This window comes from Pseudomonas sp. H1_F01 (assembly GCF_054681425.1).
This window is the reverse complement of record NZ_CP162823.1, coordinates 3,383,414-3,441,084: the sequence shown is the minus strand read 5'-3', so window position 1 is coordinate 3,441,084 and position 57,671 is coordinate 3,383,414. Positions and strand designations below refer to the sequence as shown.

Annotated in this window: 53 protein-coding genes (2 of these 53 running past the window's edge); 20 read left to right on the top strand and 33 right to left on the bottom strand. The window is 59.5% G+C overall.

Features of this window, described 5'->3' with window-relative positions; all coding sequences use genetic code 11:
* Positions 1-559: the 3' portion of a hypothetical protein gene (locus AB4O09_RS15735; protein WP_003201928.1), read on the top strand. 77 nt of this gene lie to the left of the window's left edge; the window shows 559 of its 636 coding nt (coding positions 78-636); the start codon falls outside the window, past its left edge; it ends in the stop codon at positions 557-559.
* A 43-nt stretch (positions 560-602) separates the two neighbouring features.
* Here the strand turns inward: AB4O09_RS15735 and AB4O09_RS15730 are convergent, their stop codons facing one another.
* From AB4O09_RS15730 to AB4O09_RS15715, 4 genes are all read right to left on the bottom strand, one after another.
* Entirely contained in the window at positions 603-1,148 is a 546-nt protein-coding gene (locus AB4O09_RS15730) for a hypothetical protein (RefSeq protein WP_003201930.1), read from the bottom strand.
* Positions 1,149-1,244: 96 nt separating this feature from the next.
* Entirely contained in the window at positions 1,245-2,660 is a 1,416-nt protein-coding gene (locus AB4O09_RS15725; RefSeq protein ID WP_003201933.1) for an amino acid permease, read from the bottom strand.
* Between the two features lie 180 nt (positions 2,661-2,840).
* Positions 2,841-3,896: an ornithine cyclodeaminase gene (locus AB4O09_RS15720; RefSeq protein WP_003201935.1), complete on the bottom strand. Its 1,056-nt coding sequence runs from the start codon at positions 3,894-3,896 to the stop codon at positions 2,841-2,843.
* Between the two features lie 50 nt (positions 3,897-3,946).
* On the bottom strand, positions 3,947-4,981 hold the full coding sequence (locus tag AB4O09_RS15715) for a histone deacetylase family protein (protein WP_003201938.1): 1,035 nt from the start codon (positions 4,979-4,981) through the stop codon (positions 3,947-3,949).
* 119 nt (positions 4,982-5,100) lie between these two features.
* Here AB4O09_RS15715 and AB4O09_RS15710 point away from each other — a divergent pair, with 119 nt between their 5' ends.
* Positions 5,101-5,601 carry an Lrp/AsnC family transcriptional regulator gene (locus tag AB4O09_RS15710; RefSeq protein ID WP_003201941.1) on the top strand — a complete coding sequence of 167 codons (501 nt, stop codon included), beginning with the start codon at positions 5,101-5,103 and terminating at the stop codon, positions 5,599-5,601.
* Between the two features lie 182 nt (positions 5,602-5,783).
* Here the strand turns inward: AB4O09_RS15710 and AB4O09_RS15705 are convergent, their stop codons facing one another.
* From AB4O09_RS15705 to AB4O09_RS15650, 12 genes are all read right to left on the bottom strand, one after another.
* Positions 5,784-6,191, bottom strand: coding sequence for an ACT domain-containing protein (locus tag AB4O09_RS15705; protein WP_003201943.1), 408 nt, complete (start codon positions 6,189-6,191; stop codon positions 5,784-5,786).
* Between the two features lie 720 nt (positions 6,192-6,911).
* The gene (locus AB4O09_RS15700; RefSeq protein WP_460107182.1) at positions 6,912-7,880 is read right to left on the bottom strand and encodes an ABC transporter ATP-binding protein; all 969 of its coding nucleotides are present in this window, start codon (positions 7,878-7,880) and stop codon (positions 6,912-6,914) included.
* Positions 7,880-8,869 carry an ABC transporter ATP-binding protein gene (locus tag AB4O09_RS15695; RefSeq protein ID WP_027913085.1) on the bottom strand — a complete coding sequence of 330 codons (990 nt, stop codon included), beginning with the start codon at positions 8,867-8,869 and terminating at the stop codon, positions 7,880-7,882. Before AB4O09_RS15695 ends, AB4O09_RS15700 begins: the two co-directional genes overlap by 1 nt.
* 2 nt (positions 8,870-8,871) lie before the next feature.
* On the bottom strand, positions 8,872-9,753 hold the full coding sequence (gene ddpC, locus AB4O09_RS15690; RefSeq protein ID WP_033028114.1) for a D,D-dipeptide ABC transporter permease: 882 nt from the start codon (positions 9,751-9,753) through the stop codon (positions 8,872-8,874).
* 1 nt (position 9,754) lies between these two features.
* Positions 9,755-10,771 (bottom strand): ABC transporter permease, encoded by a 1,017-nt coding sequence (locus AB4O09_RS15685; RefSeq protein ID WP_003201952.1) that lies wholly within the window; start codon positions 10,769-10,771, stop codon positions 9,755-9,757.
* A gap of 76 nt (positions 10,772-10,847) precedes the next feature.
* Positions 10,848-12,428, bottom strand: a complete 1,581-nt coding sequence (locus AB4O09_RS15680; RefSeq protein WP_027913087.1) for an ABC transporter substrate-binding protein — start codon at positions 12,426-12,428, stop codon at positions 10,848-10,850.
* A gap of 161 nt (positions 12,429-12,589) precedes the next feature.
* Positions 12,590-13,129: a D-alanyl-D-alanine dipeptidase gene (ddpX, locus tag AB4O09_RS15675; RefSeq protein WP_013693389.1), complete on the bottom strand. Its 540-nt coding sequence runs from the start codon at positions 13,127-13,129 to the stop codon at positions 12,590-12,592.
* A gap of 38 nt (positions 13,130-13,167) precedes the next feature.
* Complete coding sequence (locus AB4O09_RS15670; RefSeq protein WP_003201957.1) at positions 13,168-14,022, bottom strand: MurR/RpiR family transcriptional regulator; 855 nt, start codon at positions 14,020-14,022, stop codon at positions 13,168-13,170.
* A gap of 182 nt (positions 14,023-14,204) precedes the next feature.
* Positions 14,205-15,530: an MFS transporter gene (locus AB4O09_RS15665; protein WP_235038314.1), complete on the bottom strand. Its 1,326-nt coding sequence runs from the start codon at positions 15,528-15,530 to the stop codon at positions 14,205-14,207.
* A gap of 9 nt (positions 15,531-15,539) precedes the next feature.
* Positions 15,540-16,451 (bottom strand): helix-turn-helix domain-containing protein, encoded by a 912-nt coding sequence (locus tag AB4O09_RS15660; protein WP_003201963.1) that lies wholly within the window; start codon positions 16,449-16,451, stop codon positions 15,540-15,542.
* A 92-nt stretch (positions 16,452-16,543) separates the two neighbouring features.
* The gene (locus tag AB4O09_RS15655) at positions 16,544-17,335 is read right to left on the bottom strand and encodes an SDR family NAD(P)-dependent oxidoreductase (protein ID WP_013693392.1); all 792 of its coding nucleotides are present in this window, start codon (positions 17,333-17,335) and stop codon (positions 16,544-16,546) included.
* Entirely contained in the window at positions 17,328-18,851 is a 1,524-nt protein-coding gene (locus tag AB4O09_RS15650) for an amino acid permease (protein ID WP_003201968.1), read from the bottom strand. The genes AB4O09_RS15655 and AB4O09_RS15650 overlap by 8 nt, the downstream gene beginning before the upstream one ends.
* A gap of 333 nt (positions 18,852-19,184) precedes the next feature.
* Here AB4O09_RS15650 and AB4O09_RS15645 point away from each other — a divergent pair, with 333 nt between their 5' ends.
* Positions 19,185-20,732 carry a TerC family protein gene (locus AB4O09_RS15645; RefSeq protein WP_003201970.1) on the top strand — a complete coding sequence of 516 codons (1,548 nt, stop codon included), beginning with the start codon at positions 19,185-19,187 and terminating at the stop codon, positions 20,730-20,732.
* A 202-nt stretch (positions 20,733-20,934) separates the two neighbouring features.
* Positions 20,935-22,500: a M10 family metallopeptidase C-terminal domain-containing protein gene (locus AB4O09_RS15640; protein ID WP_003201972.1), complete on the top strand. Its 1,566-nt coding sequence runs from the start codon at positions 20,935-20,937 to the stop codon at positions 22,498-22,500.
* Between the two features lie 48 nt (positions 22,501-22,548).
* Here the strand turns inward: AB4O09_RS15640 and AB4O09_RS15635 are convergent, their stop codons facing one another.
* Positions 22,549-23,931, bottom strand: a complete 1,383-nt coding sequence (locus tag AB4O09_RS15635) for an XAC2610-related protein (RefSeq protein WP_003201974.1) — start codon at positions 23,929-23,931, stop codon at positions 22,549-22,551.
* 155 nt (positions 23,932-24,086) lie between these two features.
* On the opposite strand from AB4O09_RS15635, the gene AB4O09_RS15630 reads away from it, so the two are divergent.
* Both AB4O09_RS15630 and AB4O09_RS15625 read left to right on the top strand, forming a co-directional pair.
* Positions 24,087-24,716, top strand: coding sequence for a LysE family translocator (locus AB4O09_RS15630; protein WP_414880886.1), 630 nt, complete (start codon positions 24,087-24,089; stop codon positions 24,714-24,716).
* 63 nt (positions 24,717-24,779) lie between these two features.
* Complete coding sequence (locus AB4O09_RS15625) at positions 24,780-25,460, top strand: class I SAM-dependent methyltransferase (protein WP_460107178.1); 681 nt, start codon at positions 24,780-24,782, stop codon at positions 25,458-25,460.
* On the opposite strand, the gene AB4O09_RS15620 is transcribed toward AB4O09_RS15625, so the two are convergent.
* The 3 genes from AB4O09_RS15620 to AB4O09_RS15610 all read right to left on the bottom strand — a co-directional run bounded on the left by AB4O09_RS15620 (position 25,449) and on the right by AB4O09_RS15610 (position 28,829).
* Complete coding sequence (locus AB4O09_RS15620) at positions 25,449-26,120, bottom strand: histidine phosphatase family protein (RefSeq protein ID WP_177327720.1); 672 nt, start codon at positions 26,118-26,120, stop codon at positions 25,449-25,451. The genes AB4O09_RS15625 and AB4O09_RS15620 overlap by 12 nt on opposite strands.
* 67 nt (positions 26,121-26,187) lie before the next feature.
* Entirely contained in the window at positions 26,188-27,426 is a 1,239-nt protein-coding gene (locus AB4O09_RS15615; RefSeq protein ID WP_003201984.1) for an OprD family porin, read from the bottom strand.
* 119 nt (positions 27,427-27,545) lie between these two features.
* Positions 27,546-28,829 (bottom strand): MFS transporter, encoded by a 1,284-nt coding sequence (locus AB4O09_RS15610; protein WP_460107175.1) that lies wholly within the window; start codon positions 28,827-28,829, stop codon positions 27,546-27,548.
* Positions 28,830-29,091: 262 nt separating this feature from the next.
* Here AB4O09_RS15610 and AB4O09_RS15605 point away from each other — a divergent pair, with 262 nt between their 5' ends.
* From AB4O09_RS15605 to AB4O09_RS15555, 11 genes are all read left to right on the top strand, one after another.
* Complete coding sequence (locus AB4O09_RS15605; protein ID WP_003201988.1) at positions 29,092-30,039, top strand: LysR family transcriptional regulator; 948 nt, start codon at positions 29,092-29,094, stop codon at positions 30,037-30,039.
* A 92-nt stretch (positions 30,040-30,131) separates the two neighbouring features.
* Positions 30,132-30,923 carry a putative hydro-lyase gene (locus AB4O09_RS15600; RefSeq protein ID WP_013693398.1) on the top strand — a complete coding sequence of 264 codons (792 nt, stop codon included), beginning with the start codon at positions 30,132-30,134 and terminating at the stop codon, positions 30,921-30,923.
* Between the two features lie 40 nt (positions 30,924-30,963).
* Positions 30,964-31,503 carry a hypothetical protein gene (locus AB4O09_RS15595; RefSeq protein ID WP_013693399.1) on the top strand — a complete coding sequence of 180 codons (540 nt, stop codon included), beginning with the start codon at positions 30,964-30,966 and terminating at the stop codon, positions 31,501-31,503.
* A gap of 196 nt (positions 31,504-31,699) precedes the next feature.
* Entirely contained in the window at positions 31,700-32,620 is a 921-nt protein-coding gene (locus AB4O09_RS15590) for a LysR family transcriptional regulator (protein ID WP_003201993.1), read from the top strand.
* A 294-nt stretch (positions 32,621-32,914) separates the two neighbouring features.
* Positions 32,915-33,502, top strand: coding sequence for a hypothetical protein (locus AB4O09_RS15585; RefSeq protein WP_460107172.1), 588 nt, complete (start codon positions 32,915-32,917; stop codon positions 33,500-33,502).
* Positions 33,499-34,395: a fatty acid desaturase family protein gene (locus tag AB4O09_RS15580; RefSeq protein WP_223528770.1), complete on the top strand. Its 897-nt coding sequence runs from the start codon at positions 33,499-33,501 to the stop codon at positions 34,393-34,395. Before AB4O09_RS15585 ends, AB4O09_RS15580 begins: the two co-directional genes overlap by 4 nt.
* Positions 34,396-34,398: 3 nt before the next feature.
* On the top strand, positions 34,399-35,133 hold the full coding sequence (locus AB4O09_RS15575; protein WP_003201999.1) for a metal-dependent hydrolase: 735 nt from the start codon (positions 34,399-34,401) through the stop codon (positions 35,131-35,133).
* A gap of 94 nt (positions 35,134-35,227) precedes the next feature.
* A complete protein-coding gene (locus AB4O09_RS15570) occupies positions 35,228-36,607 on the top strand; it encodes a UDP-glucose dehydrogenase family protein (RefSeq protein WP_003202001.1) in 1,380 nt (459 codons plus the stop codon).
* Between the two features lie 176 nt (positions 36,608-36,783).
* On the top strand, positions 36,784-37,491 hold the full coding sequence (locus AB4O09_RS15565) for an HPP family protein (protein ID WP_003202003.1): 708 nt from the start codon (positions 36,784-36,786) through the stop codon (positions 37,489-37,491).
* A 134-nt stretch (positions 37,492-37,625) separates the two neighbouring features.
* A complete protein-coding gene (locus AB4O09_RS15560) occupies positions 37,626-38,732 on the top strand; it encodes an enoyl-CoA hydratase/isomerase family protein (protein WP_460107170.1) in 1,107 nt (368 codons plus the stop codon).
* Positions 38,733-38,735: 3 nt separating this feature from the next.
* Positions 38,736-39,887: an acyl-CoA dehydrogenase family protein gene (locus AB4O09_RS15555; RefSeq protein ID WP_003202007.1), complete on the top strand. Its 1,152-nt coding sequence runs from the start codon at positions 38,736-38,738 to the stop codon at positions 39,885-39,887.
* A 243-nt stretch (positions 39,888-40,130) separates the two neighbouring features.
* On the opposite strand, the gene AB4O09_RS15550 is transcribed toward AB4O09_RS15555, so the two are convergent.
* From AB4O09_RS15550 to pssA, 11 genes are all read right to left on the bottom strand, one after another.
* A complete protein-coding gene (locus tag AB4O09_RS15550; RefSeq protein ID WP_003202009.1) occupies positions 40,131-40,904 on the bottom strand; it encodes an enoyl-CoA hydratase in 774 nt (257 codons plus the stop codon).
* Positions 40,905-40,917: 13 nt separating this feature from the next.
* Positions 40,918-42,045, bottom strand: a complete 1,128-nt coding sequence (locus tag AB4O09_RS15545; RefSeq protein ID WP_003202012.1) for an acyl-CoA dehydrogenase — start codon at positions 42,043-42,045, stop codon at positions 40,918-40,920.
* A gap of 9 nt (positions 42,046-42,054) precedes the next feature.
* Positions 42,055-43,245, bottom strand: a complete 1,191-nt coding sequence (locus AB4O09_RS15540; RefSeq protein WP_161796641.1) for an acetyl-CoA C-acyltransferase — start codon at positions 43,243-43,245, stop codon at positions 42,055-42,057.
* A 12-nt stretch (positions 43,246-43,257) separates the two neighbouring features.
* Positions 43,258-44,019, bottom strand: coding sequence for an SDR family NAD(P)-dependent oxidoreductase (locus AB4O09_RS15535; protein WP_003202015.1), 762 nt, complete (start codon positions 44,017-44,019; stop codon positions 43,258-43,260).
* A 16-nt stretch (positions 44,020-44,035) separates the two neighbouring features.
* Positions 44,036-45,700 carry an AMP-binding protein gene (locus AB4O09_RS15530; protein ID WP_003202016.1) on the bottom strand — a complete coding sequence of 555 codons (1,665 nt, stop codon included), beginning with the start codon at positions 45,698-45,700 and terminating at the stop codon, positions 44,036-44,038.
* 262 nt (positions 45,701-45,962) lie between these two features.
* Positions 45,963-47,387, bottom strand: coding sequence for an ArnT family glycosyltransferase (locus tag AB4O09_RS15525; protein ID WP_223472317.1), 1,425 nt, complete (start codon positions 47,385-47,387; stop codon positions 45,963-45,965).
* Positions 47,388-47,487: 100 nt separating this feature from the next.
* Complete coding sequence (locus AB4O09_RS15520) at positions 47,488-47,781, bottom strand: lipid-A-disaccharide synthase N-terminal domain-containing protein (RefSeq protein ID WP_003202020.1); 294 nt, start codon at positions 47,779-47,781, stop codon at positions 47,488-47,490.
* Between the two features lies 1 nt (position 47,782).
* On the bottom strand, positions 47,783-48,526 hold the full coding sequence (locus AB4O09_RS15515) for a glycosyltransferase family 2 protein (protein ID WP_003202022.1): 744 nt from the start codon (positions 48,524-48,526) through the stop codon (positions 47,783-47,785).
* Between the two features lie 33 nt (positions 48,527-48,559).
* Positions 48,560-49,531, bottom strand: coding sequence for an NAD-dependent epimerase (locus AB4O09_RS15510; protein WP_038859627.1), 972 nt, complete (start codon positions 49,529-49,531; stop codon positions 48,560-48,562).
* 321 nt (positions 49,532-49,852) lie between these two features.
* Positions 49,853-50,869 (bottom strand): AraC family transcriptional regulator, encoded by a 1,017-nt coding sequence (locus AB4O09_RS15505; protein WP_003202027.1) that lies wholly within the window; start codon positions 50,867-50,869, stop codon positions 49,853-49,855.
* 11 nt (positions 50,870-50,880) lie between these two features.
* Positions 50,881-52,224, bottom strand: a complete 1,344-nt coding sequence (gene pssA / locus AB4O09_RS15500; RefSeq protein ID WP_003202029.1) for a CDP-diacylglycerol--serine O-phosphatidyltransferase — start codon at positions 52,222-52,224, stop codon at positions 50,881-50,883.
* 121 nt (positions 52,225-52,345) lie between these two features.
* Here pssA and AB4O09_RS15495 point away from each other — a divergent pair, with 121 nt between their 5' ends.
* From AB4O09_RS15495 to AB4O09_RS15485, 3 genes are all read left to right on the top strand, one after another.
* Positions 52,346-52,909, top strand: a complete 564-nt coding sequence (locus AB4O09_RS15495; RefSeq protein ID WP_003202031.1) for a TetR/AcrR family transcriptional regulator — start codon at positions 52,346-52,348, stop codon at positions 52,907-52,909.
* 36 nt (positions 52,910-52,945) lie between these two features.
* Positions 52,946-53,425: a nuclear transport factor 2 family protein gene (locus tag AB4O09_RS15490; protein WP_003202034.1), complete on the top strand. Its 480-nt coding sequence runs from the start codon at positions 52,946-52,948 to the stop codon at positions 53,423-53,425.
* A gap of 438 nt (positions 53,426-53,863) precedes the next feature.
* Positions 53,864-54,265, top strand: coding sequence for a hypothetical protein (locus tag AB4O09_RS15485; RefSeq protein ID WP_003202036.1), 402 nt, complete (start codon positions 53,864-53,866; stop codon positions 54,263-54,265).
* A gap of 36 nt (positions 54,266-54,301) precedes the next feature.
* Here AB4O09_RS15485 and AB4O09_RS15480 read toward each other — a convergent pair whose 3' ends face one another.
* The gene (locus AB4O09_RS15480; protein WP_038857531.1) at positions 54,302-56,725 is read right to left on the bottom strand and encodes a TonB-dependent receptor; all 2,424 of its coding nucleotides are present in this window, start codon (positions 56,723-56,725) and stop codon (positions 54,302-54,304) included.
* A 67-nt stretch (positions 56,726-56,792) separates the two neighbouring features.
* On the bottom strand, positions 56,793-57,671 hold the 3' portion of the coding sequence (locus AB4O09_RS15475; RefSeq protein ID WP_038857530.1) for a FecR domain-containing protein. The gene runs 66 nt beyond the window's last position; 879 of the gene's 945 nt are visible here — the last part of the coding sequence; its start codon lies beyond the right edge, outside the window; the stop codon is at positions 56,793-56,795.

Genomic DNA, 57,671 nt, shown 5'->3' with positions numbered 1-57,671 from the left:
AGCCCCCGTGAATCTGCCTTCAATGGCCGGCTACTCGAACAAGCCGAACGTCTATGTCGATTTCGATTTCTATCAGGGCGACCCCGACAATGCCAAGGCCACCGAGGTGCCGCAGGCTCGCGACATGCTCAAGCCCGATCTGAAGCGAACCTTCGATGAATCAGGGCTTTTTGGGCGCGTGGTCTTTGACGAATTCCAGAAGCAACCAGGCGATTACAGTCTTCGATTGAAGGTCTATAACCATGCGCCAGGCGGTGGGCAAATGGTCCTGGCGTTCATCAGCGGCTTCACCTTCACGATCATTCCTGCCTTGGCAACCGACCAGTACACCATGAGCCTGGAAACCCTGGACGAGCAGGGTCAGCCGTTGGGCAAGACCAGCAATCATGATGCGATCAACACCTGGATGGGCATCTGGTTCCTGCCCCTGGCAAGTAATACGCCCAAGGCCGCCATTACCAACACCTTCAACCGCCAGGTCAATGCGCTGTTGAAGAACTGGGTCGACAACAACCGCATAAAATACTCCGCTGTCGACACCCAAACTCCACGGGGCTGACACCGATAGAAAAAGAGCCGCAATCGCGGCTCTTTTTTTTGGGTCACTTCAGCGCTTGAGTGAACTGCGGGTCGCTGTACAAGCTCTTGAGCAAGTCTTGCAGCATAGGGTTGTAGTTGTTCGCGGCCGCCGGAATGGCGATCGGACCGAAGAAACTGCTGTCCCAATCACGCTGCACGTCTTTAGTGGTTTCGTATAGAACCTGATCGCCTTTACGCAGCGTGAAGCGCGCAGCCACCTCGCCATGGCCGCTGCCTACGCCTGCAGTGAGTTGGCTCTTGACCAACTGAACCTGCAACTGCCGGTCAGCACGAGGGTCCAACAGACCGGCCTGACGGAGCTCATCGTTGATCGCGGCCTGGATGTGCAGCGGAACGCTGCCCTCGGGCGACGAAATCGGGTTCAGGCGCACCATCAGCGACCCTTGACCTGAATCCGCATTCACCTGCGTCTCGCGCAGGGGCTGCATGGGTGCATTTTGCTTGAGCTGCTGAACGTTCTGAAAATTGGGTTCATAGCGAGCCATGGTCACACCACAGCCTTGTAACAGCATTGCGCAGAACGGTAGAGCCAAGTAGAGCTTCTTCACAGCAAATCCTTATGTGCTTTTTTTGAAGACGTGATTATCGACTGATAGCCTTAAGCTATCAAGAATGAGTTGCGGTTTACGCTGCACCCAAACATCTCAGCCGTATTGACTGGCAGCTTCGGCAGCGGTTTTAGGCTTCCTGGAACAGGTCAACTGGTAAGCAATTGCCAACCATATGAACCACCCCGGCATGACCATCAACGCAATACGGGTATCAGGTCTCAATGCCAGCAGACAAAGAACAAAGCCCAGGAACGCCAGGGAAAACCAGGCCATTGGTACGCCGCCAGGCATTTTGTAGGCCGATTTCGCGTGCAGCTCAGGTCGCTTTTGGCGGTAGGCAATATACGATGCAAGGATGGTCGACCAAGTAAAAATCACCAGGATTGCCGATACAGTGGAAACAATGGTGAATGCGGTCATCACTTCAGGAACGATGAAAAGCAACAGCACACCCACGAGCATCAACAGTGTGGTGAACGCCAGACTCAGCAGAGGCACGCTATTGCTCGACAGACTTCGGAAAATCCTCGGAGCGTTGTCCTGGTTGGCCAGTCCGAACAGCATGCGGCTAGACGAAAATACACCACTGTTGGCCGAGGAAGCGGCAGACGTCAGCACTACAAAGTTGACGATACCGGCTGCCGCGGGAAAACCTGCAACCAGGAACAGCTCGACGAAAGGGCTCTTGTTGGGCGAAACCTGTTGCCACGAAGTCACTGCAATAATGCAGGCCAGTGCCAGCACATAAAACAGGATGATTCGCAGCGGAATCGAGTTGATGGCTTTCGGCAGGGTCTTCTCGGGGTTACGGGTTTCGGCGGCGGCGGTACCGATCAGTTCGGTGCCGGCAAATGAGAAGATTGCCATCTGGAAACCGGCAAAGAAACCGAACAGGCCGTTGGGAAAGGCCGCTTGTTTATCCAGCAGGTGGTTCAGCGAAGCAGTAACACCGCTGGGTGAGACAAATGAGCTGGCAATCAGCACCATGCTGACGCCAATCAGGGTGACGACGGCAATGATCTTGATGATCGCGAACCAGAACTCCACTTCACCAAAAAGCCTGACCGTCAGTACATTCAAGGCGAACAGTGTCATCAGCATACCGATGGCGGGTATCCAGGCGGGCACATCGGGGAACCAATACTGAAAAAACCCGCCGACCACGACTGAATCACCTATCACCGCCACGCTCCAACTCAGCCAATACGACCAGCCAAGAAAGAATGCCGCGCGCGGGCCGAGGTAGGCACCGGCAAAATCCGCGAAGGTTTTGAAGTTCAAGTTCGAGAGCAGCATTTCGCCCATGGCACGCATGACGAAATAAACGAACAGGCCGATGATCATGTAGATGAGGATGATCGACGTGCCAGAGAGGGCGATGATCTTCCCGGAACCCATGAACAGGCCTGTACCGATGGCGCCTCCCATGGCCATTAACTGAATGTGACGATTGCTGAGGGTGCGTTGCAGCGCGGGCTGTTCAATCAGCCCTGAGGGAGTTGATTTCATTACAAAACCTCTTGATTTTATGTTTTTGAGTTTTGGCAGAAAAGTGGTGTCTTGCGTATTTGTTAGAGATGCAACGGCTACTGACGGTGGTTGTTTTTGCAGAGCGAGATTTGCCGCGTACACACACAGTGTCTGAGTAGCCCCTTGGCACTTTGCGCAGGGGCATCACCTATGGTTTTTTCAGCTCACTGTGCGCAGGCGTGAAGGGACGATTGCTGGCTGCTGATCCAGGATCTGGTAGAGGTCTTTTATGTTGGCAGGCCTCGGCACCAGGTGGATGTGTTCACCGATTGCATGCTCCTGGGCCAGGTCCAGTACGTAGCGCAGTGACGAAAAGTCTTCGAGGGCAAAACCCACCGAATCGAACACAGTGACCTGAGCGTCGTTCTCGCGGCCCTTGATTTCGCCCTGAACAATCCGGAAAAATTCGACGACGGGAAAGTCGGCTTCCAATTGCTGGATGTCACCTTCAATCCGGGTCTGAGGTTCAAATTCAACGATGACCCGGGCGTTACGCAAGATCTCGGCGTGCAGCTCGGTTTTCCCCGGACAGTCCCCCCCTACGGCATTGATATGCATGCCGGGCTCGATCATCTCGGGCGTCAGAATCGTTGCGTAGGCTTTATCTGCAGTGACTGTGGTGACGATGTCTGCGCCCTTGACCGCTTCTTGCGCCGAGCCGGCCAGGATCACTTCAAGATCCGGGAACGCGGCCAGGTTGCGCTTCAACTTAAGCGAGGCGTCGCGATCGATATCGAATATGCGCAGTTCCTTGATCGATAGCATTTCATGGAAGGCGAGGGCCTGAAATTCGCTCTGGGCGCCATTGCCGATGATGGCCATGATGCGTGCATCCGGACGCGCCAAGGACTTCGCCACCAAGGCGGAGGTCGCCGCCGTGCGCACAGCGGTGGTCAGCGTCAGTTCACTGAGCAGGGTTGGATAGCCACTGTGGACATCGGCCAGGACGCCGAAGGCCATGACCGTCAGCAAGTTGCTTTGACCGTTGTCCGGATGACCATTGACGTATTTGAACGAGTACCGCTGGCCATCGTCGGTCGGCATCAACTCGATCACACCCTTGGCCGAATGATTGGCGGTGCGCGGCGACTTATCAAACTGCGCCCAACGTGAATAATCAGCTTCGATGTAATCTGCCATTTCGCGGATTGCGCGACGGATGCCCACCGTGGCGAACAGGCGCGCGACATGATCGACGTCTATGAAAAGAGTCATGTTTTTATTCTCCGGTTCATTAGTAAAAACGTTGCGGGGCAGGGGACGGCTCAGCTGCGTTTGCTCTCGAAACCATGCAGCACATTGACCGCATTGATTCCGATTTCATCGACCATATAGCCGCCTTCCATCACGAACAGAGTGGGGCAGCCCACACCCGCTATCAGCTCGCCGATGCCGATGAAATCTTCGCTTTCCAGCAGGAAGTGGCTGATGGGGTCGTCCTTGAACGTGTCGACGCCGAGTGAAATAACCAGCACTTCAGGGGCGAATTGCTGGAGTTTCCTGCAGGCGTGGAGCAGGGCGCCGCGATAGCTTTCCCAAGTGGTGTTTTTCGGCAACGGGTAGTTGAGGTTGTAACCTTCGCCATGGCCGGCGCCGACTTCGTGACTGAAGCCTGAGTAGTACGGATAAGACACCGCAGGTTCGCCGTGCAGCGACACGAACATGACGTCACTGCGTTCGTAGAAGATGTTCTGGGTGCCGTTGCCATGATGGAAGTCGACGTCCAGTACCGCGACACGTTTCGCGCCTTGAGTGATGGCCTGTTGTGCGGCAATGGCAGCGTTATTGAGATAGCAATAGCCGCCCATGTACTCACGCGCTGCGTGATGGCCGGGCGGACGGCACAGGGCGAAGGCACTGTCGTGGCCTTCATCGATCAGCGCCAGGCCGGTGAGGGCGATGTCTGCGCTGGTCTTTACGGCTTGCCATGTGGTCGCGGTAATCGGAGAACCGGCATCCATGGCGAAGAAACCGAGCTTTCCGTCGATGAAGGTCGGGACTTGATCGTTGGACAAATCGCGCACTGGCCATACCAGCGGCAAGGCGTCGTGGGTACGCCCGGTCGCACACCATTCTGACCATGCGCTTTCAAGAAAGCTGACGTAACGCTCGCTGTGCGCATTGACGTAACACGACCGGTCAAATGCCCGTGGTTCGACGATCTGGCCAAGGCCTACCTGCTTGACTCGATCATGTACGGTATCGGCCCGGCTGGGCTGTTCGAACGACGGTTTGAGCACGCCGTCCTTCAATTCGGTGCCGTGGTGCAAGCGATGGGAATCACTGAAAACTGTAAACATTCTGCGCATCCGTTAATTTGAACCAGTGCAAATATTCTCTTCCGGTCTGGATGCGCTTTCTTTGCTTTATTTTCGTGGTCTGCTAGATTTTTCGGGCGTTTTTACTCAGGAATTGCGAAATGCAGAAAAAATCATCCAAACGCATCAACCTTGACGAGACTGACTTGGCGATACTCACATTGCTGCAAGAGGATGCGAGCATTTCCAACGCCGAGCTCAGTGAACGCCTGTCGTTAAGCCTCACGCCTTGCTGGCGTCGGCGTAAGAGAATGGAGGAAGCGGGCGTGATCAAGGGCTATCAGGCCAACCTTGATCGACGCATGCTGGGGTTGGATATCATGGCGTTCGTGCACATCCGTTTTTCCACTCACGCCGATCACGCTCCCGACGCCTTCGAGGCGGTGATTGCGCAATTGCCTGAAGTGTTGTCCTGTCACAAGATCACCGGGGATGCCGATTACGTGCTGCAAGTGCTGGCAGAAGATCTTGATAGCTACAGTGACTTTATCGAGCAGGTGCTCAGGCGCCAGGTGGGTATTGCATCCATTCAGTCGAGCCTGGCGTTGCGCGAGGTCAAGACCAGTAGCCGGATTGCGATACCCAAATCTTGCAAGGAGTGAATGGAGTTAACGATCTCGCTCTCTATTAAGCACGCGGCTTTAAGCCGTTTGCATCAAAGGATGCTCAGCATAGACGGGGAGGAGCGTAACTCCGACGAGGCACAACAATGGTCGTTGAGAGTGGCTTTTGCCTTTGCGCCAAGCATTTTCAATAGCGCTCCGCGAATGCTTCGAGGTGCTTCCTAGTCACCAGATCCAGATCGCGCGAGTTCCTGCAGAACATCCATTGCTTTCTGCGCATCATCTTTACCTACAAAAATGTGGTCGTGGTAGTAAGCCGCGATGACATTACAGCTGATGCCTGCATTGCCCAGAGCGGTTGCAAAGGCAGCCGTCAAGCCAACGGCATCCAGCGCCGAGTGGATGGTCAAGGTAATCCAGGCGGCGACATATTCGAATTCAAGACCAAGCTCCAGAGCTGCGGATTGCTCGAGGATTACCGTTAGGCCTTCCTTCTCCCGAAAGCTCCCCAGCACTTCCTGCCCCTCAAGGATGTTGTTGTTTTTGATAGTGCAGAAGACATAGTTACCCTCATTCAGCGAAGGGCTCATGCCATGGAGTAGCTTTGCTATTGATTTTTCACCCGACATTTCATAAATCTCTATTGATTGTTGACGTCCCCAGTCTCCGCGATTTTACCGATAAGCAAAGTTAATTTTTATGATGCAGGATTAGCAGATCTAATGTTGCAGGTATTGAGCACATGGCAAACGAATGGGGGCTAGCGATCTGCTAACTTCGCAATGATCAGGCGAAATTTTCGAAGCTTGTGCCGATTCGGGCAACCAAGTTGTCGGCTTAACGGCCGCTTGGAGCCATATGGCGTAACCGTCCAGTAAAGCCAGGATCGATTCGAGGTGGCAGGCCATATTGAGGTCACGGCTTTTGGCGTAGCTATAGAAAGCCTGGATCGCTCCGCGCGGAACCTTAGCTTGAGTTGAACGTAGATGAAAGGGACAAGCATGGGCAACGGCACCGCATCTCCGGTCTGCACGAGCATGACAAGATGAGTAACGGCACTGAATCAGCTTCATCGACAGCCGCCTCATTCAATGTCTCACCATAAACATGACCCGTTGAAAGAGAAGGCTTCAGAAGCAGGTATGTCGAATCAGGGACTTAGGCGCCTCATGAACATATCTCACATAACACATCATTTAACATAATATACATTACACGTAACAACATATTTCAGATTCTGCCTGGTTACCCTGTGCAGCCATTCTCAAACGACTGCCACGATGCCTAGCTTCTTCAGGCGCGACGCCAGCGTTGTGGGCTTGGTTGTGAGGATTGGCGAAGTCAGTGACTCAATCCTGTAAATGACATCGCACACACTGCTGCTCATCCCCCAGCAATACCTGAGGCTTCTCGCAGCCAACGGTGCATAGATTGCACCGTTCGCGGAAGAAGCAGCCGCTCGGTAGTCGGCGGTTCCCTGGTAATTCGGTAGGCGCCGCGACTTGCTCGTCGTGCAGTGGCACGCCCAGTCGTGGTACCGCCTCGAGCAACAAACGGGTATAGGGGTGACGTGGCTGATCGAGTACTTGAGCCGCGCTGCCCAGTTCAACGATTTGCCCCAAGTACATCACCGCTACCCGGTTAGCCATATGACGCACCACTGATACGTTGTGGGAAATCAGGATGTAAGTCAGATTGCGGGCACTTTGCAGCTCGGCCAGCAGGTTGAGAATCTGCGCCTGAACCGAGATGTCCAGTGCCGACGTGGGCTCGTCTAGGACAATGATATCCGGGTCTGACGAAAGGGCTCGGGCGATGGCAATGCGCTGACGCTGCCCCCCGGAAAACTGGTGCGCGAAGCGGTCCAGGTACTCCGGACGGATGCCGATTTGGGCCGCGACCCTGGCGGCCACATCGCGCATCTGCGCGTGGCTGACATGGCCTCGGGCGTATAACGGCTCGGTGATGATTTTCCAGATAGGCAGGCGCGGATCAAGGGACGACTGTGGATCCTGGAAAACAATCTGAACGTTGCTGCGGCCTTCACCGCTGCGATTGGCCCAGTTCATCTCCCCGCTGCTGGGCGGCACCAGGCCCATCAACAGTTGGGCCAAGGTGCTCTTGCCGCAACCTGACTCGCCGACAATACCCAGGGTCTCGCCTGCCCGCACCTGAAGATCAATACCGTTCAAGGCGTGGGCATATCCGCGCGGTCGCCCCAACCAGTCATTGCTCACAGGGAAACGAACGTGAACATCGTCAAGTTGAAGAATCGTGGGAGCCATTTGGGTGATGGGTTGAAGGACGGCACTGTTCATCACGAAAGCTCCTTGACCGGTAACCAGCACGCGCTTTTACGTTGGTCATTACCGTTGATGGTGTTGAGATTCGGGCGCTTGCTACACACCGGCATGGCGTACGTACACCGCTCCTGAAAAGTACAGCCCACGGGCAAAGAGGCCAGGTTCGGCACTTGACCGGGAATGGTCAGCAGCGGCTGGCCCGGCTCGACCATTTCCGGCAGACCACTGAGCAGACCTTGCGTATAGGGATGTTGCGGATTGCCCATGACATCCGCCGTGCGGCCCTCCTCGACCACTGCCCCTGTGTACATGACGTAGACCCGGTCGCAGAACTGCGAAACCAACGCCATGTCATGGGTGATGAGCAAGATGGCCGTGCCCCGCTGCCTGGCTTTTTCTCGCAACAGCAACAACACCTGGCGTTGCACGGTCACGTCGAGGGCCGTTGTCGGCTCGTCGGCGATCAGCAATTGGGGCTCGCAGGAGAACGCCAGCGCGATCATCACCCGCTGGCGCATGCCGCCAGACAGTTCGAAAGGATAGCTCTCCAATACCTGTTCCGGACTGGCTATGTGCATGTCGCGCAATAGTGCGATCGCCTTGAGACGGGCTTGGGCGGCGCTGATTTTCTGGTGATGAATGATCACATCAAGCATTTGCCTGCCGATGCGCCGGGTCGGGTTCAAGGCGGTCATCGGTTCCTGGAAAATCATCGCGGCATCGCGCCCGCGAATCGTCAGTAACTCTTTTTCAGGCGCTGCCAGCATGTCGCGACCGAGCATGCTCAGGCTGCCGGCGGTGATGCGATAGCTGCGCTCGGGCAACAATCGCATGCTGAGCATGGCCGTGACCGACTTGCCCGATCCGGACTCGCCGACGACGCCGACGATTTCCCCGGGATTGACGTGCAGCGACACGCCGTTCAGGGCTTTGACGTTGTTTTTGTAAGCCGGGAATTCCAGGCTCAGGTTGTCGATGGACAATACTGGACTCGACGTCTGCATGGTCACTTCCCCTGTTGCCGTGGATCGAGCAGATCGCGTACGCCATCGCCCAGCAAGTTGAACCCGGTGGCCGTGATCAGAATCGCCAGGCCGGGAAAGGTCGAGTACCACCAGTTATCGAGGATGTAGTTGCGCCCGGTGGCGACCATCGCGCCCCACTCGGCCGTAGGCTGCTGCGCTCCCAGGCCGATAAAGCCCAAGGCCGAGGCCATGAGGATCGCGCTGCCGATATCCAGGCTCAACTGCACCAGCAATGGCGGCATTGCGTTGCGCGCCACGTGCCAGTGCACCAGGTGCCAGCGCCCTGCCCCGAAGGTTTGGGCGGCCTTGACATAACCCATCTCGCGGATGCTCAAGGCTTGGCCGCGGGCTAGCCGGACATAGGAAGGAATTCGTACCAGCGTAATCGCCAACATCGCGTTGAACAGGCTCGCGCCCAACGCAGCCGCCAAGGCCATGATCAGCACCAGCGATGGCACCGACAGCATGATGTCCATCAGGCGCATGATCAATGCGTCGAAACGACCACCGATGACCCCGGAAAAGCACCCCAGCAACCCGCCGATAAAACAGGATGCAAAAGCCACGAACAGACCGACACCCACCGACTGCTGACTACCGAACAGCACGCGGCTGAACAGGTCGCGACCGACTTCGTCGGTGCCGAACCAATGGCTGCTGGATGGCGGCGCCAGGCGTTCGGCCAAGTTCAGCGCGTTGGGATCGTGACTGGCCAGCCAAGGGGCGAAGATCATGCACAGCAAGACGATACAGGTGATCGCCAGGCCCGCCATGGTCAGCGGACTGCGGCGGATGCGGTAGGTCAGATAGGCGAGTTTTTCGTTCCAGCGCGGGCGGCGCGTAGCCATCAGGGTAGCGGACATTTCAACTTACCTCGCCGATGCGTGGGTCGATCACGCGGTACACAATATCGATGGCCATGTTCAGGAGCACATAGATGAACGAAACCAGAATGGCGAAGCCCATCACCGCCGGGAAGTCCAGCGACTGGATCGACTTGACCACATAGGCGCCCATGCCGGGCCAGGCGAAGACCGTTTCGGTCAGCACCGCGCCATACAGCAAATCTCCGAGGGTCAATCCCAAGACTGTCACCGAAGGGATGAGCGCGTTAGGCAGTGCATGGCGCAGGATCACAGTCCAACGGGACAGGCCGTAGGCGCGGGCGGTGCGGATATAGTCTTCGCCGAGTTGATCAAGCATGGCTGAACGAATCTGCCGTGCGACGACACCCAGGGTCACGAACCCCAGGGTCGCCGCCGGCAGAATCAGATGCTCGACGGCATCGAGAAACAGCGCGCCCTCACCGGCGAGCAGCGAGTCGAGCAGATAAAAACCGCTGATTGTCGGCGGCGGAGCAAGCCCTTCGGACAGCCGCCCTCCTCCCGGCAACCAACCCAGATGACCGTAGAACAGAACGATTGCGCCCAGGCCGAGCCAAAAGGCCGGTGTTGAAATCCCGGTGACTGCAAGCGTGCGGGCGATCTGGTCAATCGCCCGATTGTGGTAAACCGCTGATAGCACGCCAAGCGGCACGCCGGCCAGGATCGCAAGCACCAGCGCTACCAGCGCCAACTCCAGTGTTGCCGGGAAGAACGTCTGCAAGTCTTCCAGCACAGGACGGCTGGTGCGTATCGAGGTTCCCAGGTCTCCCTGCACCAGGTCCATCAGGTAACGACCGTATTGTTGATACAGCGGCAGATCCAATCCCAGTTGATGACGTATGCCTGCCACCAACGCATCACTGGCACGGTCGCCAGCGATCAATCGGGCAGGATCCCCGGGGATCAGGTGCGAAATTGCAAAGGTAATCAGCGAAACGCCGAACACGACCAGCAACAGGCCGAGCAGGCGCTTGCGCAACAAAGTCAGGAAGGCCATTTTGGCACCTCAGTAGCACCCACGACGAAAATCAGAAACCGCGCCAGCCACGAATGGCCAGCGCGAGGGAGCCGGTTTACTTGCTCATACTGCCCAAGTTGAACACCTGTTCGAGCATGGGGTTGAACACGTAACCCTTGACCGAATCACGCATCGGCAAGGTGTAGCTCTTCTGGTAGAGGTAGGCGTAGACGCTGTCCTTGAGCACCATTTTTTGCGCGGTCTGGTACAGCTCGACGCGCTTCGCGGTGTCGCTATTAGCGGCCGCCTCTCGAATCAACTTGTCGACTTGCGGGTTGCTATAGAACGAGCGGTTGCCCTGCAGGCCCTGCATCTTGGAGTCGAACCAGAAGTTCATGAACATGTACGGGTCGGCAAAGTCCGGGCTCCAGGCACCAACGGCGATGTCGTAGTCGGCCTGGCCGACGCGCTCACGCAGCGTGGCGTTGGCGAGCTTTTCCAGCTTGAGGTTGATGCCCAGTGGCGCCAATGCCGCTTGCAGGGTCAGACCGATCGGTTCCCAGTTAGGATCCTTGTCCGAGTACATGTAGCTGAGGTTGGTGATTTTCTGCGACGTTTTGGCCAGGCTCTCCTTGGCGGCGGCCATGTCCTGCTTCATCGGCGGCAGCGAGCTGTCATACGCCCACATGCCGTCCGGGATTGGCCCGTTCAGGAGCTTGGCCTTGTCCCTGAGAATGCCTTTGACGATGCCGTTGTAGTCCACCGCTTCGGTGATCGCACGACGAGCATCGACGCTGGTCAGTGGGCCCTTTTTGTTGTTCAGGTAGAGATAGGTGACCCGTAGCGACGGGAACTCCTTCACCACCACGCCGGGCTTGCTGGCAAGAACGCCGAGCTGGTCTTCGGGCATGTCTTCGATGATGTCCAGGTCACCCCGCTCCAATTGCAGGCGACGCACGGAGGGCTCACCGATGATCTTGATGACCACGGTTTTCAGCGCAGGCTTGGGGCCGGCGAAGTAGGTGTTCGGCTCCATGGTCAACGACTGGCCTTTTTGCCAGTTGCTCAAGCGGAAGGGACCGGAGCCTGCGGTGTGGCTCGACAGCCAGGCATTGACGTCCGCGCTTTTATTGACCACAGCGGGGTTGATGATCGATGCACCGTTGTGGGCCAGGGTAAACAGGAACGGCGAGAAAGGCGTCTTCAGGGTGAACCGGATGGTCTGCGGGTCGACAACCGTGACCACCATGTCCTCCGGGAATGCACCGGAAGGTCCCTGCTTGAGAGTCATCAAGCGATCAAAGGAGAACTTCACCGCGGCGGCATCTACAGGGGCACCGTCGTCAAATTTGTTGCCAGGTTTGATTTTGAATTCCCAGACCAGATTGTCCGGAGAAACAGTCCAACTCTCGGCCAGGTCACCCTGAACTTCGGTGCTGCTTTTGTCGCCTTCGACCTTGTAGCCGACCAGGCGCTGGTACGACGGATAGGTAATGGTCCAGTCGTTGTTATCGAAGGTCACGGCCGGGTCGAGGGTCTGGGGATCAGCGGGTTTGCCGATGACCAGGGTGTCTTGTGGTACAGCCGCTGTCGCAGCCTGCCAGGCACCGAGGCTCAATGCACTGCACAAAATGCTCAGCAATAGCTTGCCGGCGCCGGGAAAGGGTTTGCTGGTCACGGTGTTCATTGGGTTCATGCCGGTTTCCTTGATCATTCGATAGAGGGAAGTACGTCAGGTTTTTTATAAAAGCTATAACCGGGCAGTTGCAGGTGAAACGTAAGTAACGCTGTCTTGTTATTGTTATCAGCCGCACTGAGCGTGGGCTGCGCGGTGCTATCTGTTGGTAGATCCGTGGTTTAAACGTCTTCCAGCAAGGGGTAATCATCGGCATCCGGAAGTTCGTAATGCCACCACTCGGTGGCAATCGCCTGGAAGCCGGCGGCGAGCATGATTCCCACCAGCAGCAGTCGATTGCGCTGCACGTCTACTGGCAAGTCGGGATAGAACTGGTGGGATTTCTCTTCCATTGCGTCGAATTCAGTCCCCATATTCAGCGGCTCGCCATCAGTACCGACCAGCGTCAGGTCCACCGCCACGCCACGGCTGTGATGGGAGCCCAAATGTGGGTCACGCACGTAGTCGTTGTTTGGCAGCGCGTCCCACAACAGGTACTGGGCATAAGGCGGCCGATAGGCGTCATAGATGCGAAGGGTAAACCCGGCCTGACGCGCGAGCTGACTGGCTTTGTACAGACAGTCGGCAGCCTGGCGATGTAACAGGCAGCGCGCATTTGGATAAATCACTCTTCCTGCCAGGTTATCTGCACCGGCGTAGATCAAATCGATTTGCACCTGGTAGCGCTGGGCATCGATCTCTACAAGGGGGCTGTTGTTCACGCCAATACTCCAGTTGGGATTCAGTGGGACGATGAAGATCAGCCTTCGAACTGACCGAAAGCTTTTTGCAATTGACGGTTCTTGGCCAAGCGCTCATCGAGTCGATCCCCGTATTTCTCAGCGACGGCCGACACGATGAGATTCAACAGGCAGGCCAATGGCGCAGGTGAATCCCAGAACTGCCCGACATCGGTTTTCAGTTGCAAGAGGTCAAGTGGGTAGTCTCTGGCCCAGGGGCATTGCAGGTCGGTGATCAGGGCCAATGGGAGGTTGTTGTCTATGGCCGCGTCGCAGAAAGTCTGAGTCACGCTGGAATAAGCACGGAAATCCGCAATGATTGCGTAGGGATTGGCAAAGCCGGAATTCAGGGTTTCAGCGTAAATGCCGGACAGACCATCGACGTAGTAGACCTTGGGCCGGATGTACTCAAGGTGGCTATGGAACGCTGTGAGAATCCCTCGAGTGGACTGAATGCCGAGAATGAACACTGCATCGGCTTCGTAGATGCGTTGCACGATATCGGCGAAGGCGTCGCTGCGCGCCAGACCGTAGACATACCGAATGGCCTCGATCTCGCGACTCAGGGAACGATCAAGAGCATCTTGCTGATTGCTTTCGGCACGAAAGGCGCCGATGCGATCGGTGATAAGCCACGACGCCGGCGTTTCAACGCGCAGGCTCTGTTTGACTTCATCGATGTTCTGGTAGCCAAGGGATCGAAAAAAGCGCCCTACGGAAATCCCCGTGGTGGAGGTCTGCTGCGCGATGCTATCGGCCGACTCGAATGGAAGCTGTTCTGGGTTACCCAACAGATAACTGGCGATCCGCTTGCCCGTCGGGGTCAGGTTGGAGAACTCTCGCTCCAGCAACTGCAGGAAGCTGTTCTTTTCCATGGATTTTCAGAGCTCCCGAACGCGAAATGTTATTTCACTGTCATTAATTTTTACCGTGTTACAACAATAACATTCGATTTCGAAGCAATACAATGACTATTTTCAGCAGACGTCCTGCAGTGATTGGGCGGGAGCACAACGCGCTTGAGTTTGAAGGGAAACGAATCCCTACTCCCCTCTTTTCATGAAAAAACGGGTTCTTTTCGAGCGCGTGCTCCTGCGGCAATCATCAGGACAATAGCCGGGACAATCACCACGCTGGCCGATAGCATCGCCCCCTTGAAGCCAGCCACATTCAGCGTTTCTCCACCGATAATCACACCCAGCCCGATCGCGCTATTCAGCACGGCTGTATGGACCGCAGTGGCCGGTACCGTGTGATCGCCGGCAATTCGCAAGACCCAGGTCTGCAGGCCGGTAAACAAGGCGGAAATCGCGACGCCCCAGACCACCAACAACATAACCACCGGCGCAATGCCCAATAATGGGCCGTAGACACCCAAGGTCACCAGGGCCAATGCCATCGCGACCAACGCCACCAGAATGAAGACCATCAAGTAGCGATCGATAAAGAAAGCGCTGAGCAAGTTGCCCAGAAAACCTGCGGCTCCGAAAGCAAACAGCAAGGTGGCAATCAAGTACGGCGTGATACCAGGTACCTGGCCAATAAACGGCTCGACGAAGGTATAGGCGCCAAAATGCGCAGCCGCTGTCAATCCGGTGATGACGTACGTGATCAACAGATCCTTGCGCCGCAGCACCGCCGCAAACCCGCCCCCCTTGGCCAGGGAATGAATCTGCATGGAAGGAAGCACCAGTGCTATCGCACCGGCGCTGACGACACACATCAAGGCCAGGCATACGAACGCCGTACGCCAACCATCGTATTGCCCCACCAGATTGATCAGCGGAACGCCCATGACAGTGGCGATCGTGATACCGCCCAAGACAATCGAGGTGGCCAACCCCATGCGTTGCGACGGCACGATATGCGCGGCAGTGGCTGCCGCGATTGCCCAGAACACACCATGGGCCAATGCGCCGACGGCGCGCGCACCGAGCAGCGTCGAAAATTCAGGGGATAACGCCGCCAGCCCGTTTGATACGGCCAGTATTAACATCAATGCGATCAGCAATGTCCTGCGGGGGATCCAGCGGTTCAACCCGTTGGATAACAAGCCGCTGGCAGCCCCGATCCAGGCATATAACGTTACCGTTAGCCCGACGGTAGACGGGGTTTGATTCAGGTCTGTCGATATCTGCGATAACAAACCAATGGGCGCGAACTCGGAAGTGACCATCGTGAATGAGGCCATGCACAGCACACTGACTGCACACCATATCCGCAAGACTGAGTTACCCATCGATAATGTCCATCCCTGTTCATCTGCCGAGTCATCGTAAACCCGCCCACCGCCCTGCCCTGCGCGTTCTTGACTCGCTTCAGGTCCAGTAGATGGTGCATCGAATACTCGACGAAACATCGGCACAGCATCGGGTAATGACACTGAACTTCGTTAATTGGCAAAAGCTTCCTGAAACACTAGCGCGTTAACAGCACTGGCAAACGGGACATTTGAGGTATGACTAAGGACAAAATTCACGAACAGATGAAACAGCTCGGATTGGCTGGAAATGCCGAGCTTGAAATACAGGTGCTTGCGGTGATTTTTTACCGTGCCCTCCGCGATACCAAGGTGCAGTGAAATCGAAAGGCTGGAGTGTCCACGCAGGATCATGCTGACGATCAATTGTTCACGGGGGGTTAGCTGATCAGCGGCGAATCGCGAAAAAGCGTTGTTCAAATGCTCTTTCAAGGCTGATGCACTGTCGTCGTGATGAGCGCAAACGCCTTGATAGTGGCGTTGCAACAATACATCAACCATCGCACCGCAACCCTGTAAACCTTCGAACTGCAAGGCGGAAAACGTCGGAGAAGCGTTCTGTCGCATCAGTGAATAAGCAAGGTGACCAATGCCCGGCAATGCAGAGATGAAGACAATTTCTTCGGCCAATGTGCCCGACTGCATGGAAATACAGGGATGCACATCGGGGGAATTGAAGTAATCACCCTCGAAGAAAGCATCAGGGGCCAATTCGCTCATGCGATAGAGTCCGGTCGCCTTGCCGTGAGCGCAGGCGGTATAAACCGGGTCCAGCAAATACGTACCGTTAAGATAGCTATGCATCGCCCCCGGTTCGCAGATACCTTGCAGGTTGTTGTGCAGTAACACCGGTGAGCCGTCCGTTGGGTAAAACAGCACGCAGCTTTGGTCGAAACTCGCAACGGCCCATAAAGCCTCATCCAACTGTCGGGCAAAGCCATCACACTGCAGCAATGCGACCAGGCCGGGCGTCGCGCAGTGCCATGCATCAAGGGCGGGCGCGGCATCCATGCCACGTCTGCCATTCGGAACTGAAATTGCCATGCCATCCCCTTGTCTTTATCCAGTGCGCCCTACTAGTGAGCGCACCCTTAACCCAGCGATAAAGAGCAAGCATATTTCTTGCCACGATTGATTTAGACCGCTGAAAAACCGTTGTCCACAAACAGCTGCGTGCCACTGACAAATGAAGCATCGTCGCTGGCTAAAAACAACGCGGCCCGTGCGACCTCCTCCGGCTCGCAAAGCCGCCCCTGCTGCGACTTGATTGCCGCTTCACTGGCATCCACCCCCATCAGTTGCAAGTCGCGCATTTCCCGCTCGCCGTGCGGGGTACGGATAAAACCCGGGGCGACTGCGTTGCAGCGGATACCACGATCACGAAACTCGACGGCAATGGCCCGCGCAAACATTTGGCATGCGCCCTTGCTGGCGTTGTATACGACCTCGCCTGGGGTCGCATACTGCGCGGAGATCGACGAAGTGCACACGATACTGCCCGAGCCCTTGGCAAGCATTTGTGGAAGCACCGCCTGAGTGACCAGGTACATGCTCTTGACGTTCACGGCCATAAGCCAGTCCCACTCATGCTCCTGCACGTCCAGAAAAGGCTTCACGATCAAGGTGCCGGCGTGGTTGAAAAGCACGTCCGCCGGGCCAAATTCTGCCAGCCCTCGGGCGATAGCCTCACGAACCTGAACGGCTTGCGAGACATCGGCGCCCAATCCCAGTGCTTGGCCGCCGTCGGCAATGATCTGCGACGCCAGGTTGACGGCGGCATCGCCATTCAAATCGATAATGATCACCTTGGCCCCTTCAGCGGCGAACAACCGACTTGCGGCAGCGCCGCAACCGCCGGCGCCACCGGTGATAATGGCCACTTTTCCGGCCAGACGGCCCTTGCCTTTGGATCGTTCAACATTAGTCATTTTGCGGATTTCCTTCACGACCGCCACTCACGGCGAATGCTTCTTCAGGTGACAACACCAGGCGATGACGACGATAGAAAGCAAAGTAAGCAATCCCGATCAGGTACCAGCAGGCAGCAGCGAGGGCCGCCCATTTATAGAGAGGATCGAGGAACTGATAAATCAGTGTCGCGGTTGCAATGATGATCACCGCGACAGCTCCGAATATTCCGTAAGGGCTGCGATAAGGCCGATGCAAATCAGCGAAGGAGCGCTTCAAGCGAATATAAGCGACGCTTTGCAAGATGTAGGAAATCATCCCGGCGAACACAATCATGCTCACCAGGATTCCGCCCATCAATGCGTTGTTATCCTTGCCGAAAGTAAACCAGCAGAGCATCAGGATCCCCAGTGCAGCCAGCGCCCCGGTGGCCAGTGCAATATTCGGCGTATTGCGGGTCGGGTGTGTAACCGATAGCCCGGTTGGCAAGTAACCGGCACGCGACAGCGAATAGATATTGCGTCCTGCGGCAAAGCTACCCGCCAGGAACGACGCCGCCAGCCCCAGCACGGCCACTGCTGACAACAGCTTGCTTGCGGTGTGCCCGAAAATCTCCCGGAAGCCATCGAGTAGCGGTTCCGACGACGTGCTCATGAAGAAGCTGCCGCCGCCGATCGAGGCACTGAAAAACAACACACCCAACGCCAATACCGCAAGAATCACGGTGCCCCAGACCAATGCCAGCGGCAAATGCCGGGTCGGGTTATGCGATTCCTCGGCAGTCAGCGGCAATTGCTCGATGGCCAGAAACATGTAGACGGCAAACGGCAATGCAAGCATGACGCCGGTCAGTCCGAACGGCAGCCACGGTCCGTTACCGCCCTGCACTTCGACCGGCTTGCCTGCGGCGTCAGCTGCAAGGTTCAGGGCATTACCGGTGAAATCCATATGCGGGTAAGCCGCAATGAAGAACACAACCAACACTGACACCGCCGCGATGGTAATGAGCACGACCGCGCGCATCGACACACCCAAGCCCCGGTTCGAAAGCAGCAGCATGCAGGCATAACCAACCACCCACCAGACAGGTTGCCATTCGGGGCCAGTACCGAAAATTGCAGTCAGGTAGGCCCCCATGAAAAACATGTTCCCCGCAGGGGCCAGGATGAATTCGATGTTCTCCGCAAGGCCTGTACTGAATCCCCCCCACGGGCCCATTGTCGTACGCGCAAAAGAATAGGCGCCGCCGGTATGTGGTAGCGCAGCCGCCATTTCGCCGATTGAGGAGCAAAGAAACAGGTACATGACGGCAATGATCAGCAAGGCCAAAAACATGCCGCCAAAGCCTTGAGCCAAGCCAAGGTTCCAACCGGAATACTGACCCGCCACCACCGCACCGACACCGAGAATCAGCAGAGTGAAGAATCCTGCGTGACGCTGCAGGCGACGTTGTTCAAAGTAACCGCTTTCTACACTTTGGTAGCTGATCCCTGACGGGTTAACGGCCGCCGTCGGCGCTTTTGTTGTTCTGTCCACGCGGTGATCCTCCAAATCTTGTTCAGGGCAAACTCCCCGACCGTCATCTTCGAATGCACCGCGCAAGCTGCCTATGTCTCCAAGGGGACATGTCGACGCAGCGTTCTCATCAATCACCGCCCTGTCAGATCCTGTAATAAATCGCCTCGTCTGAAATGTTAGAAACCGTTGTAGGATTTCTTCCCCAATCATTTCCAGGTCTGTATGCACACCCTCCAGGAACCTCCCAGTCGCCTTTCAAAGAACTGCTTTCTCTCCTGCGTCCCTGTGGTCTGCTCTTGCGCGTTGCAGCCCCCTTCCCTCGCATTGATCGTCCGAGGGAGCGAATAATCCATGGAATGGATCGTTGACCCCACGGCATGGCTGGGCCTGCTGACCTTGATCGTGCTGGAGCTGGTACTCGGCATCGATAACCTCGTATTCATCGCCATCCTGGCTGACAAACTTCCGCCCGAGCAGCGCGACCGCGCCCGTATCATCGGCCTGTCCCTGGCATTGCTGATGCGCCTTGGCCTCCTCGCCAGCATCTCCTGGATGGTGACATTGACCAACCCGCTGTTCGAAGTTTTCGGCAAGACATTCTCGGGCCGGGACTTGATCATGCTGTTTGGCGGTGTGTTCCTGCTATTCAAGGCAACCATGGAGTTGCATGAGCGACTCGAGGGCCACGTGGCGCAACGTGCCGGCAATGCCGCCTATGCGATGTTCTGGCCTATCGTTGCGCAGATTGTGGTACTGGACGCGGTCTTTTCCCTGGATGCGGTGATTACGGCCGTGGGTATGGTGGAACACCTGTCGGTCATGATGATCGCGGTGATGTTCTCCATCGGCTTGATGATGATCGCGAGCAAACCGCTGACAAAATTCGTCAACGGCCACCCTACTGTCATCATGCTGTGCCTGGGTTTCCTGATGATGATCGGCTTCAGCCTCACCGCCGAGGGCCTGGGTTTCCACATTCCGAAAGGCTACTTGTACGCCGCGATTGGTTTCTCGATCCTGATCGAACTGTTCAACCAGTTGGCGCGCTCGCGTCGCAAGAAAAGCCTGCAAGGTCTTCGACCGGTGCGCGAACGTACCGCCCATGCGGTGTTGCGCCTGCTGGGCGGCCAAAAGCTGGATGCCGCTGAAGTCGGCGAGGAAATCGCCGATATGCTGGAAGGCGACGAACCGGAGCAGGTTTTCCATCGGCGCGAACGGGTCATGATCAGTGGCGTGCTGCAATTGGCCGAGCGCCCGATACGCAGTGTGATGACGCCTCGTGCGCAAATCGACCACCTCGACCTGGCAGATGCTCCGCAAGAAATCCGTACGGCGCTGATGCACTCTTCCTACTCACGCTTGCCGTTGATCCGGGAAGGACGCGTGGATGAGCCGCTTGGCTTTGTCCATAAGAAAGAACTGCTAAAGGAAATACTCGCCGGCAATCAGCCGAATCTGGAGGCCATGGCGCGCAAAGCCATCAACCTGCTGGACAGCTTCACGATCCTCAATGCACTGGAACAAATGCGTCAGGAGTCGACCCACATCGCGTTCGTGGTGAACGAGTTCGGTGACTTCGTGGGGCTTCTCACGATGACCGACATCCTGGAATCCATTGCAGGTGAACTGCCGGATGCCAGTGAAATCGAAGGCCCGAACATTGTTCCCCAGCAAGAGGGTTTCCTCGTCAGCGGTGCCCTGAATCTCAGTCAGGTTCGCGAACACATCGGCTTCCAGGCAAAAGCGACGGAGGATTACCAGACGCTTGCCGGGTTGGTAATGAGCCTGCTGGATCGCTTGCCGATCATTGGCGACACGCTCAGTTGGCAAGGATGGAGCATGACTGTGATGGAGGTTGAAGAGCGTCGGGTAACCAGGGTGCTGTTGCGTCAGGAATAAAGTACAGAACGAGGCCGCATTTACAGCGGCACAGCTTTAGTCGCTGCCATATCGGACTCGGGATCGCATACGTGTCCGACTGGCTGCGGATTACTGCTGACTATCAAGTCGGCTGCCAGATACCCCGTTTATCCATTGGTCTGGCGCACCAGTGGTTCCGGGCTAGAGTGATTCCTTCAGGATATTTTTGAAGGATGCAGACATGGCCAGCACTTACAGCGCCCCGGGGATCATGATCGTCGATATCGCCGGGCACACCGATAATGTCCAGGACATGATCTTACAGCCCGACGGTTCAGTACTGATCGCCGGCTTCAGTTACCACAGCGATGACCTGGATGACGGCAAGGATTTTTCCCTGACCCACCTCTACGCCGATGGTAGTTTGGATACGACCTACGGCAACGCTGGTCGGCTGGTGATTCACAAGCAAATCCCCCTCGACAAGGCGTACAGCCTTCAAGTCCAGGCCGATGGCGCCGTGGTGACGGCTCACGAAGGCCACGATGACACCCCTATCGTCCAGCGATGGGGGCCAGACGGTAAAGCCGATACCGCGTTCAACAGCAATGCCCAAGCCAGCCTGTCCAGCGGGTTCGGCGCCGCGCCGCTAGTGGACGTCAACGCCGACGGCAGCTTGCTGGTCGGTGCAATCGAGGGCAATACGTTGAAAGTGGCGCAGCTGCTTGCCGACGGCACGCGGGACCTGTCCTTCGGCACGGATGGTGTATTGACCTTGCAAGCCCAGGGAACGTTTGCATTCATGCAGGGCATCACCGTCCTGAAGGATGGCGGCGTGTTGGTCCAAGGCGCGCCAGGTTTTGACAACAGCCTGCTCAAATACACTGCCAGCGGGGAGCTGGACAGCCACTTTGGCGATAATGGCGTCGTCGCGCTAACCCACTTTGCCAGCTACAACGGCAACGTGGCTGTACAAGACGATGGCAAAATATTAGTCGCCAGCACTGTAGCTTACGATGATTTTTCCGTACTGCGGCTCAATGCCGATGGCAGCCCCGACACCAGTTTCGGTAATCAAGGGCTGGTCAGCATCGACTTGCCCGGGGTTTCGGCGGCAGCCAACGAAGTCACCCTGCAGAACGATGGAAAAATTTTGCTCAGCGGAAGCGCTTTTGCCAACGGCGGCAGCGACTATGCGGCCGTTCGGCTCAATGCCGATGGCAGCCTGGACACCACGTTTGGCAGCGCGGATGGCAACACAAGACTTACCGGCTCCTCTGGCCATGATGAATTGCAAGGCTTGGGTACTGACGAAATCCTGCGCGGTCTTTCAGGGGACGACGTGCTACAGGGCAATCTCGGCCGTGACCTGCTATCCGGCGGCTCGGGAAGCGATGTATTCAACTACGCCAATGTGGCCGACAGTTTTCGCACCGCTGACAGCAGCGGCAGTGACCGCATACTCGACTTCAACCCCAGTGAGGATCACATCGACCTCAGTGCCCTGGGCTTTACGGGTATCGGGAACGGATACGACGGCACCCTGGCGATCGGAACTAACGCAGACGATACCCGCACGTACCTGAAAAATTTCGAGGCCAATGCCGACGGCCAACGCTTCGAGCTGGTGCTCGACGGCAACCTTGCCGCACAGCTCAACGACAGTAACCTGATATTCAGCACGGCGAGCGACGCCGCCCGCTCCGGCTTCGATGCTGCCAAGGGCCAAGTCGAGCTTTACGCGCCTGAACACGTGGAGCTGACGCTGATAGGCAGCGTGAATTCACCCAGCTATGACCTGACCTGATCGGCCACGCAGTGGCTGAGCCAGCCTTCATCCCCATTAATGTCCTGCTCAACGCTGCTTCAAATAAACCCCCGTCAACATATCCGGGGAATCTGGCGCAGCGTTGTAATTGATGACCGCAAAATTCTTCACAAGCTGTATGTGATATGGGCCATTTTTCTCGGAAGCTTGCGGCTCGCGCACGATGATCAGGTTGTCGCTTTCCATCGGTACGATGTGATGCTCGGTCACGCCGCCCTTCAAGGTCACGGTGAATTCGGTGACTTCTTTCCCGTTGGCGTCGCGGTCCGGCAGGATCTTCAAGTCCAGGTCCGCGTCGCGCCCCAGGGCGTCCTGGCGCATCTGGTAATGGCCGCTGCGCAGGTCACGGTCGACGTCGTCGATTTTGTCGCCATCCAATTCGCGCTCTTCATCGTGCAGCAGGATCGCCAACTTGCGGTCGTCGCCCTGAGTGCCGCTGACCCAGGTGCCGGTGTGATTGTAGGGTTCGACGTTTTCCCGGGAGATCCTCCAGGTACCCGTTTGACGACCGTCATCGGCATATTCGTGGAGGCTGATGAGGTCGTCGTCGGCGTCTTCCCGGGTTCCCAGCAGCTTGATCGGTTCGCCACTGCCCGCCTGGGTATAGCGCACCTCGCCAATGATCACGACACCTTGCGCCTGGTACCAGAGTTCTACCGGGGTCTTGGCATCGAGGGTTCCGGCAAGAATCACCGGATCCTCCTTTTCCGGGCCTTCCAGGCTCGATTGTTCGCGCCACTGGCCATCTTTCAATTCGCCGGTGGTGCGTAGCGTGTAGCCGCTGGGCATGCTGGTATTTTCGCCTGGCTCGGTCGGCTGGATCTGCTCCTCGGTGTCTGAGTGAAGCAGGACCAATTCGTCGCCGCGCATTTTCCAGTGGGTGGCGCGAGTCCAGCAGCAGTCACGGTCGGTTTGCGAAAGCAGGACGCCGTCCAGCGGGCTGACGGCGAACATGCCTTTGCTGTCCTCCTTTGCCAGGCCCGTCAGCGCAGGGTTGAGGACCCACTGAGTTTTCTGCGGATCTTGCAGGTAGACGTCGAACGCCGGTTTGTAGCTCGCGTCGGGATCGTTGCCGTTACGAATCGCCAAGTCCAGGCGGCCATCGAAGTTGAAGTCGTCGAAGTACAACAGGCTCTGGGGGCCGAGTAGCCAGTTGTCGACTTTGCCGTTGCGGTCCACGGGCACATTGCCGGCGGGCGTCTGCAACTGCTGCAAGGCTTCGTGGGTGGCGTTGTCGCGAATGGTGATAAACGCGTGCGCCAGTTGATGCGGGTCTTCCGGCGGTTCCGGGAACAACACTTCGACCAGGTATTGGCCGCTGCGATCATTCACCGAAAACGCCCTTGGCTCGGCCATGACCGGGGCTACCAGCGTCATGGAAAGAAGCACACTGCTGACAAGCGAACGCATCCACCCACTTCCTTGCTGAAATTCGGGCCAGCAGTTTAGCGATTACCGTGATGCATCGCGAGAAACGACTGTTGCTATCAGATTGGCCCGGACTGTAACTGACGCCCTCCTCGTCATTCGCTTACTGTCGTGGCTCATCCCACGGAGTGATCCCCATGCCGGATACCGCCAATCTCTACCTGTTCGTGGTTGCTGTCGTGCTTCTGCTGATCGTCCCAGGGCCCAACATGGCCTTCGTCACCAGCCATGCGCTGGCCCACGGCTGGCGTGCCGGCGTTGCCGCCGCCCTTGGCATTTCCTTCTCGGACGTGCTCATGACGATGATGGTCAGCGCGGGCATTGGTGCGCTGGTGATGAGCTGGGCACCGGCGTTCGACATCCTGCGCCTGGCCGGGGCTGGTTATCTGCTGTGGCTTGCCTGGCAAGCACTGAGAACGCCAGCAGCGACTCAGGATAGCCAGCTCCAGTCGGCTTCGCTGTGGAAAATCTTCTGCCGCGGCGCCCTCAACAGCCTGTTGAATCCCAAGGCGCTGCTGTTCTTCATGGTGTTCCTGCCCCAGTTCGTCAACCTCAAGGTCGGCGGCGTGAGCCTGCAGTTGATCTTCCTGGGCGCGCTGCTGGCGCTGATTGCACTCATCTTCCATACGCTGCTGGGTGTTTGCGCCGCACAGCTCAGGGCGAAACTGGCAAGCGGCGGGATTTCAAGGCGCTTGGGCACGTATGGTTTTGCCGGGGTCATGGCAGCGCTGGCGGCACGCCTGTTGTTTCTTGACCGCCCGCTTTGAGCACTGACTTCCCTGCGCCAGCGATTGGCCTATGCTTAGCCAATCCATTGCGGAGCTGGATCAATGTCATCCTCGGAAACCACCCTCCTTCAAAGCTGGCACCACAATGCCCAATCCTGGATCGAAGCCATCCGTACAGGTGCCATCGAAAGCCGGCTGACGGTCACGGACCAGGCCATGCTACTGGCGGTACAGAGCCGCCAGCCCGAGCGCGTGCTCGATCTGGGTTGCGGCGAAGGTTGGCTGTTGCGGGCGCTGGCTGAACGGGGCATCGAAGCGGTCGGTGTGGATGGCGACGCGACGCTGGTCGATGCGGCGCGGGCGGCGGGTTCCTCGCCAGTGCATCTGGCAAGCTATGACGCGCTGGTGGAGGCGAAGGTGGACGTCGGCAGCGGCTACGACCTGATCTGCGCCAATTTCGCCCTGTTGCACCAGGACATCATCCCATTGCTCGCCGCGATGAATGCTCTGCTCAGCCCAGGCGGCGCGCTGGTGGTTCAGACGCTGCATCCATGGACCGTGGCGGCGGGCGATTATCAGGACGGCTGGCGAGAAGAAACCTTCGATGGGTTCAAAGGCCAATGGCAACGTATGCCGTGGTACTTCCGCACCTTGTCCAGTTGGCTCAACGCCCTGGACATGGCCAGTTTCCGATTGGTGGTCCTGCAGGAACCGCAGCATCCACAAAGCCCGATGCCGCAGTCGTTACTGCTGGTGGCCGAGCAATCCCCGTCATGGCGTTAGCGACTCGACGGTAAAACACCCCGAGCGATACACCCTGCGCGCCTGCAGTCCGCGCTTTTGCAGGGTTTTCCTGACAGTTCTGAGAAACATGCCGTGGGAGATAACGATCGTGGTCTTTCCCGGTTCGCCGCAGCTGCTGTAAAGCTCATCGGCGACACCGAGCGCCCGCTGGTGTTCGGCTTTCCGGCTGGCGGCTCCCAGTGAAATCCCCAGCAACCACAGGATCCTGTGCAAGGCGAACCAATGCCTCACGCCCATTTTCAAGACGGGAATGCTGCTCAGCCGCAGGTCGTATTCACGTAGTCGAGCATCCTGTTGGATACGTGTGGCTTCGAATAGCCGGCATGCCGTCGCGTAGGCTCTGTTGACGGGCGAGGAAATGATGTTGGCTTCGGTCGCCAAAAGCACTTGGGACAAGTCCGGTTGGCTCAGGAATGCGGCAATTTCACCCTCATCGATGGACGAGGTCTGATTGTATTCATCCAGCAGCAGCTTGGCCGAATGCGCATTGCAGGGTTTGTAATCGATCAGCGGCGTGGCATGGCGTATCAGGTAAATCACAGCGACAGCTCCCTTGTGTTGTCTTGAAAATCCCTTTCGAAGCGCACCTGTATACAGGCAACGACGCCATTGATCGAGTGCAATGCTATTTTTATTCAAGGAGTGATGACCCTGTGGCGAGGGAGCCAGCTCTCTTGCCACAGGATCGGTTTTACCGGCGATCTCTTTACCAAAGCGCCATCGTGTAGCTGACAATCAACCGGTTCTCATCCAGGTCATTGCCAAAATTCGAGCGCACCGTCGCGTTGCGCCATTTCAAGCCCAGGCCCTTCAACGTTCCGTCCTGTACCACATAGGCGATATCCGTGTTGCGCTCCCATTCCTTGCCTTCGCCCGGTGCGCTGCGCTGGACGTTGTCGCCGGTGATGTAGCGGGTCATGAAGGTCAACCCGGGTACGCCAATGGCCGCAAAATTGTAGTCATAGCGCGCTTGCCAGGAACGCTCGTCGATGTTGGCGAAGTCGCCGATCTGCACGAAGTTGACCAGGTAGGGATCGCTGCGTCCGATGTACGGGAACGGATCGTCGCCGCTCATGCGCTGGTAGCCCAGGCCCAACGCATGGCCCGCCAGGCTGTAGGTGAACATGGCGCCGAAGGCCTGGTTGTCGAGTTCGCGAAAACTGCCGTCTTCGGTGCTGCGCGAATAGCGCAAGTCACTCTTGAACGACTGGCCTGCGCCCAGGTCCAGGGTGTGGACGAAGCCGAGGTAGTTCTGCTGGTAGATGTCTTCCAACAGGCTATAGCGGTATTGCGCGCTGAGGTTCGGCAGGAACTGATAGTCCGCTCCGGCGAACTGGAACTTGTCGCTGCTGCCGCCGATGCGGTTGGCGGTCATGTCCTGGTAGTCGGTGGAGTCGACAAAATTGATCTGCGTGAGTTGCCCGGCGGTCAGCTTCAAGCGATCGATTTCCTGCACGCTCAGCAAGCCGCCCTTGAAGGTTCCTGGCAACAGGCGCGTGTCGTTGGAACTCACCGCAGGGTCCTTGATCTGCAACGTTCCCAGTTTCAAGGTGCTGTTGGACACACGGACTTTGGCGGTCAGGCCCAGTTCGCCATAGCGGTCTTGCGAACCGCCAGACAAATCCGCTGGCAGCAGGTTGGTGCCCGCCGTACCGCCCCCGGAGTCCAGTTTGAAACCGGCCATGCCCAAGGCATCGAGGCCGAAACCCACGGTCCCGGCGGTGTATCCCGACTCCATCCGCAGCAGAAAGCCCTGCGCCCATTCTTCGGCCTTGTCCCGTGCCCCTTCCTGGCGAAAGTCACGGTTGAAGTAGAAGTTGCGGGCCTCCAGGCTGCCTTTGCTGTCGGCGATGAAGTCGGCCTGGGCGTTCGGCACGCCGATCAGGCTCAGGCCCAGCAACGTACCGGCGGGGGTATAAAACCAGGTGGATGTGAAATGCCCCATGGCATGCTCCTTTTTTATGGACGCGAGCGAACCCTCTCGGTGGCGTTGCAATCGCGTCCGATGGTTGTTGTTTTAAGGGGTGTAGCGGCGTCCGCGCTGTGCACGGACGTCACAGGTAGTCAGGACTCGAGTTGTCTGCCGCGGGTTTCCGGCAGGCTCAACGCCGCCAGGATCACCACGCCATAGGCGCCAGCGGCGAATACGCCGATCCCGGTGCCGATGGGCAAGGTGTTGCTCAACGCGCCGATGAACAAAGGGAACAGCGCCGCGATGGAACGCCCGGCGTTGTAGCAGAATCCCTGCCCCGACCCGCGCATGCGGGTGGGAAACAGCTCGGTCAGGAATGCGCCCATGCCGGCGAAGATGCCCGAGGCGAAGAAGCCCAGTGGAAAGCCCAGCCAGAGCATCCAGGTGTTATCGATGGGCAACTGGGTGTAGGCCAGGACGATTGCCATTGAGCCGACTGCGAACAGGATGAAGTTCTTCTTGCGGCCGATGGCATCGGTCAGCAATGCACTGGTCACGTAGCCGATGTAGGAACCGACGATGACCATCGCCAGGTAGCCGCCAGTACCGAGCACACTAAGGCCGCGTTCGGTTTTCAGGTACGTCGGCAACCAAGTGGTAATGGCGTAGTAGCCACCCAGCGCGCCGGTGGTCAACAGCGAGGCGCGCAACGTGGTGCTGAGCATCCGTGGGGCAAATATCTCGAAGAATGCCCAGCGAGAGCCCAGTTCCGGCTTGGCCTGACGCTCCCGCACCGCATGTTCGAAGGTATCCGACTCCTTGACCAGTCGACGGATCACCAGCACAAACAACGCCGGCACCAGGCCGATCATGAACAACGCCCGCCAGGCGTCTTCCGGCGGCAGGAAACTGAACAGCCCGGCATACAACAGCGCCGTCACTCCCCAGCCCAGCGCCCATCCGGCCTGCACCATGCCCACTGCTTTGCCACGGTCCTTGGAGCGGATCACCTCGCCAATCAATACCGCCCCTGCGGTCCATTCACCGCCGAAGCCAAAGCCCATCAAGGTCCGGGCCACCAGCAATTGCTCGTAGTTCTGCGCCAGCCCACACAGGAAGGTGAAGAATGCGAACCACAGGACCGTCATTTGCAGGGTCCGTACTCGGCCGATGCGGTCGGACAGGATCCCGGCAATCCAACCGCCGGCCGCCGAGGCCAGCAGCGTGCAGGTGCCGATCAAGCCGGCGTCGCCCTTGGAAATCCCCCAGGTCGCGATCAGGGTCGGGATGACGAAACTCAGCATCTGCGTATCCATGCCGTCCAGGGCATAACCGATCTTGCAGCTCCAGAATGTACGTTTTTCATTTTTCGACAGGGGGCCGTACCAACTGAACGGGCCCGTGCGCCCTGTCCCGGTGGTTACGCAGTCAGTCATGGTCTTTTCCATGGAAGGTTCCTGCGGCAGCAAGCGAAGATGACGGACACGCCTCGTTATTTTTTTGTGAAGGCGTTGTCGTTGGGGATGCGGACGCAGTGGCTGCGTCGTGGAGCGGATTCTTGGTGGCGAATCGGCACAGCGTCAAACGGGAAAAACAACAGATGGGACATAAGAAAATTTGATGCCCCAACGGCCCGATCTGGAGTAACAATTGCAAAACAATTGCAACATAAGAACCACACGCCCCCAGAGAGCCTTCATGAACCTCAAATTCCTCGAAACCTTTGTCTGGGTCGCCCGGCTACAGAGTTTCAGCCTCACCGCCGAGAAGATGTTCAGCACCCAGGCGGCGATCTCCAGCCGGATCGCTTCGCTGGAAGAGGAGTTGGGCCTGCGCCTGTTCGTACGGGATTCACGCGGGGTTTCGCTGACACCCGAAGGCCTCAAGGTGCTCGACTACGCCGAACAGATGCTCGAAGTGCAGCGGGCGTTGAAGCAGTCACTGGACACCAGCAGCCCGCAACAAGGCCTGGTGCGCATCGGCGTGATGGATACGGTGATCCACACCTGGCTCAGCCCGTTGATGTCGATGCTGATGCAAGCCTTCCCCGCCGTGGAAATCGAAATCACCGCCGATGCCGCGCGCAATCTCTGCGAGCAATTGCAGAAAGGCTACCTGGACATCGTGTTCCAGACCGATCTGGTCCGCCACGAAAGCGTGCGCAACCTGGAACTGGGGCACTATCCCATGCACTGGATCGCCGCCAGCCAGTCGATCTATGCCCGCCCCTATGCGTCGCTGGTGGAGATGGCCGGTGAGCGCATCATCACCTTCGTCAAGCATTCGCGACCGCATCAGGATGTGCTCAACCTGTTGTACGCCCATGGCGTGAGTGCGCCGCGGGTCAGTTGCGTCAACTCGGTATCGGCCATGACCCGGCTGATTCGTGACGGATTCGGCATCGGCGCCCTACCCGCCGCGCTGGTGGCCAAGCCCCTGGCCAGCGGCGAATTGATCCAGCTCGAACCCGGCACCGCCCTGCCCCAACTCGACGTCGTCGCCTCGTGGCGCGCTGGTGTCGGCCTGGAACTGATCGAGAACATCGTCCAGATGAGTCGCCAGGTGGTCAGCCAATACGCCGTTGATGTCGGGCCGCTACGCATGGTGGCGGCCCCCGGCCTGAACAGCCAACCTCCTCTTGAATAACTTTTAGTTGTCACGGGGTAGCAATATTCCTTGTTGGACGTCATCGCCACGGTGTTCTCAAAGTAGCGAACGAACGCTTGGAGAGCCCCGTAATGATGTCCTTCGAACAACTGCAGCAATGCACGCCCCTGGCCCTGCGCCAAAACATCGCCGCCGGCCAGTACCAGGGCCATACCAGCGGCCTGGGCCAGGGCCGCGTGCAAGCCAATATCGTGATCCTGCCCGGCGACTGGGCCAATGAATTCCTGCGCTACTGCACCCTCAACCGCCAGGCCTGTCCGGTGCTTGATGTGACCGAGCCAGGCGATCCGTTCTTGCGCAACCTGGGCGCCGCCATCGATATCCGCCACGAGGTGCCTCAATACCGGGTCTACCGCCACGGCGAGTTGAGCGAAGCGCCGTTGGACATCGAGCACCTGTGGCAGGACGACCTGGTGGCCTTCGCCCTCGGTTGCTCGTTCTCGTTCGAACAACCCCTGCTGGAGGCCGGCATCCGTTTGCGGCACATTGAGTTGGGGCGCAATGTCGCGATGTTCCAGACCAACATCGACACACGCCCCACCGCCCGCCTGTCTGGCAAAATGGTGGTGACCATGCGGCCGATGAAAGCCGCCGCGGCCATCCAGGCGATCCAGATTACCGGGCGCATGCCCAACGTTCACGGCGCCCCGGTGCACATCGGCGATCCGTCACTGATCGGCATTCAATCCCTGGACTCGCCGGATTACGGCGATGCCGTGCCGGTGGCAGCGGACGAGATCCCGGTATTCTGGGCCTGCGGCGTGACGCCTCAATCGGTGGTCCAGGCCTCACGTCCACCGCTGTGCATCACCCACGCCCCGGGCTGCATGCTGGTGACGGACTTATGGAACAGTGATTTGTAAACCTCGGACGAGGCTGTTTTTCAACTTGAAGGGACACACGATGAACACCGCTCAGCAATCGATTCAACAGTACATCAGCGCCAAGGACGGCAACCGCCCTCACCTGCTGGACCAGGCTTTTACACCGACTGCTATTCTGCACATGGTGGTGCGCACCGGTTCCATCACGTTTCCCGACCACGTCGAAGGCCGTACCGCCATTGGCGACGTGCTGGTCAGTCGCTTTGGCCAGACCTTCGAAAACGTCTACACGTTCTGCCTGGCCGCCCCGCCACCGGCCAACGCCGAGGCATTCCAGTGCAAATGGCTGGTGGCGATGTCCGACAAGAACAGCGGCGAGGCACGCGTCGGTTGCGGCTGGTATGACTGGCAGTTCGATCCGGCGTCAAGCCTGGCCGAGCGACTGACCATCACCATCGAACACATGAAGACCCTGCCGGCGACCGATCTACCGATGATCATGGCCTGGGCATCGCGACTGGAGTACCCATGGTGCCAGCCTGAAGCGGTTATCGATAACGTGCCGGATCTGGACGAGTTGCAAGAAGTAGTTCTGTACATGGCTAATGCCGAGCAGTGAAGAATATGAAGCTTGCCTAGCCACTGTGCGAGGGACTTTTCTGTGGGAGCAAGGCTTGCCCGCGATGCAGGCGCCTCGGTTCCCAGGGAGAGCGCATTGACCTCATCGCGGGCAAGCCTTGCTCCCACAGGGTGTGGAGACACTCCCCGCGCCACAGTTTCTATGCTCCCATGACTGCGCCAAGGAATCGCCCCAAATGAACATCAAGTTTCTCGAAACCTTCGTCTGGGTCGCCCGCCTGAAGAGCTTTCGCCTCACCGCGGAAAAGCTGTTCACCACCCAGGCGTCCATTTCCAGTCGGATCGCCGCCCTGGAGGACGAAATGGGCGTGCGCCTGTTCGTGCGCGATTCCAAAGGTGTATCGCTGACCTCCGAAGGCCAGCGCGTGCTGGAGTACGCCGAGCGCATCATGGACACCATGCAAAGCATGAAAGCCGTGATCAAGGATCCGCGCCAGGTGCGCGGCCGGATTCGCATCGGTGCGATGGATACGGTGATCCACACCTGGCTCAGCCCCTTGGTGACACGCCTGATGGAATGTTACCCGGCCCTGGAAATCGAACTCTCGGCCGACACCGCGAGCAACCTGTGCTCGCAACTGGAAAAAGGCTACCAGGACATCATTTTCCAGACCGACATCCTGCGCCTGGACAGCGTGCGCAACGCGCTGCTGACCCGTTACCCGATGCACTGGGTGGTGCGCACCGGCTCCGCCTATGACCGGTCCTATGCATCGCTGGAGGACTTGTCCCAGGAACGCATCGTGACGTTCTCGCGCAACTCACGGCCCCACCAGGACATCCTCAACCTGCTGCACTCGGCCAACATCGTCTCGCCACGCATCAACTGCGTGAACTCGGCCTCGGCCATTACCCGCCTGGTTCGCGACGGCTTTGGCATTGGCGCCATGCCCGCGGCGCTGGTCCTCGGCGAACTGGCCCAAGGCACATTGACGTTGGTGGACGGTGTGCCGCTGCCATCGGTCATGGACATCGTGGCCAGTTGGCGGACCGGCGCGGGAATGGAACGGGTGGAAGACATCGTCAGCCTGACCCGCGAAGTGGTCAGCGAATTCGTCGCACAATTACCGGCCGGGTACCGACTCGATATGAATTAAGCCGCACATTCATTTCGTCATCAGATATTCACACCGGTGACATACCGTGGGCACCGATTGATCCCGTCCCTCGATCGGTGAGCCATCTGCCTGATGCAAGCATTCCTGAAAAAAACAACGCCCAACGCGCCGACTACAACGACGAATCATCGGGAACACAGGCATGACGCGCAGAACAGCGACAGATCCCGTGAAGGTGAGATCTGTGTTCGGTTCCTGTCGTGTGCAGACATCCCCTCGTTGCTTGAGCTCGAGCAAAAGAAATGGACGGACGATCAGCGGGCCGATGCCGCCATGCTGGCCTCCCGAATCGCTGCATTCCCTGCCCTGAGTGTCGGTGCGTTTTGCACACGCAGCGGCACCGCGCAGGCATCGCTGTTCATGAAACCGACCCGGCACGATCATATTCGCCAATGCCCGACCTGGGCAGACTGCGCGAGGAAAGAGCAGGGTGACGAAGCGGCCGGAACGAATGCGTTGTTTGGCATCAGCCTGAGCAGCGTCGACCCGAAAGCGGCCAATGCGATTTTCGAGTTCTTCTGGCCCTACGCGCTGAAACAAGGCTGGTCGGTCATCTACCTGGGATCCCCTGTCCCGGGCCTAAGGGATTGGCGCTCGAAAAACCCGGGTATCACGCTGGCGCACTACATCCTGAGTAAACGCCAAGGGCTGCCGTTGGACCCACAGTTGCGGTATTACTTCAAAAAAGGCTTTCGCAAGATTGTCGCCATCAAAGACAACTACTTCCCCCATGAACCTTCGCTGGATGTTGGCGTGCTGATCCAAGGCAAAGTGCCGCTGTCGGGCCTTTCGTTCATCTGGAAGAGAGTTCCGTTGCCCTGGTTGCAACGCATGAAAAAACTGGTCTTCGTGTGCCTGTGAACACCTCCCAGGCTGTAGACGTTGCGCGCGCAGTGGCTTTTCCTTCATCGAGCAGCAATCTTCCCAGCTACCTATTCATGATGCTGTGTGTCCTGAATAGCACCGCGATTGCCTGGCTGGCGACGCACGAGGCATTCGTATGGCTGGCTGTCGCGCCACTGATCGTGCTCCAGGCAATCCTGATGATCGGTGTCCAGGAGATCAAGCATCAAGGCGTGCATCGCCAGTTCCTCGTGGGCACACGGCTCAATGACGCAGTGGGTGTGTTCGCGGCGGGCATTTTTGCGGCCAACTTCGTGGGCTACCGCTACTTCCACCTCGAACACCACCGCAAGACCTGTCAGGCCGATGATCCCGAAGGCTTGATGTACGAACAGACCTGGCCGACCCGCTGGATCAGCCTGCTGGGCGCCGCAGAGCAACTCTGGGTGGCGATCTCCACCAACAGGATCTCCCGCCGCTACTTGCCGCCACACGCGGTCTGGCGCTGGCGCTGGAACAACGCCTTGATCGTCGTTTTTGCCGGTGCGCTGGCGTTCGGTCTCTATGAGGTGCCTCGCCTGGTCGTCTGCGTCTATCTGCTCCCGTATTGCCTGTTTGCCTGGATGGATTTCTGGCTGACGCAGGCCGAGCACTATGGCGTACGGATCTCGGCCCAAGGCCCGCGCCGCGCGCCCTGTGAGATCACCACAGACGTGCGCCTGCCAAAGGCCCTCTCCTGGCTGATCCTGCATCGCTCGCTGCATCGCACCCACCATCATGCGCCGGCAACCCGCTGGTTCCACGCGTACGCGCAATCGACGGTGCTTGCCAAAGACAAGCCCGGTGGCATGACAGACCTGCCCGCGTTCGTTGCGACATGGATGCGACTCGGCCCCCGACTCTGGAAATAAGCCATGAAAAACAACTGCGAGCCCTTCTGGAACGACACACCGATCAGGACCTACCTGTTCGATGCCTTTTCGGTGCTGCTTCCTGCCGGCGAACAATTCGTGATTTCTGTGGTGGAATCATCCGCTTTGCAGTTGCCGCCAACCTCGACACTGGCTGACCAGTCGCGCGACTTCGTGGCCGAGGAGCGCGCCCACCAGCGAGCCCATCGTCTCTACAACCAACAACTGGAAAAGCAGGGTTTTGAAGTCAAGAAATACGAACGCGAGATCGAAAAGGACCTCGATGCCCTGCGCGCCAAACTGTCACTCCATGCGCAGCTGTCCCTGGCCGCGGCGTTCGAGCATGTGACGGCCGTCACCTCGCGGATCGCTTTGCGCAGCGGCGGGCTGCTTTCTACCAGCGCCTCCCCGCAAACACGCCTGTGGCGCTGGCACTGCGCCGAAGAAGTGGCTCATCAGCACGTCACCACCGATCTGCTCCAGGCGTTGGGTGTTCCCTATTGGCAGCGGATTTTCTATTTTTTGGCCGCATCGGCGCTGATGACCTTCGATGTCCTGCGGCATCTGCACGGTTTTGCTCGCCTGGACGTTGCCCGCGGCCGCGTCAGCACCCGGCAACTGGGACGGGCCACGGGGCGCCTGCTGCTGCGCGATGGCGCGAACCTGGCGCTGCTGGCAGCCGGATGGGCTGCCTACTTTCTTCCGCTGAAAACGAATGCGGTGGCGGACTGTAAGTGAACTGCAACATCCCCGACTTATTCTGGACCGAGCGCACGGCGGCGAATGGCTGGTTGTGCATGTCGCCCGCTCGGAACGATCCAGGGAGTTCGCCATGAAAATCAGTGTATTCGGAAGTGGTTACGTAGGCTTGGTGCAAGCCGCCGTGTTGGCCGAAGTGGGCCATGACGTGGTGTGCATGGACATCGATGAGCGCAAGGTCGACAGCCTGCGCCAAGGCCAAGTGAGCATTTACGAGCCTGGCCTGGCCGCGCTGGTGCGTGAAGGCCTGGAGGCTGGCCGTTTGCATTTCACCTGCGACGAACAGCTCGCCGTGCAGCACGGCCAGGTACTGTTTATCGCAGTGGGCACGCCTTCCCGGGACGATGGCAGTGCCGATCTGAGCCAGGTTCTGGCCGTCGGCGAGGCCGTCGCCCGCTACCGCGAGCAACCGCTCATTGTGGTGGAGAAGTCCACCGTGCCGGTGGGCACCGGCGACGTTCTGCGGGCGCACATCGACAAATGCCTGCTCAAGGCCAGTCGCCTGCTGCAGTTCGATATTGTCTCCAACCCCGAATTTCTCAAGGAAGGCTCGGCGGTCGCCGATTGCCGTCGTCCGGATCGCATCGTGATCGGCTGCGAACGCGATGAAGTGCGCGAAACCATGCGCGACCTGTATGCCCCGTTCAACCGCAACCACGACCGGGTCCTGTTCATGGACCTGCGCAGCGCCGAGCTGACCAAATACGCCGCCAACGGCATGCTGGCGACCAAGATCAGTTTTATCAACCAGATCGCCGAACTGGCCGAGCACCTGGGGGCCGACATCGAGTCCGTGCGCCTGGGCATCGGCGCCGACTCGCGCATTGGCTATCACTTCATTTACCCGGGATGCGGCTACGGTGGCTCGTGCTTTCCCAAGGACATGCGAGCCCTGATCCACACGGCCGAGCAGGCTCATTGCTCCAGCGACCTGCTGCAAGCGGTGGAAGCCATCAACGGGCGGCAGAAACACAAGCTGTTCGAGCGGATCAATGCGTTCTACCAGGGCGACCTGCGCGGCAAGACCTTCGCCCTGTGGGGCCTGGCCTTCAAGCCCAACACCGACGACATGCGCGACGCACCGAGCCGCACCTTGCTGGAATCGCTTTGGGCCGCGGGTGCCAGCGTCCGCGCGTTCGACCCGGAGGCGATGCAGCAGACGCAATTGCTCTACCCCGACGAGCCCCGACTCATGCTGATGGGCACGCCGGAATCGGTGTTGCCGGGAGCCGACGCGTTGGTCATCTGTACCGAGTGGCAGCCCTTCAAGGCTCCGGACTTCGACCTGATCCAGCAACGGCTCAAGGCCCCGGTGATTTTTGACGGTCGTAACCTGTTCGATCCGGAGCGCATGGCCGACAAGGGTTTCACCTATTTCCCGATGGGTCGCGGGCAGTCGCGCAACCTGCCTATCGCCCAGCAAACGTGGTTCCCAGCTTCGAGAAGCGCGTGAACTGTGGCGTTACCTCAAAATTAATGCACTCAACCAGCATTAATATGAATTTGTCAGCAGGGGTCGTGAACGGCACACTGTGCGCCGTTCCTCCCCCAACTGTTGGAACACTTAAAGGGCTTTCTGGGACTTTCCCGTAAGCCCCTTTTTTTGTTCGTTTTCTGGATTTTCGCTTAATGCTTTCTCGCTGGTTCCCCGCGGCTATCAATACCCGTCCCACCGAATGGAGCCGCGCCGCCATCGGCATGGCGCTGGGGACGATGTTCAGTGTCTGGCTTTGCGGGCAGGTATTTGGCCTTGAGGTGGCGCAACACCTCATCGGCCCCCTCGGCGCCTCAGCGGTGCTGTTGTTTGCAGTGTCATCGGGCGCCCTCGCCCAGCCCTGGTCGATTGTCGGCGGTTATCTGTGTGCGTCGGTCGTCGCGCTGCTGGTGGCCCATGTATTGGGCCGCACGCTGGGTAGCGCCTGCCTGGCGGCGGGCATGGCGCTGGTGTTGATGTGCTGGCTGCGTTGCCTGCATCCGCCGGCAGGCGCCCTGGCGGCGACGCTGGTGCTGGCGGCCCCGTCTATCATTGCCTTGGACTGGCAAGCCGTTGGTGCGGCGATGCTGGCCGGCTCCGGGCTGCTGGCCTTTGCGCTGGCCTACAACAACCTGACGCGGGTGCGCTATCCCAGGCGTGCCAGCGAACCGCTGGCCGTCATACCGGCTGACCACCCTCCCGTCGACCGCCAGGCGATCACGGCCGAAGACCTGAAACTGGCCCTGGCGGAAATGGAAGCATTCTTTGACGTCACACCGGAAGATCTTGAGCAATTGATCCACGTCAGCGAGCGAAATGCCAAGCGTCGCAGCATCGCGGAGGTTCTCTCTAGTCGCGGTTGAGCCTGTGGCTGCTATAAATATGCAGAAAGGACCTGCACGTATCCCGGTTGTGCAATGCAAATTTGCACTGGTACGATCCTGAATGGGTACGCGCGACACAATTCATAAAGAAGAATAAAAGCAGGGAGTTAGCGATGACAGCTCAGGTTTCATCACACGCCGCGGGAACCATCGAAACCGCGGCCTATGAGGTGCTGGTCGAAGTTCGCAATCACATTGGCCATTTGACCCTGAACCGCCCCGCCGGCCTCAATGCCCTCACCCTGGGCATGGTGCGCAGCTTGCAGCAACAACTCGATACCTGGGCCCTCGACCCACAGATCCGCGCCGTGGTGCTGCGTGGTGCGGGCGAGAAGGCGTTTTGCGCCGGCGGTGATATCCGTTCGTTGTACGACAGCCACAAGCAGGGCGACACCCTGCACGAAGATTTCTTCGTCGAGGAATACGCCCTCGACCTGACGATTCATCACTACCGCAAACCGATCGTCGCCTTGATGGACGGCTTCGTGCTGGGCGGCGGCATGGGGCTGGCACAAGGTGCCGACCTGCGGGTGGTCACCGAGCGCAGCCGCCTGGGCATGCCGGAAGTCGGCATCGGGTATTTCCCGGACGTGGGCGGCAGTTACTTCCTGCCGCGCATTCCTGGCGAACTGGGTATCTACCTGGGCGTCAGCGGCGTGCAGATCCGTGCGTCTGACGCCTTGTATTGCGGGCTGGCCGACTGGTATCTGGACAGTCGCAATCTTGAACAGCTCGATGCGCGCCTCGATCGCCTGGAGTGGGGTGATACACCACTCAAGGACCTGCAGAGCCTGCTGGCCAAGCTTGGTGTGCAACAGCTGCCTGCCCCGCCCCTGGCCGATTTGCGGCCAGCCATCGACCATTTCTTTGGCCTGCCCGACGTGCCGAGCATGGTCGAGCAGTTGCGCCAGGTCACCGTCGCCAACAGCCACGAATGGGCAATAAAGACCGCCGACCTGCTGGACAGCCGCTCTCCCCTGGCCATGGCCGTGACCCTGGAAATGCTGCGGCGCGGTCGGCATTTGAGCCTGGAAGAATGTTTTGCCCTGGAACTGCATCTGGATCAGCAATGGTTCGAACGCGGTGACCTGATCGAAGGCGTGCGCGCCTTGCTGATCGACAAAGACAAGAACCCGCGTTGGAACCCGCCGACCCTGGAGGCGCTGGACGCCGACCATGTGGCGAGCTTCTTCGACGGCTTCGACGACCACGGGAACTGAGCCATGCATGACCTCGAACTGACCGAAGAACAAGTGATGATCCGCGACATGGCCCGGGACTTCGCCCGTGGCGAAATCGCTCCCCATGCCCAGGCGTGGGAAAAGGCCGGCTGGATTGACGACGGCCTGGTGGCGAAGATGGGTGAGCTGGGCCTGTTGGGGATGGTGGTGCCGGAAGAATGGGGCGGTACCTACGTCGATTACGTCGCCTATGCCCTGGCCGTGGAAGAAATCTCCGCAGGCGACGGTGCTACCGGCGCACTGATGAGCATTCACAATTCGGTGGGTTGCGGGCCGGTGCTGAATTTCGGCACCGACGAACAAAAGCAGACGTGGTTGGCCGACCTCGCCAGTGGCCAGGCCATTGGTTGCTTCTGCCTGACCGAGCCCCAGGCCGGCTCCGAAGCCCACAACCTGCGCACCCGGGCCGAATTGCGCGATGGCCAGTGGGTTATCAACGGTGCCAAGCAGTTCGTCAGCAATGGCAAGCGAGCCAAACTGGCGATCGTGTTTGCCGTGACGGACCCGGAACTGGGCAAGAAAGGCATTTCGGCGTTCCTGGTGCCCACCGATACGCCGGGTTTCATCGTTGATCGCACCGAACACAAAATGGGCATCCGCGCCTCGGACACCTGCGCGGTCACCTTGAGCAACTGCACCATCCCCGAGGCCAATCTGTTGGGGGCTCGCGGTAAAGGCCTGGCCATCGCCCTGTCCAACCTGGAAGGCGGCCGCATCGGCATCGCCGCACAAGCCTTGGGCATCGCCCGTGCGGCCTTTGAAGCGGCGCTGGCTTACGCGCGCGATCGGGTTCAGTTCGACAAGCCGATCATCGAGCACCAGAGCATCGCCAACCTGCTGGCCGACATGCACACCCGCATCAACGCCACCCGCCTGCTCATCCTCCACGCCGCCCGCCTTCGCAGCGCGGGCAAGCCGTGCCTGTCAGAAGCCTCCCAGGCCAAGCTGTTTGCCTCGGAAATGGCCGAGAAAGTCTGCTCCTCGGCGATACAGATTCATGGTGGGTATGGGTATCTCGAGGATTATCCGGTAGAGCGCTACTACCGCGATGCGCGGATTACCCAGATTTATGAAGGGTCGAGCGAGATACAGCGGATGGTGATTGCCCGGGAGCTGAAGCACTACCTGGTGTAACGGCAGGAAAAGCATCGCGAGCAAGCTTTGCTCCCACTGAATCTACGCTGCACACAGAATACTTGTGGGAACAAGGCTTGCCCGCGATAGCGGTGTATCAGCCATTTATAGGCTGAATGTACCGCCGCCATCGCGGGCAAGCCCAGCTCCCACAGGGTTCAGTGGTGTACACAGATACTGTGTACAGCCCAGATCCACTGTGGGAGCAAGCTTGCTCGCGATGGCGTCAGTGAGAACGCCGCGTTACTTGTCCTGGAACTCCGCCGCACGCTTGGCCACGAATGCCGCCATGCCTTCCTTCTGATCCTGCGTCGCAAACGCCGCATGGAATACCCGCCGCTCGAAGCGCACGCCTTCGGACAGGCTGACCTCAAAGGCGCGGTTGACGCTTTCCTTGACCATCATGCTGATGGGCACCGACTTGGAGGCGATCAACGCTGCAGTTTTAAGCGCCTCGTCCAGCAGCTCATCGGCCGGTAGGATCCGCGCGACGATGCCGCAGCGTTCGGCTTCCACCGCATCGATGAAGCGCCCGGTCAGGCACATTTCCATGGCCTTGGCCTTGCCCACCGCGCGGGTCAGGCGCTGGGTGCCGCCCATGCCTGGCAGCACGCCGAGGTTGACCTCCGGCTGGCCGAACTTGGCGTTGTCGCCGGCCAGGATGAAGTCGCACATCAACGCCAGCTCACACCCCCCGCCCAAGGCAAAACCGTTCACCGCCGCGATAATGGGCTTGCGACGGTTGGCCACGCGGTCGCTGTCGCTGAACAGGTCGTCCAGGTAGATCTGCGGGTAGGTCAGCTCGGCCATTTCCTTGATGTCGGCACCGGCGGCAAAGGCTTTTTTCGAGCCGGTCAGCACGATGCAGCCAATCTTCGGATCAGCCTCCAGGCTGTCCAGCGCCTGGTTCAGTTCGCTGACGATCTGCGCATTCAAGGCGTTCAATGCCTGGGGACGGTTGAGGGTGATCAGGCCGACGCGGTCCTTGATCTCCAATAAAATCGTTTCGTAGCTCATGCAGGACTCCTGTTCAAAGATTGCGCGAAATGACCATGCGCTGAATGTCGCTGGTACCTTCGTAGATCTGACAGACTCGCACGTCGCGGTAGATGCGCTCCAGCGGGAAGTCGTTGAGGTAACCGTAGCCGCCCAGGGTCTGCAACGCCATGGAGCAGACCTTTTCAGCCATTTCCGAGGCGAACAGCTTGGCCATGGAGGCCTCCACCAGCGCCGGTTGGCCACTGTCTCGCAGGGCGGCGGCGTAGTGCACCATTTGCCGGGCCACGGCGATCTGGGTCGCCATGTCGGCCAGGCGGAACGCCACGGCCTGGTGCTCGATGATCGGCTTGCCGAAACTGGAGCGCTCCCGCGCATAGTCCCGGGCCGCCTCGAACGCCGCGCGGGCCATGCCCACCGCTTGCGCCGCGATGCCCACGCGCCCGCCTTCCAGGTTCGCCAGGGCGATCTTGTAGCCCTCGCCCTCCTCCCCCAGGCGATTGCCCACTGGCACCTTCAAATCCTCGAAGAGGATCTGGCAGGTGTCGGAAGCGTGTTGGCCGAGTTTGTCTTCGACCCGGGCCACGCTGTAGCCCGGCGAATCGGTCGGCACGATGAACGCACTGATGCCACGCTTGCCGGCGCTCGGATCGGTCACCGCGAACACGATCACCACCCCGGCGTTCTGCCCGGACGTGATGAACTGCTTGCAACCGTTGAGCACGTAATGATCACCCTCCAGCCGCGCCCGCGTCTTGAGGCTGCTGGCGTCCGAACCGGCCTGGGGCTCGGTCAGGGCGAAGGCGCCAAGCATCGCGCCACTGGCCAGGGGCGTGAGGAATTTCGCCTTCTGCTCATCGTTGCCGAACTTGAGGATCGGCACGCAACCCACCGAGTTGTGCACGCTCATGATGGTCGAGCATGCGCCGTCGCCGGCGGCGACTTCTTCCAGGGTCATCGCGTAGGCCAGGTAACCGGTGTCACAACCACCCCACTGCTCCGGCACCAGCATGCCGAAGAAGCCCAGTTCGGCCATTTCATCGATGGCTTCCCGGGGAAAACGGTGCTCGCGGTCCCATTCGGCGGCGAACGGTTTCAAGCGTTCCTCGGCGAATTGCCGAGCCATGTCGCGGATTTGGGTCTGTTCTTCAGTCGGGAGCATGGTGATTCCTTAATACAGGCATTCGACGGCCATGGCCGTGGCTTCGCCGCCGCCGATGCAAATGGCCGCGACGCCGCGCTTGAGCCCCTTCTGGCGCAACGCCGACAGCAGGGTCACCAGGATCCGTGCGCCAGACGCGCCAATCGGGTGGCCCAGCGCACAGGCACCGCCGTGGACGTTGACCTTGTCATGGGCAATCTCCAGCTTGTCCATGGTCACCAGACTCACCACGGCAAAGGCTTCGTTGACTTCGAACAGGTCGACTTGATCCAGCGACCAACCGGTCTTTTGCATCAGCTTCTTCACGGCGCCAATCGGTGCGGTGGGAAACAGGCTCGGGGTATCGGCAAACGCCGCGTGACCGTGAATCACTGCCAGGGGCTTGAGGCCACGCTGGACGGCCTGGCTCTGGCGCATCAGCACCAGCGCCGCGGCACCATCGGAAATGGAACTGGAATTGGCCGCCGTCACCGTGCCGCCCTCGCGGAATGCCGGCTTGAGCGAGGCGATCTTGTCGATCCGGGCCTTGGGTGGCTGCTCGTCGTGGCGCACGGTCACTTGTTCCTTGCCGACCATGACCTGCAACGGCACGATCTCGGCATCGAAACTGCCGTCCTTGATCGCCTGCTGGGCGCGGGTGGTGGACGCAATGGCGAAGGCATCCTGAGCCTCGCGACTGAAGCCATTGGCCTCGGCGCAATCTTCGGCGAAGGTGCCCATCAGCCGACCTTTGTCGTAGGCGTCTTCCAGGCCGTCGAGGAACATGTGGTCGAGCACCCGGCCATGGCCCATCCGGTAACCGCTGCGGGCCCGATCGAGCAGGTACGGCGCGTTGGACATGCTTTCCATGCCGCCGGCCACCACCACTTCGGCGCTGCCGGCGATGAGCATGTCATGGGCGAGGATCGCCGCTTCCATGCCCGAGCCACACATCTTGTTGAGCGTGGTGCAGCGGGTCGACTTGTCGAGGCCGGCACCCAGCGCGGCCTGACGCGCCGGTGCCTGGCCCAGGCCGGCGGCGAGCACGCAACCGAACAGCACTTCTTCAACCGCGTCGGGTGCGATGCCGGCACGCTCCACGGCGGCCTTGATGGCGGCGGCACCCAACTGCGGGGCGCTGAGGCTTTTCAGTTCGCCCTGGAAGCCGCCCATGGGTGTACGGACGGCGCTGACGATGACAATAGGATCGTTGGACATCATGAATCCTCCTGATTATTTGGCTGCCATACGCAAGGCACCGTCGAGACGGATCACCTCGCCGTTGAGCATGCTGTTCTCAATGATATGCCTGACCAGCGCCGCATACTCGGAAGGTTTCCCAAGGCGCGGCGGAAACGGCACGCCAGCGGCCAGGGAATCACGGACTTCCGGGGTCATGCCGGCCATCATCGGGGTCTCGAAAATCCCTGGCGCAATGGTCATCACCCGGATGCCAAAACGCGCCAGCTCGCGGGCGGCCGGCAATGTCAGGCTGGCGATGGCGCCTTTGGATGCAGCGTAAGCCGCCTGGCCGATCTGTCCATCGAAGGCCGCCACCGACGCGGTATTGATGATCACCCCGCGCTCGCCGTCGGCGTCTGCCTCGGTTTCGGCAATGGCCGCAGCCGCCAGGCGCAGCAGGTTGAAGCTGCCGATCAGATTGACGTTGATCACCTGGCTGAAGCTGGCCAGCGCGTGGGGACCGTTCTTGCCGAGGATCTTCTCGCCGCGCACGATACCGGCGCAGTTCACCAGACCATTGAGACCACCGAACGCATCGACCGTGGCCTTGACCGCCGCTTCAGCCGCCGCTTCGTTACTGATGTCGGCCACCACGCTCTGGCAGCCCAGTTTTTGCGCCTGGGCGGCCACGGCGTCGGCGTTGAGGTCCACCAGCATCACTTTGGCACCGGCCTTGACCAGCATTTCGCCGGTGGCCGCGCCGAGGCCGGAAGCACCGCCGCTGACGAGAAAAATCTTGTTGTCGATCTGCATCATGGTTTCCTTGGATTCAAGCTGAAACGTTCTGCGCCGCAGCCTCTTGAGCTTTGGCGATTTCCTGGTTGCGCAAGATAAAGCGCTGCAACTTGCCGCTTGGGGTTTTCGGCAAGTCGCTGACAAATTCGATTTCACGGGGATAGGCATGGGCCGCCAGGCGCTTGCGCACGTGCTGGCGCAATTCTTCGGCCAGTTCCGCAGAGGCACGGTACTGCGCGCTGAGTACCACGAAGGCCTTCACCAGCTCGGTGCGTTCCGGATCAGGCTTGCCGATCACCGCCGCTTCCACCACCGCCGCGTGTTCGATCAGCGCGCTTTCCACGTCGAACGGACCGACCCGGTAGCCGGACGTGGTAATCACGTCGTCGCTGCGGCCTACGAAACTGATGCTGCCGTCCGGGTTCAGCTCCACGGTGTCGCCGCTCAAGTAGTAGTCACCGACGAAGGCCTTGGTCGGCCCGCCTTCGTAACCGGCGAACCAGCACATGGGCGACTGGCTGCGGTCCAGTGCGAGAATGCCCGGCTGGCCTACGCCCAGCTCGCGCTGGTTTTCATCCAGCACCACGATCCGATGGCCTGGCGAAGCAAAGCCGGCCGCGCCCAGGTGCACCGGGTGTTCCAGCCCATGGTGGTTGCACAGCACCATGCCCAGTTCGGTCTGGCCGTAATGGTCGTGGATCACCACGTTCAGGTTGTCGGCGAACCAACGGATCACCTCCGGGTTCAATGGCTCACCGGCGCTGCTGACGATGCGCAGCTTGCCCTTGATCGAGCGGGCAAACTGCTCGCCACCGGCAATCAACAGGCGATAGGCCGTGGGCGAGCCGGTGAGGTTGGTGATGCCGTATTTGTTGATGACCCGGCAGGTGCTTTCCAGGGTGAACGGGCCATCGTAGAAGGTAATCGGATGCCCCATGGCCAGCGGCCCGGTCACGCCAAAATAGATGCCGTAGGCCCAGCCCGGGTCGGCGACGTTCCAGAAGGCGTCTTCGGGACGCAGGTCTACCGCGTCACGGGTGTAGTTCTGGAACGCAACGATGGCCTTGAGTGGCACCGACAGCGCCTTGGCAGGTCCTGTGGTGCCGGAGGTGAACATCAGCAGGAACGGGTCTTCGCCGGTGAGCATCAGCGGTTCGCACTGGCTGGAGTGGTTCGCCACCTCGGCCCAGAAACTGTAGTCGCCACGCACGATGCCCTGGCCCTTTTCGCCGCCGACCGTGACGATGGTGGGACAACCGGCGACTTCGTCGAGCTTGGGACGGTTGACCGCATCGGTGACGACCAAGCGCGCTCCAGAACTGCCGAGGCGGTGCTCGATGGCCTTGGGCCCGAATGCGGTGAACAACGGTTGATACACTGCCCCAATGCGCCAGGTGGCGAGCACCACGATCAGCAGTTCAGCGGTGCGCGGCAACAGACCGGCCACTTTGTCGCCCTTGCCGATGCCTTGGGCGCGCAGGAAATTGGCGAACCGCGCGGCGTTGTCCTGCAGGTCACGGTAAGTCCAAGTCGCATCGCTGCCGTCACGGCCCTCCCAGAACAAGGCGATGCGCCCTGGCAACGCATGCCGGTCGCAACACTCTACGCAGGCATTGAGCGCCTCGAGCGAGCCGTGCAGAGCAGTGTTGACGGTGTGCAGGTAATCGAACTGCGAAGTGGCGGACGAATAATCGCGCATGACCAGCATCCCTCTGTGGTTTTTATTGGTTGGGGGAACCGTGAATAGCAGGCAAATACTCGCGCCGAAGGGCTGTGGCGGCAATGGTCAAAGCTTTCAAGTTGCTTGACTGGTTTGGCCATGGTTTAGGGATGTGGTGTTGTTTAGGCACTCATCGCGAGCAAGCTCGCTCCCACAGGGGATTTGTGATGGACCTCGATTTTGTGACCACCCAAGCACCAATGTGGGAGCGAGCTTGCTCGCGATGGCGGCAGTTCAGCCGCTACAAGGGCTGCTGCCAGGCAAACGAATACACCTTCTCCGGCGTTGGCGACTGGCAGCGCTGGTTGTCCGCATCAACCCCCACCAGGAACCACTCGGCCCTTGAGGTATTGCCGACCCGGCGAGCTTTTTGCGGGTCGTAACAGCGGGCCAGGTCCCGAGCGGGCACCAGGGCGAAGGCCTGCGGGTGGCTGCGTAGCCAGGTGGCGGATTGTTCCAGGGAGTTGCCGTTATAAAAGCCGAAATGCACGATGGGTTGCTGGGCGAACAGCCAATGGCCCTCACGCCAACCCACGAGCACCAACTCGGCATTTGCAGTCATTCCGGCGACATCGCGCATCAAGGTCTGGTGGGGGTTGATGCCTTCCTTGTGGGGCTCGACGAAGCCGCGCACAAACCAGGCACACAACCACAGCGCAACCAGCACATTGAAGACCGCCCTGCCCCTTGGGCGCGCGCCAAACCAGCGGCGTAGCAGCCACGGCACAAGCGGCGCCACCACCAGAATCAACGCGGGTAACGCGGGAAAGATATACAACTTGCGTTTGCCGCTGCTCAGGCTAAAGAACACCAACACCAGCAGTACCCAACCGAGCAGCACCAGCACCCGACCGTCATGCTTGAGCAATTGTCTGCGCCAGGCCGGCACCAGCCAGGGGAGCATGAACACAATCGGCAGCCAGTACTTCGGAATCACCTGGACGAAGAAGTACCAGAAAGGTTCGCGGTGTTCCCATGCGTTGGCATAACGCCCAGCGGTCTGCTTGAACAGGATTTCCTGGGCGTACGCCAGGCTGTCGGCACTGCCCTGCGCGACAATCATCAGCAAGGGCCCCAGCCATAACGCAATGGCGGCCAATGCTACGACCAGCCCCAGCCACCAGCGTCCTGCCTGGCCAGGCATGGCCACCACCCCTTTCCAACCTTTGCGCAGCGCATAGGCGTAGGGAATCAGCATCAGCACCGGCAGAAAACCCACGCCTTTGCTGATGATCCCGAACCCCATCGCCGCACAGGCCACGTAGTACCAACGCCAGGCCGGGCCGAGCAACACGTGCCGGCACAAGCCATAGATCCCCAGGATGGTCCAGAGCGCAAGGAAACCATCGATCTGCCCGGTGCGCAGGATGCTGTAGGTCTGGTAGGTCGCGAGAAACAAGAGCGCCGCGATCACCCCCACGCGCCGTCCCCACAAGCGTCGGCCCAGGTCATACAGGCACGCGGTGGTGACGGCGCCTGCCAGCAGCGCGGGCAAGTACAGGGCAACTTTGGGCAGGTGGGTCAGTTGCACGAACAGCGCCACCGTCCACATGAACAGCGGCGGTTTGTCGGCGTAGATTTCACCGGCGCGATGGGGAATGAACCATGAGCCGTTCTGCAGCATCTCCAGGGCAACGCCAAGGAAGCGCTCCTCATCGACGTTCATCGGTTGGCGCCAGCCAAGGCCAGCGCCCACTATGATCAAGGCCAATACCACCAACGCCAGGAGCTCGAGCCGCGAGGAAGATAATCGTATCCGCACCGGTTCAGCCCTTCTTGGTCAGTTCGGGGTTTTCCTGCTCATGATGCTTGGCGATCAACTGTAAATTGCGCAGGTAAACGATAAAGCCGAAAGACTGGCCGACAATGAACACCGGGTCTTCGCGGTAAATGGCATAGGCCAGCAACAGCGCGCTACCGATGATGCTCAGGTACCAGAAGCCAACGGGAATCATGCTGCGCTTCTTGTATTCGCTGTACAGCCATTGCAGGGCAAAACGCCCGGTGAATGCCAATTGACCACCGAAGCCAACGGCCAACCACAACGATTCTCTGCCCATTTCAAACCTCGGTTTCTTGTGCGTTGACATCCAGGCGGGTGCGCTTGATCAGCCACCACACCCCGAACAGATCGACAATGCCCACCAGCGCCCGGTCCAGATTGCCGTAGTTGGACACCCCGGCCCCGCGCTCACGGTGATTGACCGGTTGAACCAGCATTCGGCCGTTGTGACGGCGGATCAGCGCCGGGATAAATCGGTGCATATGATCGAAATACGGCAGGCGCAGAAACGCCTCGCGCTCGATCAGCTTGATGCCGCAACCGGTGTCGGGCGTCTGGTCCTTGAGCAGGCTGGCGCGCAGTTTGTTGGCAAATCGCGAGGCCCAACGCTTGCTCGCCGTGTCCCGGCGGTTGACGCGATGCCCTGCCACCAGCTTGACGCCCGCGGGGGTGCCTTCGGAGCCGCGCACCAGGTCGAGCATTTTCGGCAGATCGGCCGGATCGTTCTGACCGTCGCCGTCCAGGGTTGCCAACCAATGCCCGCGTGCCACTTCAGCGGCGTGGTAGATCGAGGTGCTCTGGCCGAGGGAACGGGTGTGGCTGAGCACCCGCAATTGCTGGTAGCCACTGCCTTGTAAGGTTCTTAACTCAGCGGCGGTGGCGTCGGTGCTCCCATCGTCCACCACGATGACCTCAAAGTTCTCATTGGCCAACGCCGTGCGCACTTCTTCGAGAAGTGGGATGAGATTGCCTGCCTCGTTTTTGGCCGGAATCAGGACCGACACATAAGGGGTTTCGTGCATGATGCTCCAGAAAAGATGCTGGGAAATGAGGGGTTAGACGGCGTAATAGTCGCGGTACCAATCGACAAACGACTGCACACCGACCGGCACTGCGACCTGTGGGCGAAACCCCACCCGCTCCTCCAATTCACGAGTGTCCGCCCACGTGTTGACCACGTCGCCCGATTGCAACGGCAAGAAATTCTTTATCGCGCGGATGCCCAGCGCTTCTTCAATGCACTCGATAAACTGCAAAAGCTTCACCGGTGAGCCGAAACCGATGTTGTAGACCTTGTTGCGCACGCCCGTCTCATCGGTCGGCGGCAGCGGTATCAGCCGCACGAGGCCCTCGACGATGTCGTCGATATAGGTGAAATCGCGAGACATCGCACCGTCGTTGTAAACGTCGATGGTGCGACCGTTGAGGATGGCATCGGTGAATTTGAACGGCGCCATGTCGGGCCGTCCCCAAGGCCCATACACGGTAAAAAACCGCAGGCCGGTGGTGGGAATTCCATAGAGATGCGAGTAAGCGTGGGCCATCAGTTCATTGGCGCGCTTGGTCGCCGCATAGAACGATACGGGCTGATCGACGGGGTCGGTCGTGGCGTATGGCAGGCGGTCATTCAAGCCATACACCGAGCTGCTTGAGGCGAAGATCAGGTGCGCCGGCCGATGGGCGCGGCAGGCTTCCAATATGTTGAGGAAACCTACCAGGTTGCTTTGCGCATAAACGTCCGGGTTGTCGATGGAATAACGCACGCCGGCTTGGGCCGCGAGGTGAACGACTTGGTCGAAGGCATGTTCGGCAAACAACTCCAGCAGCGCCTGCTTGTCTGCCACATCCAGCAACTGAAAGCGGAAATCGCGGCATTCGGTCAACTGAGCCAGTCGTGCCTGTTTCAGCTCGACGCTGTAGTAGCTGTTGAGGTTGTCGATGCCAATGACCTGATGGCCATCGCTGCACAGCCGCTTGGCGGTATGAAATCCGATGAACCCTGCGACGCCGGTGACGAGTACTTTCATACGTCTCGTCCTTGCGGACCTTTCCCAACGGCGTGACAGGACCTGACTTGCAAACCGACACAATCGCTACCCAAAACGGTCACTTGCATACATTACTCTGATGGATGGCCTGGCTTTTCCGGCACCTGCAGAGGCTTATATCAAACATAGATGACGGTTTTATGAGCGGTAAATGACGCGATCGAACCCCTGTGGGAGCGAGCTTGCTCGCGATGAGGGCCTGATAGTCAATGAAGAGGTGGCTGGGCCACCGCTATCGCGAGCAAACTCGCTCCCACAAGGGGACTTGGGCAGGCACAAGATTGGAGGCCACCCGATGGGTCAATCAGGGTCGTTGAGAATCAGGCTGCGATAATGCCCGGGGTTGGAGCCGGACCATTTGCGAAACGCCTTGTAGAAGGAGCTGGCATCGGCAAAACCCAGGCGCGAGGCGATTTCGACGAAACTGATGGAGGGCTCGGCCAGCCAGGTGATTGCCAGATCCTTGCGCACGCTGTCCTTGAGGCCCTGGTAAGTCTGGCCCTCCTCCGCCAGGCGGCGGCGCAGGGTGGACGCGGACACGCACAACTGCTGGGCCAGCGCCTCGGTTTCCGGCCACTGTTCGGCAGGCAACTGCCGCAGGTCGTGCCGGATACGGCTGGCCAGGCTTTGCGGGTTGCGGTATTTGACCAGGATGTTGGCCGGGGCCTGGGCCAGGAAGCGCTTGAGCTCATCAGCGTTGCGCCTGATCGGCAGGTCGAGGCATTCAGCCGCGAGAATCATCCGGGTGCGCGGCCGGTCAAAACGCAGGTTCTGGGAAAACATCACCCGATAGTCGTCGCAGAAATCCGGTGCCGGGCAACGCAGTTCGACGGAAAGAATGGGAATGCGCCGCCCGGCCAGCCAGCAGGCCACGCCATGGACGATCATCCAATAGGTGAAATAGGTAAAGGCCCGGCGCGGTTCCTGATCGTCTTCCAGCAGCACGATCTCCGCCAGGCTTTGCTGGCGCATCCACTGGGCCGGCAGATGTTCGAGCATCAGCGACAGAAACCCCAGCCCCGCCGTCAAGCCGCTCGCCAGCGTGGGCTGGGCCATGGCGCACTGACAGAGAAACGCCAGGCTGCCGGACTTGAGCTTGCGCGGGTCCATGCCAAAAAACTCGTCATCCAGACGCCGGGCGAGCAAACGCCAGAGCCGCGCATAGGCATGGGCCGGCACCCGCGCCTGGGTGTCGTCGAGCAACGCAGGGTCTATGCCTACCTTGTTCAGGACCTCATCGGTAGCCGCTCCGGGGGCGCAGCTCTGCAGCAGCGCCTCTCGCACCAACTGGATGGAGATGGTGTCTTTTTTCGACATGGCGCGGGTGTTCACAGGATCCGGTAAAGCAGCCGTTCTATCCGCACCCGGCTGACCCGCTTCAGGAACCTGGCCACGGCGTCGGGGTAATCCGGCAGGGTTTCCAGGTCCAGGTAACGTTCGATCCGGCGGGTGTGGCGGTAGATCTGTTCAAGCTCGGCCTGGCGCGGCGCCAGCAACTCGCCCTTGGGGTCGTCCAGCAACAGCGCGTTTTCCAGGTCCAGGCGAAAGGCCCGCGGGTTGAGGTTATTACCGGTCAGCAAGGTGTAGCGCTCGTCGATCCACATGCCCTTGAGGTGATAGGTGTTGTCCCCGTCACGCCACAGGTGCAGGTTCAATTGGCCGCTGTCGATAGCGCGCTGATGGCGTTTGGCGAAGCGCCGCAAGCTGATTTCGTAGAGGTATGGCAGCGCCGCGATGATCTTGAACGGCTCGCTTGGCGGAATGTAGAAGTCGTTGGCGGTCTTGTCGCCGACGATTATGTCGATCTTGACCCCGCGGGCCAGGGCGCGATTGAGCTCCCGGGTCACCGCCAGGGGCAGGTTGAAATACGGTGTGCAAATGGTCAGTTGCTGGCGGCTGCTGGCGATCAGTTCGCCGATCACCCGGCTCAGCGGATTGTTCTTGCCCACCCCCAGCAACGGGCTTACCGACAGGCCGCTCTTGTCGAGGCTGCCAACGCTGGTGTCATAGGTCGCGTACTTGAGGCGACTGCGCAAATCGCCGATGTCCTTGCGCAAACTGCGGGTGCTGGGCAGGTTCGGCAGATCCAGGCGGTGCACGGCCCTGGAGGTGACCAGGCCGTGCTGCACCAGGTGATGCATCGAATCGGCCAGTGCCGTGTTCTGCAGCAGGTGATAGCGGTCGTAGCGGTACTTGTCGAACTTGTGCAGGTAGACGTTATTCAGGCTGGCGCCGCTGTAGAGCACACAGTCGTCAATCACGAAGCCTTTCAAGTGCAGCACGCCGAACAGCTCGCGGGTCTGCACCGGCACGCCGTAGATCGGCACTTCGCTGGCATGGGTGCGAGTCTGCTCCTGGTACCACGCCGAGTTGCCCGGCTGCTTCTTGGCGCCGATCAGCCCGCGCTGGGCCCGCAGCCAGTCCACCACCACGACCACATCCAGTTCCGGGCGCGCGGCCTTGGCGGCATGCAAGGCATCGAGGATTTCCTGGCCGGCCTCGTCCTGTTGCAGGTACAACGCGACGATGTAGATGCGCTGGGTGGCCTGGGCGATTTTCTCCAGCAGGCAACGGCGGAATTGGGCAGCGCCATCGAGGATGGTCACCGCGTCGGCGGTCAGTGCAAAGCTGCGCAGCTTGGGCAGCAGGGAGCGTTTGAAAAGCGACGGCATAGGGCTCGCAAAAGGTCGATTCCGAAGAACGGATGAGCTTACACCATGGATGGGTTTGGGTCTTCCTGTCCTCAAGAAAAAAAGACTTGACCAAGGAGAACGATCATTCTACTTTTGTTTCATGAACGAAATCACTGGTAATGAAACACGAGACATCATCCTCGATGTCGCTGAAAAGTTGATCTATAAAAGTGGCATCGCCGCCACCGGCATGGACCTTCTGGTGAAAACCGCCGGCGTCTCCAGGAAAAGTGTCTATCGCTACTTCGCCAACAAGGACGACCTGATCGTGGCCGCCCTCAGGCGGCGGGATGAACGCTGGATGCACTGGTTCAGCACCGAGGTGGACAAGGCGCCGACCCCGACTGCACGGCTGCTCAACCTGTTCACCGTGCTCAAGGGCTGGTTCGACAGCGAAGGTTTCCGCGGCTGTGCCTTCATCAACACCAGTGGCGAAACCGGCGATCCTCAGGATCCGGTCCGCCTGGTGGCGAAGCTGCACAAACAGAAGTTGCTCGATTACATAACCCGGCTGTGCGTCGAACAAGGTGTCCAGAACCCGGACGCACTGGCCCGCCAACTGCTGATTCTGATTGACGGCGCGATTACCGTGGCGCTGGTCATGGGCGACCACAGCGCGGCTGACGACGCCCAGGACATGCTGAAGATGTTGTTACACGCCTGAGCTGTTGGACCTTGTGCAATTCATTGGAGATCCGCCATGTCTGCTTCTTCCGAAGTTCGTCCGCCGTTGCCGCCGTTCACTCGTGAATCGGCGATCGAGAAAGTTCGCCTGGCCGAAGACGGCTGGAACTCTCGTGATCCACAAAAAGTATCCCTGGCCTACACGCTGGATACTCAATGGCGTAACCGCGCCGAATTCGCCCATAACCGCGAGGAAGCCAAGGCGTTCCTGACTCGCAAATGGGCCAAGGAGCTGGATTATCGGCTGATCAAGGAGCTCTGGGCCTTCACCGATAACCGCATCGCCGTGCGCTATGCCTACGAATGGCACGACGACTCGGGCAACTGGTTCCGCTCCTACGGCAACGAAAACTGGGAGTTCGATGATCAAGGCCTGATGTACAACCGTTACGCCTGCATCAACGACATGCCGATCAAGGAAAGCGAGCGCAAGTTCCGCTGGCCGCTAGGCCGCCGGCCGGATGATCATCCGGGGTTGTCTGAGTTGGGGTTGTAACGCTTTCGACTGACCTGCCGCCATCGCGAGCAAGCTCGCTCCCACATTGGATTTTAGCGAATACACATGGTGTGTCCGACATGGAACCCCTGTGGGAGCGGGCTTGCTCGCGAAGGCGGCCTTGCAGCCGACCTGGCTCTCCCGGTCGTACACCCATCAGATCTGTGGGAGCAAAGCTTGCTCGCGAGGCGGCCTAATAGTCGACCTGGCTCTTCCGGTCGTACTCCGATCCCATTGTGGGAGCGAGCTTGCTCGCGATGACAGCGGCATATCCGACAAAGGTGCAGGCTGACTCACCGCTATCACGAGCAAACTCCCACAGCAGCGCCAGACAAGTGGCCCCTCCAACAGGCTTGACCCACATGCCGCCAGGCATCACATTGCCTGGGCCGGCGATAAGCTCGCTGTTTCGTTGTGCAGCAGATTTTTGTGGAGCCCATGACCGCGTCGATTCCGATCCGTCCCCCCTGCCCGCCCGGCGTCTGCGATTGCGGCCGTGATGCCTTGCTGCAAGCGCCTGGCAGCGACCTGCGCATCCTTTGCTTGAATCGCCAGGAAGAAAAACGCCTGCTTGAACGCCTGGAGAACATCCAGAGCCTCGACGAACTCCAGCGCCTGCAGCAACGCCTGTACGAAAACCTGGGGATCCGCCTGAGCGTCGAGCCTGGCTATAACGAAGTGCGGACCATGCGCGGCATCGCCATCGAATTCCAGGACCAGCCCGGCCTGTGCCGCAAGATTCGCCAGTCGATTCCCGCCGCCATCCGCCGTGGGCTGGAAAAACGCCCCGAAATTGCCTGGCGACTGCTGGATGCTCACGATCTGTTTCGCGACATCTGAACCCAGGCGGCTCCTTCCCTGGAGCGGCACCTGGGCCTAGAAATCCACCGTTGCGGAAATCAGGTAGGTGCGCGGGGTCGACAACGTCAATCCGGCCTCACTGTCATCCGACGCCCCGGCCGAACTCCAGTAGCGCTTGTCTGCCACGTTTTCGATGTTGGCCCGCAGGGTGACGTTCTTCTCGTCGACCTTGAATGCGTAGCGGGCGCCGACGTCGAAGCGTTCCCAGGAATCGATTTCCTTGGTGTTGGACTGGTCCAGGTACTGCGAGCTGGAGTAGATGCCCCGGCTGGTCAGGGTCAGGCCCTGTACCGTCGGCACGTCCCATTCGGCACCGAGGTTGACGTTGTACTTCGGCGTGGCGGGGGCGCGGTTGCCATCGAAGGTGCCATTGGTGGTATGGGTCAGTTCGCTGTCGATGTACATCACGCCGCCGAGCAAACGGGTTCCCTTCAGCGGTTCGCCAAACACACTCAACTCCACGCCGGTGTTTTCTCGCTTGCCGTTCGGGCCGAAGACACGCGTCGTGGCGTCGGTCGCATAGGCCGGCTGCTTGATCCGGAACAGCGCGGCGGTGACGGCGAATGGGCCGGCATCATACTTGGCGCCCACCTCGACCTGACGGCTGATGAACGGCGGGAAAATCTCATCCTCGTTCACCGACGTCGACGGTGCGATCTTGCCCTGGCTCAGGCCTTCCATGTAGTTGGCATACAGCGACAACTTGTCCGTCGCCTTGAACAGGATGCCGCCCGACGGTGAAACCTTTTCCTCATCGTAGGCAGTGTCGCCCTTGACGTTATTCGTCCAGTCGTCAACCTTCACCCGTTGCCAGCGAGCGCCGAGGGTCAGCAGCAAGCGATCGTCGAACAGCCCCAGGGTGTCGGACAACGCCACGCCACTGAAGCGGTTCTCGGTGTAGACCTTATCGTCCTGTCGCGTCGGGTTGCTCGGCGCCGGGGTCTGCACCGGTTCATACAGGTTGCTGCGACCGTTGGCGTAACGGGCGCCGCCATTTTCGAAGTCCATGTAGAAATAGCTGGCAGCCAGGTTGACCTCATGGCTCACCGGGCCGGTATGGAACCAGTTGCGCACCCCGGCTGTGGCCGTGCGGACATTTTCGTCGCGGGTAAAGTCTCGGGGCTGGACGGTGAAGTCACCCGCGTCGTTGGTGACCGAAACGTTGTGCCGAAGGAAGTCGTGCTCGCTTTTACGCGCTCCGACACCGCCATACAGCATGACGGAATCGTTGACGTCGAATTCAGCGTTCACGGTGCCGAAGGTGTCCTTGGTGCGCGCCTTGCTCCAGGACTGGGCGTAGTTGTCGCGCACATCACTGGCGTGAGGAACCTGTGCATTGGCGCCCACCTGCACGCGTTCCTGGGGCGCGTCGGTGTTACGTTCGGTGTGGCCGATGTCCGTCGAGAGTCGCAGGCGCTCACCGCGAAAATCCAGGCCCAGCACCGCCATCTCGCGGTCCACGCTCTGTTGATCCCATTCGGTGTCGCCCGCCTGCTTCACGCCATTGAAGCGAATCCCGAACTTGTCATCTTCGCCAAAGCGCCGACCGACATCCACAGCACCGCCCAGTTGGTTGTTGGAGGCATAGCTGCCGGTGAACGAGGTGATGGGCTTGTCGGTGGCACGCTTGGGTACCACATTGATCCCGCCGCCCACGCTGCCCCGCGGCGAGATGCCGTTGATGAGCTGGCTCGGGCCCTTGAGGATATCGACGCGTTCGGCCATTTCCATGTCGATCGTGTAGGTCGGAAGGATGCCGTAGAGACCGTTGTACGCAACATCGCTGTTGAACAGGCTGAAACCACGAATGGTGAACTGCTCAAAGCGTCCGCCCGCCGGGTTGGTGGCGCGGACCGAGGGGTCGCTGGCGATCATGTCGCCCAAGGTGCGCGCCTGCTGGTTCTTGACCGCCGCGCTGGTGTAGGTGGTCATGCTGAACGGTGTTTCCATGAAATCCCGCGAGCCCAGCAAGCCTTGCGAACCACGGCGAGCAACCTGGCCACCGGCATACGCCGGGCTGTCCGTCGACGTCGTGGCGCCTATAATCGAAGTGGGTGCCAGTTGCAGGCTGCCGCCTTCCGGTGCCGGCGTCAGGATATAGGCCTGCTCACCCACCGCTTGCAATTGCAGGCCCGAGCCCGACAACAGCCGGGCAAACCCCTCCTCTACGCCAAACTCACCCGAAAGCCCGGCGCTGTTGCGACCACTTACCAGGGCCGGATCCACCGACAGGTTGACGCCCGCCAGCCCGGCAAACCGGGCCAACGCCGCGCCGAGGCTGCCGGCCGGCACCTGATAGCTGCGCCGGTCGGTTTCTTCGGCCAGGCTCGATGAGATAAAGAATGGGCTGGCGCTCAAGCTCAGCATGAGGCTCAGGTTCAACAGCGGACGCCAGCCGGCAAAGGCCGGGCGCAAACGCAAAGGTGCAACTGCGGACATTGGAAAGCGCTCTCATTTTTGTTCAGTTGCCTTGAATGACAAGCGAGACAAAAAAAGGGGACAGGCATCAGGCCATATTTTTGCGAAGCGTCAACGTGACCCAGTAGCGAGTGCGCATGTGCACGTCCAGCGGTAGGCTGGCCGCAAGCAGCGTGAGGATTCGGTCGGTGTTGTCCAAGCGGAAGCTGCCAGTGATTCGCAGGGCTTCCAGGGTTTCGTCCCAACGCAACACCCCGGGGCGATAGCGGCTCAGTTCCCGCAGGAAATGCCCCAGCGGCTGGTCCTGCGCAACCAATACGCCGTCACGCCAACCCAGCTGCGCCACGTCGAACGCCTTCACTGGCCCCGCGCCTGAATCCTGCATGTTGACCTGCTGGCCCGCTTCCAAGCTCAGCAATGGCCCGCGCAGGGGTTGCAGTTGTGCCGAGCCGCTGACCACCGCCACCCGGCAATCGCCCTCGCCCAAGTGCAGGCAGACCTCGCCACGAGTGATGGTGATGAGTCCATAGGGTGATTGAACGGACAGCGGCGTGCTCCCGGCAAGCCTGAGGGCCATTTCGCCGCGCACCAACACCAGGCGTCGCGCCTTGAGGTCCAGGTCGACGGCGCTGTCGGTGTTCAGTTGCAGCGCACTGCCATCGACCAGCGACCAGCGCCGTTGCTCGCCCGTGGCAGTGTGCAAATCAGCGCGCCAGGCCTCCAACGGCAGCTCTCGCCCCAGCAGCCAAGCGGTCGGGACCAATGCGGCGACGCCCAATGCGCGCTTGAGCACCTCGCGCCGAGCCAGCACTGGGCGGTCCAGGGTTGCCATGCCCAGGGACGCGGGCACCCCGGCAAAACGCTGGCGCAATCGCTGGGCCTTCTGCCAGGCCGCCTCGTGATGATCGCTGCTGTCGCGCCAGCGTTGCAGGGCCGCCGAGTCGAACGCATTCCCGTCGAACTCCAT

Excerpts from the sequence above, each read along its gene's own strand:
- AB4O09_RS15660 (WP_003201963.1), bottom strand. The coding sequence starts at position 16,451 with ATGGCAATTTCAGTTCCGAATGGCAGACGTGGCATGGATGCCGCGCCC.
- AB4O09_RS15490 (WP_003202034.1), top strand. The coding sequence starts at position 52,946 with ATGTCTGCTTCTTCCGAAGTTCGTCCGCCGTTGCCGCCGTTCACTCGT.
- AB4O09_RS15595 (WP_013693399.1), top strand. The coding sequence starts at position 30,964 with ATGAACACCGCTCAGCAATCGATTCAACAGTACATCAGCGCCAAGGAC.
- AB4O09_RS15710 (WP_003201941.1), top strand. The coding sequence starts at position 5,101 with ATGCAGAAAAAATCATCCAAACGCATCAACCTTGACGAGACTGACTTG.
- AB4O09_RS15705 (WP_003201943.1), bottom strand. The coding sequence starts at position 6,191 with ATGTCGGGTGAAAAATCAATAGCAAAGCTACTCCATGGCATGAGCCCT.
- AB4O09_RS15645 (WP_003201970.1), top strand. The coding sequence starts at position 19,185 with ATGGAATGGATCGTTGACCCCACGGCATGGCTGGGCCTGCTGACCTTG.
- AB4O09_RS15545 (WP_003202012.1), bottom strand. The coding sequence starts at position 42,045 with ATGCTCCCGACTGAAGAACAGACCCAAATCCGCGACATGGCTCGGCAA.
- AB4O09_RS15590 (WP_003201993.1), top strand. The coding sequence starts at position 31,700 with ATGAACATCAAGTTTCTCGAAACCTTCGTCTGGGTCGCCCGCCTGAAG.
- AB4O09_RS15630 (WP_414880886.1), top strand. The coding sequence starts at position 24,087 with ATGCCGGATACCGCCAATCTCTACCTGTTCGTGGTTGCTGTCGTGCTT.
- AB4O09_RS15535 (WP_003202015.1), bottom strand. The coding sequence starts at position 44,019 with ATGCAGATCGACAACAAGATTTTTCTCGTCAGCGGCGGTGCTTCCGGC.
- AB4O09_RS15575 (WP_003201999.1), top strand. The coding sequence starts at position 34,399 with ATGAAAAACAACTGCGAGCCCTTCTGGAACGACACACCGATCAGGACC.
- AB4O09_RS15615 (WP_003201984.1), bottom strand. The coding sequence starts at position 27,426 with ATGGGGCATTTCACATCCACCTGGTTTTATACCCCCGCCGGTACGTTG.
- AB4O09_RS15640 (WP_003201972.1), top strand. The coding sequence starts at position 20,935 with ATGGCCAGCACTTACAGCGCCCCGGGGATCATGATCGTCGATATCGCC.
- AB4O09_RS15700 (WP_460107182.1), bottom strand. The coding sequence starts at position 7,880 with ATGAACAGTGCCGTCCTTCAACCCATCACCCAAATGGCTCCCACGATT.
- AB4O09_RS15715 (WP_003201938.1), bottom strand. The coding sequence starts at position 4,981 with ATGTTTACAGTTTTCAGTGATTCCCATCGCTTGCACCACGGCACCGAA.
- AB4O09_RS15625 (WP_460107178.1), top strand. The coding sequence starts at position 24,780 with ATGTCATCCTCGGAAACCACCCTCCTTCAAAGCTGGCACCACAATGCC.
- AB4O09_RS15525 (WP_223472317.1), bottom strand. The coding sequence starts at position 47,387 with ATGAACGTCGATGAGGAGCGCTTCCTTGGCGTTGCCCTGGAGATGCTG.
- AB4O09_RS15680 (WP_027913087.1), bottom strand. The coding sequence starts at position 12,428 with ATGAACCCAATGAACACCGTGACCAGCAAACCCTTTCCCGGCGCCGGC.
- AB4O09_RS15585 (WP_460107172.1), top strand. The coding sequence starts at position 32,915 with ATGCTGGCCTCCCGAATCGCTGCATTCCCTGCCCTGAGTGTCGGTGCG.
- AB4O09_RS15635 (WP_003201974.1), bottom strand. The coding sequence starts at position 23,931 with ATGCGTTCGCTTGTCAGCAGTGTGCTTCTTTCCATGACGCTGGTAGCC.
- pssA (WP_003202029.1), bottom strand. The coding sequence starts at position 52,224 with ATGCCGTCGCTTTTCAAACGCTCCCTGCTGCCCAAGCTGCGCAGCTTT.
- AB4O09_RS15570 (WP_003202001.1), top strand. The coding sequence starts at position 35,228 with ATGAAAATCAGTGTATTCGGAAGTGGTTACGTAGGCTTGGTGCAAGCC.
- AB4O09_RS15695 (WP_027913085.1), bottom strand. The coding sequence starts at position 8,869 with ATGCAGACGTCGAGTCCAGTATTGTCCATCGACAACCTGAGCCTGGAA.
- AB4O09_RS15550 (WP_003202009.1), bottom strand. The coding sequence starts at position 40,904 with ATGAGCTACGAAACGATTTTATTGGAGATCAAGGACCGCGTCGGCCTG.
- AB4O09_RS15495 (WP_003202031.1), top strand. The coding sequence starts at position 52,346 with ATGAACGAAATCACTGGTAATGAAACACGAGACATCATCCTCGATGTC.
- AB4O09_RS15480 (WP_038857531.1), bottom strand. The coding sequence starts at position 56,725 with ATGTCCGCAGTTGCACCTTTGCGTTTGCGCCCGGCCTTTGCCGGCTGG.
- AB4O09_RS15600 (WP_013693398.1), top strand. The coding sequence starts at position 30,132 with ATGATGTCCTTCGAACAACTGCAGCAATGCACGCCCCTGGCCCTGCGC.
- AB4O09_RS15605 (WP_003201988.1), top strand. The coding sequence starts at position 29,092 with ATGAACCTCAAATTCCTCGAAACCTTTGTCTGGGTCGCCCGGCTACAG.
- AB4O09_RS15560 (WP_460107170.1), top strand. The coding sequence starts at position 37,626 with ATGACAGCTCAGGTTTCATCACACGCCGCGGGAACCATCGAAACCGCG.
- AB4O09_RS15485 (WP_003202036.1), top strand. The coding sequence starts at position 53,864 with ATGACCGCGTCGATTCCGATCCGTCCCCCCTGCCCGCCCGGCGTCTGC.
- AB4O09_RS15510 (WP_038859627.1), bottom strand. The coding sequence starts at position 49,531 with ATGAAAGTACTCGTCACCGGCGTCGCAGGGTTCATCGGATTTCATACC.
- AB4O09_RS15670 (WP_003201957.1), bottom strand. The coding sequence starts at position 14,022 with ATGGAAAAGAACAGCTTCCTGCAGTTGCTGGAGCGAGAGTTCTCCAAC.
- AB4O09_RS15520 (WP_003202020.1), bottom strand. The coding sequence starts at position 47,781 with ATGGGCAGAGAATCGTTGTGGTTGGCCGTTGGCTTCGGTGGTCAATTG.
- AB4O09_RS15540 (WP_161796641.1), bottom strand. The coding sequence starts at position 43,245 with ATGATGTCCAACGATCCTATTGTCATCGTCAGCGCCGTCCGTACACCC.
- AB4O09_RS15505 (WP_003202027.1), bottom strand. The coding sequence starts at position 50,869 with ATGTCGAAAAAAGACACCATCTCCATCCAGTTGGTGCGAGAGGCGCTG.
- AB4O09_RS15685 (WP_003201952.1), bottom strand. The coding sequence starts at position 10,771 with ATGGCCTTCCTGACTTTGTTGCGCAAGCGCCTGCTCGGCCTGTTGCTG.
- AB4O09_RS15515 (WP_003202022.1), bottom strand. The coding sequence starts at position 48,526 with ATGCACGAAACCCCTTATGTGTCGGTCCTGATTCCGGCCAAAAACGAG.
- AB4O09_RS15655 (WP_013693392.1), bottom strand. The coding sequence starts at position 17,335 with ATGACTAATGTTGAACGATCCAAAGGCAAGGGCCGTCTGGCCGGAAAA.
- AB4O09_RS15555 (WP_003202007.1), top strand. The coding sequence starts at position 38,736 with ATGCATGACCTCGAACTGACCGAAGAACAAGTGATGATCCGCGACATG.
- AB4O09_RS15565 (WP_003202003.1), top strand. The coding sequence starts at position 36,784 with ATGCTTTCTCGCTGGTTCCCCGCGGCTATCAATACCCGTCCCACCGAA.
- ddpC (WP_033028114.1), bottom strand. The coding sequence starts at position 9,753 with ATGTCCGCTACCCTGATGGCTACGCGCCGCCCGCGCTGGAACGAAAAA.
- AB4O09_RS15610 (WP_460107175.1), bottom strand. The coding sequence starts at position 28,829 with ATGACTGACTGCGTAACCACCGGGACAGGGCGCACGGGCCCGTTCAGT.
- AB4O09_RS15725 (WP_003201933.1), bottom strand. The coding sequence starts at position 2,660 with ATGAAATCAACTCCCTCAGGGCTGATTGAACAGCCCGCGCTGCAACGC.
- AB4O09_RS15530 (WP_003202016.1), bottom strand. The coding sequence starts at position 45,700 with ATGCGCGATTATTCGTCCGCCACTTCGCAGTTCGATTACCTGCACACC.
- AB4O09_RS15720 (WP_003201935.1), bottom strand. The coding sequence starts at position 3,896 with ATGACTCTTTTCATAGACGTCGATCATGTCGCGCGCCTGTTCGCCACG.